Below are 57,671 nucleotides of genomic sequence, written 5' to 3'. Positions count from 1 at the left end.
GCCATGGCTGAGGGATTTTTAGCTTTTGCAGATTCTTGAGGGCCTCTTCCAGATAGGGGTTGATACTATAAATCACAACTCTGTACTCGTCCCGCTCCCCCGTATCAGTCAGATACTGTTTCCTGAGCCATTGATCCAGCAAAGAGTTTGCCATATCCTTGGTCAGACTAAGCAATCTCTGGAAATTTTGTTTCGGAACCGGCAATTTCCAGTCATTAAAATTTGCTTCTTTTTTAGCTCGATCAATAAAGAGCGCAAGTTTGTCAAGCACAAAGTCGTTCTCCGTTTTCAGCAGGCTGACCGCGCCCATAAACTCCCGCTGCAACGCTTTTTCTTTTACTGCCTTTTGTTCGGCTGCTGCCAGTTTTTTCTCGAAATCAGGATGTTTTGGTTGAGATTGGTGTGCTTTGGATCAATGGCCAGTCCCCTTTCATATAATGCAATTGCACCGGCATAGTCACCTTTGTCGTCGAGAATATTGCCCAGGTTATTTAGCACCGAAGTGTTATCGCCGCATTGCTCCAGGTAATAGCTGTAGTACTCTTCGGATTTGAGATTGTTATTAAGTTCCGCATAACTGTGGGCGACTCTGAACAAGCCGTCGTGTTCGGCAAGTTGCTTTTTGTTGAAATACTGGGAAAGACTGATGAGTTTTTCATAGCCGCTTGGACTGAAAAACGGATCAAATATGTCATGAACATAGGGTGCCAACGATTCTGCCAACGCCGGCTTTTCGTCAAAATCAGCTTTCAGAAACTGATAAAACCGATCTTTGTCGGTTTTCGTTTTAAACTCGTAAGACAGCAGGTTCAGCACCGAATCAGCATATAAATCCGCTACAAACGGATAATGGTAGAGAGGAAGAGATTTTAGGGCATTTCTCATTGCTTTGTATTGCTCATTATAATCGGAATTGAGCCCTGCAATGCAAGATTGTAACAGCCATATTTTTCCATTCAGAATAGCCGAACTACGATTCGGCTTAAGTTTGCTTAAAGCTTCCTGCACTTCATCAAGGTTGTCTGCTCCGATATCATCGACAACATGCTCGATCAAAAAAACTGGTCCGCCGACTATCCGGCCATCAACTTGGAATAATTCTTTGGTTAAGTTCAGGTTTTGGATAAAGTCGTAAAGTTTATCCTTTTGATCGCTCAACATATAAGTTGTTATCAGACCAAATACACCGAACAGGATATCCTGGTCGGCGCTTTGCTCCGCACAAATTTGTAGGTAATAGGCTTCTGCGCCGTCGTAATCTCCGAAGGCTTCAGCGATCCGGCCTAAATAATATTTGATAGGAAAATAATTTCCTCTTCCGGAAAGGTCGGATAAAGCCTTTTCAAAATACAGCAATGCCTGTTCAAATTCTTGAAGCTTAAAATAATAACATCCAAGTCTGTAAGATAAGGAAAGCGATTGTATACCGTTTTGTTCTGCCCGTTCGAGGGCAGAAAGCTGTAGTTGAAATAATTCATGCTGGCCGTAATGCTCCGAAAGCAGTAAATAGAATTCTGGCCTTTCGGGAAATGCTTTGATACCCTTTTCCATCAAATCTATTCTTTCCTGGCCTTTCGCTTCGTATTTAAATTGCAGCAGGGCTTCCGCGGGATAACTGCGGCAGTCAACTGCCAGCCGGAAATATTCTTTCGATTTTTCCGAATCATAAATATAAGCTGCATTACCAATTTCCGGCCAGCCGGAGGTGCCGTAAATAACACCAATCCAGTAATAAGCATCTCCGCAGATTTTCTCATCCACATCCTTTTTTACAGTTTCAAGGAATTGTTCTACAGATTCCTGGAAGCGTTGAACTTCCATCAAGATATGGCCCAAGAGATAATGGCACCGGACTTTATCCGGAAACTCATCGATTAGCTTCCTGCAAATGGCCTCGCCCTGATCGAAATTCTGTCCTTTATAATATTCCAACGCCTGCTTAAATTCGGTCTGATAATCTTTCGCAGCGTCGTTTTGTATCTCTTCCATAAAATTTGCCTTATGAGTTTATTTTCCTAAATTAATAATACGAAATAATAACCTAACTGCGCAGTGTATCTGCGCAGTGAAAAAAATTTATTTTTATAGAAAACCATATAGTCTCAACCGGATCAAAATCGTAAAAATCATTGCTATGTTCGACCTGAATTACCTCAACCAGCTCATCGCTTATGCGATAGAAGAGAATCATGAATTGGAATACAAAGCTGCCCCGTCGCTTTCAAAAGAGGACAGAAAAGTTACGGAAATCACTAAGGATGTTACCTCCTTCGCGAATTCAAATGGGGGCATTATCATTTATGGATTAACAGAGAATAAGGCCGAACGGAATAAACCTGGAGAGATCGATCCGGTTAACCGAAAGCTCTTAACAAAGGAATGGCTCGAACAGATACTCAATTCCAGAATCAGGCCGCGCATCCACGGTTTGAAAATCCATGTCATTTCAGTTAACGGCGACAGCGATCAGGTTGTGTTCATTCTTGAGATCCCGAAAGGAGAAACGGCACACCAGGCAGATGACAAGAAATATTATAGGCGACATAATTTCATGGCTGAGCCCATGTATGATCACGAAATAAGGGACATCATGAACCGCCAGAAGGGCCCTCAAATAGTTTTAACTTTTGATATCAGTAAGACTATCAACTATAAAAAAAGTGCTGATTTCGAAGCAAAGCGAGATGATAAGCAGCCTTATCTTTATCAGTTGAACATCTACGCCGGTAATATCGGCAAAGTATATGCAAAGTACGTGAACCTAATATTGACTATTCCCCAGCGTTGCACCTCGATTGAAAATTATGATAAGTTTAATGATCAAACCGTAGAAGTAAAAGCAGATAATAAGGTCAGAGACGAAGTTTCTCCCGACGCAGACAGGTATTATCCAGGCCCGATCGCCAAGCCAAAGCAATTCGGACCGGCACGTTATGAGCCCATTTTACCGGGCCTACGGATGTTGCTTAAGTCGATCCCCGTTCATGAGTTCGCACGGGATTTCGGTAATGAAATGAGCTGGACGATTTATGCAGATAACGCGGAGCCAAACACCGATAGTGTCGACATGAGCGAAATAGAAATCTTATACCCTTAGGTGCTCCTTACATCAATTCATAATGGAATTCCAACTCCGGTGATAGAGATATCTTTAGTCAATTTTTTTAATTACTTTTTTTGGAATTTTTGATGGATTTCAATTCCCGACTTCAGGCGAATTGGTTAGGATCATGTCAATGATTTACTTAAATTGCTTAATGCTCAATTATAAAATGGATACGCTCATTCATTTAATTCAAACCATATTTTATCCGTTTTGGTACTTTCTTGTGTTGGGCATAATTCATGAACTTGCCAAGTTGACAACCATATTTTTTGTGGCTGGCGGTCGTTTAAAATCTTTTCATGTAATCGAGAAGTACTGGATTTACCTGTTAGTCACCTTGTTTTGCCTAATTATCGGTATTGTTGTCGGTTATGGGGATCTTACCGTATTTTGTCGATGGTTCATCTGTGCTCAGTTAGCAGCGTTGCTGGGCATTCATAATGGGTACGACAAGGCTTTGGGCATGGGTGACCTGGATTTAAAAGAAATTGAAGATGATATAGATGACGATGACGAATAGTTTGTAACTCCTCCATTGTTCAGCGTTTCGAGGCAAATATTCTTCGATGTGTGAAATTTGATTCTTTAATTTATGTTTGTGTCTGGTCAAATCACGGAAAAAGTTAATGAGCTTACAAAGTCTATTTAATGCAATAAGAAGAGAAGACACCGCGCTTTGGGTAGGCGCTGGCTTTTCTTTGTATGCAGGCTATCCTGGCGGTGGTAAACTGCAGGACATTTTATTCAAATCATTAAATACTGAAGAGCAGTCTCAGCTACCGGCTAACTCCTCGTTAAAACAAACTTCCGCAGCTTTGGTTACGTTTCGCGGTGGTTCGAGAAATGAACTTAATCAAATCTTATTCGATGTATTCGATAAGCAACCGGAAGCAACCCATTTGCATGATTTGCTAAGTAAAATTCCGCATTTCCATGAAATCATAACTACTAATTATGATGCTTTGATTGAAAATAGCTATACGCGGCGGGCGCATGTTATCCGTAGTGCGAAGGATGTTCCATACATTAAATTGAACAAGCCGGCTATTTTCAAGCCGCACGGGGATCTTCAAAATCTGGATAGCATCATAATTACAGAAAACGACTATTCCGGATTTTACAATCTTGATAAAAATGATCCGTTTTGGACGGCGATAAGAGACATCATTGCTAAAAAGAACCAGCTTTTCCTGGCCTACGGTTTTGAAGATGAGAATATCTGGTCGTGGTTTGACCTAATAGACAACGCTGTAGGCACTCATCGGAAAGAGCGTTTTTTAGTTGCGCCAAATTGGAAACCATTACAAATAAAAAAGCTGGAATCCAGGCACATTGAATATTTTGATATGACCGCTGACCAGTTCCTTGCAGACCTGAATGAGCATTTAAAAAAACATATTGCCACAGACCTTGAGAATCGAATCGTCTCCCACGACACGTTCAACACATATATTAGTTTTCATGACCTCGATTCAAAAGTTGCCATAGTCAGCGGCAAACCTAAAATTATGTCACTGAACAAGCAGGGACAGGCGCCGACGCTCAATACGATCAATTTCGGCGTGAATGATAAGAAAACATTCACTCAAATAGAAAAACTGGCTAATGGGTTTGGCAGATCTGTGAAAATCGGAGCTGCCAACATTAGTTTTCTCGAACACCTTGTCGAAGGGTTCACATTACCATTAAGCAAAGAATCGATATCCGAATTTCATATCATTAAGCTGTCGAAAACTCATAAATGTAGTATTGAAATACCGGAAGAAGATTTGGTGCTTGAAGATGTTAAATTCAAAATTACTCCCCTGAGTCAAAATAAATATTCGGTTGAAGGCGGTGTATATGGCTTCAGGATAAAAGCTAATCTTAATTTTAAAGACGAAGGTATTGTTATCGATATTAACTTTTCGCATCCTCCATTATTACCCTCACTTCATAAATGTTTACAGTTCCAAAGGGTTGTTGCAGCCTATATTTTGGGAAAAAAGACATTATTAAACTGGGATGGTAAAGTTAGGGACATCAGGCCGCTCGATGTTAAAATGGAAGCTGCCTCGAATTTGGATTTGCTTCGGTTCTTTGAGGATTTGCGAATCATTGAAAAGTGCTTTCAGGTACGCTTCGAAGGTGCATCAACCGGATTCACAGAACAAAATTTTCACCTGGCCTCAGAGCTTGCCAGTTTAATTACTAATGGATACATCCAACTTGATTTTCCGGATGGAATCGAATTTACCAGAACTGACGGTGTCAAGTTAATCCAAATGGATCATTTACCTGATAGTGGTTCAGTGTTGATTGTAACCGGTTTGGATGAAACTGTGAATATTTTAGGTATTGGCGTCGAATTAGGCCGGCCGGGGATTCAAATAAATGATATTGAAAAACCGGAGTATAATGCGGACAGAACCGAAGTTCATATCAAAAGTAAAAAAATCAATATTGGCAACGGTTCAGTGCAATTTTTCCGTTTCAACAGGAAGACGGGGAAGATGAAGAGTTCAATAATGGTTAAATTAAAGCAGTCAAATCAATAGTCTGGATTAGCATATTTCAAAACAGAACTTGGTGGATAAATGATTCATTATCGGCATATCTGAAACTGTCGTGATCGATTCTAATTACAAAATAGATCCGCTATTATTCTGGAAGTGCTGCACCTTCAGTTCAAACATTTGCGCGATCCTTGCTGCCCGCCACTTCGCCTCATCAGCTTTTTCTCCAGAAAAAGTTCGTCAATAGTTTGCGTAAATAAATTTACCCAGCAGTTGAAATGTGGAGGACCTACCGGTAATGTCGCGTGCGGGGGAAAGGACGACCGCTGTAGGTGTGCTCACCAAGTAACGTTGTCTGCCAGAATGAATACATTTTTTCGAGATGCTCTGACCACTTATCCCCAATCCGTTCATTAAAAATTGGACCGAGCAAATCGTCTTGCCTAATTTTCGTATAGAACGAATCAACCATTAATTTCACATCAAGCATATTGATAAGTGATTTCTCCTTTCCCATTATGCAAGTTACACCTAATGCGTTTAGTACCACAATGAATGTGTCAGATACGCGTCAATTCAAATTTCTATGAGCGAAGCTGATAGGTATGGGGCTAACACGATTTCTCGTTCTAATTAGCCTGGTTCCAGCTTTTGATGGATTTTATGATCTTTTCCATTTCGGTTCTTAATCCGTTCGTCTCTAAATCCTCCACCGAAAATTCTTCAGAAATTTGATTGGAATACATGTTTTTCCTGGCATTGTAATTAATTCGCGCACTGGTATCTCCTGACTTTACGATGTCGCCAAATAATGGAAGCGAAATGTCAATTTTCTTTCCATTGTAAACTTTTAATTTCGTCAACCACTTCCTTACGGCTTCGGCACTGATATAATTTTCAATTTCCTTCTCACTTGTAATCCAACATTTATCGGCACCGATCTCTTCCTGAATTCGTTCTTTCGTTGCATTTATTTCATCTTTACCATTTAATCTATCACTGTCAATCACAACGATCGCATTCCTGTTTATCTTCAATAGTGGGATGATATTATTTGTCGTCCCCTCAAGATCTTCAGTTAGAAAACTGGCAAATGTAACATTAGCGAGATTTCTGCCGCCATAGAACATGATTGAAAAATGAAGTCCTTCTTTCAATCCTTCGTCCAAAAGACTTATCCATTTAAGTAAATAATTGCGGTCACTTGGCCCTTCAACCCAAATAATACCATTTGCCTGGATCAGATCGCTGGCCTTGTAACCCATATCATCAAGTAATTTATATGCAGACTTACTATTTTCTATTTTCGTAATACTGCTTTTATTCTGATCGTGCTCAATGTGATAAATGGAGACATTCTCCGAGTAATTTAGAAAAGTGTTAGAATGACTTGTGATAAAATAGGTATTGTCTGTCTCTTTCAAAATAAAATCGAAAAACTTCCGCTGCAATTCGGGATGCAAGTGGGTTTCAGGCTCTTCAATACAAACGATTTTATCTTCATTCGCCAGCAAAGCTCCGCAGAGTAAAATAATTTGGTAAACTCCTGATCCGTAACTATCAAGGGGAAGCCTTTTTCCGTGCATTTTAATTAGGATAGATTGCTTATCATGGGAGATTTCCAGTACTAAATCATTGCTGTTAAGCAACGATTTTACCAAACGTTCCAATTTATCGAAGTTTTCTCGTTGATAATCATCGCCCGGATTTGGATGCTGCATTTGGTGTAGTTCCTTGATTATATTTTTCCCATTGATTTTAGAGTTTCCGTAATTATGGGAATCCGATGGATTTATAATTCGCAAATCAGGAATGTAAATGAGATCTTTCAGTATTTTAATGCGCGCCGAAAATTCATTGTCGATCCGTTCTGCAATATCATTCAGAATCTTTTCTTTAACAAATGTTCCGCTTCCATCTGTGAATGCCATCAATCGCTTTACATCCAGTTGCCGGAGCTCTTCCGGAAGCATATCGGCGCGATATCTTTCTTTCGCGAAAGGGAGCCAAACCTCGAATGGATCAGGTAGGACGTCTTTCAGGTTAATTCTTGGTATAAGGGTATTATTAAGAACTTGTGGGAAATTCAAATCTGCGTGGCTAAAACTGAATGATACGGCCATTGCATCGCCAACTACATAGCTGTCAACATAACTTGGGGTGCTCAGTTTATGAATGTCATTTGCGTTTGCCGCGAGGTGTCTTAAAAAACGTATCAGGTTTGATTTTCCACTATTGTTCTTTCCAACTAAAATGTTAATCTTAGAAAGCTTGGGCAGAAATACGCCCTCTAAATCAAAACTTCTGTAGTTTCTAACTCCAATATTTGTAAGCATCAATGTGTGCAGGTTTTCGGTGAAATAGATAAAGTCAACAATTATTTAAATAGTATTTGTTTTGCTAAACAAAAGAAATTATAAACGAAATATCAAAACAAATAACAATGGTATCGCTATTCCGGTAGATGTAAATTCCGGTAACGCTTTATACAAGGCTTTTTGATTGCAGTTGTTGTTTCTTTCATTTGATAATACCGAATATTCAGCTCTAAGATTTTTCGGGACGTAGTCTAAAAGAATTGTAGTCAATAAAATGACGCCGCCTAAGATTTAAACAATACCCAAAAATGTTATTTCGTCGATCAGAGCTTTCATACCCATCCGGAGCATCATTAAAAATCTTTTTCCATATTCTTTTAAAATCAAATTTTAAAATCCATAAATGTCCCTGCGCTTTTTGAAAGCCATTTCTCCACCTTCCAAAATTTCGCAGCAAAGATCTCTCGTTTCCGGTCTGTCGATAGAACCGCTGTTTATTACCATTGACTTTAAACTAGTACTTTTTAATGGCACAATAAGTTCTGCGTCACCCAAGACGGCAATATTTGCATTATGAGTAACAATAATAACCTGCCTGGTTTCCTTGATCTTTTTGAGATTTGACACTATTGTCTTGTAAATGAATTCGCTATCTAAATTATCCTCTGGCTGATCGATGATTAATGGACATTTACTTTTTGAATGAATCAAAATAGCCAGTAAAATTGATTGTTGCTGACCGAGTGACAACTGAGAGATATTACGCATCAGAGTCTTTTTAGCGCCGGCTCCGTCGTCAACTATCTTGGTCACAGTCAGTATAGGAAGGTCGTCAAAAAGGAGATTTTCAAAATCTTCGTACCCGTAATTTGCCTTCGCTTTTTCAATTATCGAAGTAATTTCTACATCTGAAAATACGCGGCTACCATCCTGGGTAATAGTTTTTAAAATATCTAAATTTTGTTTCTTGACGCCAGCAGAAAAATCGATCGGCGATATTGCGCGAGCCAATTGTCTTGCCTTGGTAACCGCGCTGGTACGCCAACCCATCAAATTTTTAAGGGCCTCTTCGAAATCATTAGAATATTTACCTTGGTCGTATTTTACGTTGACAAAAAAGCCGTCAACTGAATTTTTTAGATTTTCGTTAATTCTTGTAGCAAAGAGGTTCCGATTTACAAATATTTTGTCGCGGTATTCTTTACGTTGTTTTATTAATTCAATTCGCCCTTTGAGAAGATTTGTAAGTTCATCTTTTTTTCCAGCAGTTTTCTTAATCTGTCCTGATAATAGGTAACGTCATTAGCTATTTGATTAATTTTTCCAAGATCAAACGGGATGCCTTTGCTTTCCAAATCCGCTTTTTTACATCAATTTTTGCTTGTATTTCAGTCTCCTTCGCCCCCCACTGCTGGAGCTGCACTTTTAACTCAGCGACTTTGGCCTCCAGACTTGCGTGCAGTTCATCGGATTTCAAACTTACTATGCCTGCAAATTCATCGACAATTCGTTTGACAGCTGCAAAATTGTCCTTTCCGACAATAATATTCGCATCGTTGAGACTTGCAAAATCCTTAAATAGCGAATTATCTTTAAAGATGTCCTGATACTTTGCAATTAAAGCTTTCAGACCATTAATTACATTGGCACGTATCTGACGTTCAGCAATTAATGCTGTTTGGTATTTTACCAAATCGCCAACTTTATCGTTTTTTAGTTGTTCCAGTTTATCTTCAAGATTCTTTTTTGCTTCTCGGTTTCAGGAATGTTAACTACGTCAAGCCTCAATTTTCGCAGTTCACTTTGGTTTTCAATTAATTTTAAACGATACTCTTCCTCAGTTTCCTTGAATGGCGCCAATTCAATAAAGGAGTCTAAAAAGTTTAGTAGGACGTTTGGGTTTTGATCGCTATGCTGGATAGTATCAGCGGTCTCTCCTTGACCATAACTTTCAATTTTTATATTGGTAATTCCATTTGTCGGATCACTAATGTTGAATACGCCTGCATTTTTTCCCGTGTGAGTATTATTTGGCGGCCAGTTTCATCTTCATAAAGCAAATTGATTTTCTCGGGCCATACTTCACTATCTACCACCCTTGATATTGAGCTATTACCGGAAGTTTCCCTTAACGACTCCAGAAATGTGGATTTACCGGCCCCGCGGCCGCCAATAATACAAGTCAGGTTGTTGCTAAAGTGTACCCGCTGTTTATCTAAGAGACCGCCCGCAATTTCCATCCCTATAAATCGCGGCAGGCGGTCGGGTATCATGTTTTCCAATCTTATGGTTGATATGCTGTTTTGGAGGGCAACTTTAAATCCGTGAAAAGTTAGTGCATCAGTTTTCACTCTCGTTAGCTTCTTTTCTCCTGATGCATTAACTCCTAATTTAGCGAGCGTGTGGGAATCGGACGACATCAACACAGGAAACTCATAATCGCTGTTGAGCGACAGTTTGCTTCTTCTTAAATTGATCATGTTTTTCCTATCAGACGAATCATCGCGGTCAGTGTATCGATTTACATTTGACTTTAGAGAAACTTCTAAACCCATTAGACAATCGTGGCATATTACTTCTTCCATCGCCGGCCCAAAACGTCCGATTGTTTCTTCAAACCCGGAAGTTAATTCTATATGCGCCAGAACACCGATGCCTCGAAACTGTTTCGCCAAGTTCAGGCAATCAACGATGCCGTGTGTACAAGTATCCTTTTTTGCGGAAATGGTAAGTTTTCCGCAAAAGTCCTTAAGTTGTTGATATGTCTCGAAATAAACTAACAGATGGCCTTGAATTGTGCTGATCTCAATTCCGGGAATAACCAAGATATTTTTGCCTGAGGCATGTGTTATCGCGCGTTCGACATTGCGATGCTCATTATGATCCGTAATTGCAATTATAGAAAGGCCTTCGGAAATCGCAGTATCAACAATAGCTTCAGGAGTCATTGTAATATCGGTGACGTCATAGGATTCATGATCACCAAAGGAATGTATATGCAAATCAGCTCTTACAAATTCGGCGCCTGCTTTGATATCGGTGAAGGTCAAATTCATTTTAAAAGGTTTAAGTGAGGCTATATTAGCAGAAGATTTTTAGTTTTGCTCCAAATATTATTCTTTGAATATAAATCTAATAATGAAAATAAAACACTAAAAAAGAATAATTTAACCATCGGAATAATATTTATAAGCGAAGGCTGTTAACAGAATTCTGTTTTGCGTTTAAAGAAAATTCCCTGTGTATTCCAATACTACCGTGTGGCTAATTTTGCACATTGCTGAATTTCTAAAATGGCTTTGACATTTATTAGAACTGATGAATATTTTCACATACTTAAAATTAACGATGCGTAACTAAATTTTTGGCCAAGTAATAAGGCGGTTTTATGCTATCGCTATTCGCCTAGCTCGCATTGGAATTTTATGAGGATACGGATTGGATTAATTTGGTGGTCATTAACGATTCTTCTTTTGCATTTCCAGTGGTATGCTCCATTTCATTAGAGGACATAACGAGATTTCATGAAATCGGAAAGTATGTAAGCAATAATTGGTACAAATGTGGTACAGGATATTTTTGTGTAATGATTTTTTTCGTAAATTGCTCGCAGTAAAGATGATATGATGACTTTCTCAAGATAACTTACAGATTTCTAATCTGTAGGTCTTTGGTTCGAATCCAAATGGGATCACTTATAAGAAAAGCCGTTTCGTATACATAGAAACGGCTTTTTTTGTACATGAGGGCACTTTTGAGGGCCGGCCATATCTTGAATAGACGCTCGTCGTAACAGCTTGTCCCGGAACACAGTGGGCAAGTTCAACAGAATCTCCACCTATCAACGAGTATCGTATCGACTTTATAGCCAGTTGTAAAAGTCATTGCTAAGTGAGTTCATGTGTGCTGCTTCCCCGGTAAGCGAGCTATAGACTATACGAAAGTCTGATGCTTTTTTCAGTAAAGCACAGCAGTCGGCGCAAGCCCGAATTGCTTTTTAAAGGCAAAGGAGAAATGGGACAGATTCTCGAAGCCCAGCTCAAGATAAATGTCTTTGGGCTTTTGGCTTTGCTGGTGGATGAGAAAGTAAGCTTCTTCCAATCGCTTTTTTGTCAGCCAGCGTCCGGGCGTGTCGTTATAGATTTGCTGGAAGTCACGCTTGAAAGCGGATAAGCTTCTGCCCGTCAGAAACGCGAAGCGCTCTAAAGGGACATTAAACCTGAAGTTCCGGGTCATGAAGGCTTCGATGTCTATCTTTTGCGGCGCACCGAAGTTGAACAATGCGGCAGCAAGGCCTGGGTCGCTTTTGAGCAGGATCAATAGCAGTTCTTCCCGCTTGAGATCTGCAAAAGCTTCCTCGATCTCGGCCTCGCCCCTATAATAGGGTTCGAGGGAATGGATGAAGCTGGTAAGCAGCTGATCGTCCTTGACCGGCAGGATGGAATCGTCTGACGTGGCGATGCCGGTATCTACCCTGTGCCGGGCTAAAAACCGTTTTAGAAAAGCTTCATCCAGCACGATGACGATCTTTTTAAAGTCACCGTCCTGTTGCTGCTTGGTGTAGCGTAGCAAATGGTTCTTACGGGCGATGCAGCTATCGCCGGGATGAAAGTGGTAATGCTTGTCGCCACTGTATGCAAGCATAGAGCCTTTTAGGAGGTACAGAAAGAAATGATCGGATATTACCTGTTCGGGAGATATTCCGGGCCCTAAATGACAGGATTGCAGACTACTGGTGATCATGCTCAAAAATACTTAATTCAAAAGACTATCCACACTTGCCAATATCACTTCTTCCTTACTGCGAGGATGCCAATTCAATACCCGCTGTGACTTTTCGTTGGAAATGGCGATATAGAAGGATTCATCCAGCGGTTTCAAGTCGGCGATGTTTCCGGCGTATTCGGGTCTTTCTTTCCGGATAAGCTCAGCCACGTCGTAAAGGCTCATGACCCCGGTGGCTGTTGCCAGGAAGCGCTCACCCGCTGCGGCCGGATGTGTCATTGCTTTGAGGTGAATATCGGCTACATCACGCACATCCACCACGCCAAAAGTGAAGGGCAGCGTTTCTTTGATCTGGCCATCCAATACGCCTTTCACAAAGCCGATAGAGGTGGAAAAGTCTTTTCCCAGGGCAGGGCCGAATACGCCTACCGGGTTTATTACGGTGAGTTCCATGCCGTCGCCCTCGCTGTTAATCCAGTCCCAGGCAGCTTTTTCGGCAATCGTTTTAGATTTGATGTAGGCGCGGTCTGTCAGTTCGGGGTCTGTCCAGTCTTCTTCGGTAAAGGTGTAGCCTTTGGGATCTTTGCTGTAGCCGATGGCAGCAAAGGATGAGGTTAATACCACGCGTTTCACACCGGCATGGCGGGCGGCTTTCAATACCCTTAATGCGCCATCCCGTGCGGGTATAATAAGGTCGTTGGCATCTTCGGGTTCTTCGGCAGGAAATGGGGAAGCTACGTGCAGCACATAGGTGCAGCCATCAGCTGCCCAATTCCAGTTCAGGTCATTAGTCAGGTCTGCTTCCACAAAGGCGAGGTTTTCAATGGATTTCATTCCGGCTCCTTTGAGCAGGTTAATTACTTCGTCTTTTCTTTTTAAGGAGCGAAGGGTTGTTTTAACAGTGTAGCCTTGTTGTAAGAGTTGAAGGATACAATAGATGCCAATGAAGCCTGTGCCGCCTGTTACTAATACGGTTGGCTGTTTGATGTTATTTTCCATGTTGAATTTTCTTTTGACAAAGATGGCGCTAATGCGGCTTGCCTGTTTTGTTTAGAAGTTCAATTTTGTTTTGTTTAAAAGTCCAGGAGATTTGATTTTGCTTTAAGCCGCTGACTATAAGGTTTAGCACATAACTGTGTTATTTACCAAGCGGATAAAGCATTTTAATTCCAATCTGTCTTTTTATTGATGTTAAAGTAACACTTAAAATTGCACTGAATTCCTTATGAAAAATTCTCATATCGCTGGCAAGTAAATATTAATATTTGTTTTTTCGGTATATCTATCGAACTTAAAATGAATGTTTATTTAACAATTAATTTAAGTTTTTATTTGATTATTGATTTAATTGATTTAGATTAGTAATACAATTAAAACCTAATTATAGTTCCCTCTACACGGTGAATTTTTATTGACTGGTAAACAAATTAGTTGTTTTCAATGAAGACGGACTGTAACTATTATAAACATCAAATTTATAATGAAATCAATTGAGTTAAATCATACTGACGACGTTTTATTGTTACAGCAAATAGAACAGGGCAGTCAACATGCATTTAATTTATTGTATGAAAAGCATTGGGGAAACGCCTATTCTGAAGCCTATAAACGTTTAAAGGATTCGGATCAGGCAAAAGATATAGTCCAGGAAGTATTTACCCATATTTGGCTCAAAAAAGAAAGTCTCCGTATTCATAATCTACCGGCTTATTTAACAGTAGCTATACGTAATAAGGTGTTTAAACTGGCTGAAAAGCAGAAAATCATTCATCCATTTTTTGATGTCATTGATGACCTGCCTGCATCTTGCCAACAAGCTGACGACAATTTGCTTTGGAAAGAGTTTTTAATATCTTATGAGGCACTTTTAAATACACTTCCTCCTAAAAGGCAAATTATTTTCCGGCTTCATTATCAGAACGATTTACCAACGAAAGAAATCGCGGCACAATTAGGTCTCACAAGAAAAACAGTTCAAAATCAGCTCGGAAAAGCTATTGAAAAATTGAAAGTGTCATTATTACCCTTCCTTTCTTTATTGATCATTTTATTTGGGCAATAAAATAATTAAGTCTGAAAAAAATTTTTTAGCAGAGTGGGACTTTTGTTTGTTTATAGGTCATATCTATAATCAGTAGTACAACCTATTTTAAATGGACAAGCAATATTTTCTTGAACTGTTGCATAAATATCTCAATAATGAAGCAACAGATGAAGAACAACAATTTTTAGTTAAATATTATGAGTTGTTTTCTGCTGAGCCAGATATTGTTTCTCTATTGAGTGATGAGCAGAAGAAGGAAATCAGGGAAGAAATAAATGCCTCAATTTGGGAAAACATCGATAAACATACCGGTGTTGATAAAAAAATAATACGCCTCAAGACTTGGGGCAGAAAAATAGCTTCCGCAGCGGCAATCATTGGGGTTTGTGGCATAGGGTATTTGTTTTTACACAATAAATCGGTTGTTAAACCGCCCCAGTCATATTCGGCCCATCGGCCAAAACCTAACCTGTTTCTGGTACTGCCTGACGGAAGCAGGGTAATACTCAGCTATGGTAGCAAACTTAGTTATGCTTCATCATTTGATGGCCTTACGAAACGCGAAGTATATCTTACGGGTGAAGCCTTTTTCGATATAAAACACAACAACTTAAAACCGTTTGTTGTACACACCGGTAAAATAAAAACAATCGTGTTGGGTACTGCATTTGATGTAAAAGCAGTGCCCGGTGATAAAACCATAACAGTCACCGTTACCAGAGGCAAGGTAAAAGTCAGCAATAATAACAAGCTCCTGGGCATTATTGTTCCCAATCAGCAGATCACCTTTGACCGGCAAAAATCTATTTCAATGCAAACTAACATAAATGCAAAAAATTATACAATCTGGACGGCGAAGGATGATTTGTATTTTGAAGATGTAACTTTTGGGGAAGCAGCCAAGGTATTGGAAGACAGGTTTAAGGTTAAGATATTATTTACAGATCAGTTGGTTCGCTCAAAACACTTCACCTCTACTTTCAATAAATCTGCCAACCTGGATCAGGCATTAAAGAGCATTTGTGAGTTCAATGACGCCACTTATTCGTACGATAAAGCGAAGACTACCATAACCATCACCACTAAATCTCAAGCCAATTCAACTAAATCTCAAACCAATTAAACTTAAAGTATATGAAGAAAAAGTACCTCAAAAATCACAAACAGATCCTGTTTAAAAGAAGTCCGGATAGTTCTCCGGCATAAAAAACCCTCTGAACCATTTCCGGGGAAATAACCTCAGAGGGTCGCTAACGCTATTCGACTGCAATCGATTGTATTAGCCGGGTGTTTTAAATTTTAACATTCAATCGAAGACATTAATCACTTAAAACAAACTAAATTATGAATTTTTCCATAATTCTGGCAGAACCGCGGCATTTTGTTAAATACCCGCTCAGATTTCATCTGCTAATTGACTTAAATTTTAAACAGTGTATGAGAATCGGGATAATTTCAATGTTCATATTAGCTACTTCAATTCCTGTATTTTCAGCAGCCCCTGTAAAGAGTCAGACAATTGACCAGGTAGCGGTGAGTCTTACACTCAAGAATGAATCACTTGTAAAAGCTTTTCATAAAATCGAATCACAAAGCAGTTTTCATTTTATGTATCGCAATGATGATGTGAAGGATATTCTCAACCTGGATATTGCTGCCAGTAATAAATCGATAGCAGTAGTTCTGAAGGCCATTTTGTCTAACACTTTACTCAAATTCAGACAGATTGATGACCAGATATTAATTACAAAATCAAATCAGGATAAAGCGGCAACCGGTGAAAAAGCAGATGTCACTACTGATATAGTAGCATCCAAAGGCATAATTAAAGGAACGGTGACCGATTCAAAGGAGAGTCCGTTAGCGGGTGTTACGGTAAAACTGGATGGCGCAATTTCATTAAATAAAGCAACAGACGTTAACGGTAACTATAGCTTCGCTAATTTACCGGCAGGTAACTATACGCTCACTTTTACTTTTGTTGGTTTTAAATCGGTAACAAAAACATTAGCATTAGGGGAGGATCAGCAAAGTGTAATTAATGTGGTGTTAACGGAAAGTACAAATGGCCTGGACGAAGTTGTTGTAACTGGTTACGGAACACAGAAAAAGCGGGAAGTAACCAGCGCAATTACCTCTGTAAGTGCAGCACAATTTAATAAAGGTAATATCAGCGATGTTGCACAGTTATTACAAGGTAAAGTAGCCGGTCTTTCTATCGCACGCCCGGGTGGCGACCCTAACGGTGGTTTTGCCATCAGGTTAAGGGGACTTTCTACTTTAGGAGCTAACACACAGCCGCTAATAGTGCTTGATGGCCAGGTGGGGGCTGATATTAATACAGTTGATCCAAATGATATAAAAAGTATTGACGTACTGAAGGATGGTTCGGCCGCTGCCATTTATGGTACACGCGGGTCGGCGGGCGTTATCATTATAACAACCATCGCAGGAAAGAGAGGGATGTCAAAGCTTACTTATAACGTTTCAGGTACTGAAGAAACCCCTGCCAAATTTACCAAGCATATGACAGCCGCCGAGTTTGTTGCGCTTGGCAAAGGGACAAACTATGGCTCTTCTACCGATTGGAATAAAGAAATAACCCGTTCGGCTTTTTCACATGTACATAATTTAGGCATTTCGGGAGGTGATGAGCGTACTGTTTATGATGCAACTTTAAACTATCGCAATAGTCAGGGTGTTGCAATCAGAACTGGTTTTCAGCAATTAAATGGCCGTTTGAATATCACACACAAGGCGTTGGATAACAAATTGGTCCTCAATTTAAATATAAATACTACTAACAGAAACTCACAATTTGGTTTTCCCGATGCTTTCAAATATGCAACCATTTTTAACCCCACAGCACCGGTGCATTCTACAGATCCTTTATATGATTTAACCGGCGGGGGTTTTTTGAATCCAACTTCGTTGATTATTCAAACCCGGTGGCAATGTTGGTTCAAAATACAAACGAAGCACGGAATAAGAAATTTAACATTGGCGGAACCGCGACGTATGAGCTAACTAAAGGATTGAAGTTTGCTACTAAATATTTTAAACAAACAACAAGCATCTATCATTCAGAGTACTCCCCAACTACAGCCTTTATTTCCAGGGGCTTTCCGTTGGGCAGTGGTTTTGGCCGTTCGGGTATTTCTGCAAAATTTGATGATGAATCTGAAAATAGCCTGCTTGAAAGCACCTTGTCTTACGACAAAACAATACATAAACTGGAGATTGCTGCTGTCGCCGGATATTCGTATCAGGATTTCTTCTACCAGGGATTTGATGCCCAGGGCGGTAATTTTGTAACTGATGCTTCGGGTCAGAATTTTGCAGCCGCTCTTGATTTTAAAAATGGTATAGGTGTAGTTGAAAGTTATAAAAATGAGAATAAGCTGATCTCGTTTTTCGGGCGGGTAAACTTAAACTATGATAATATCGCTTTCCTTTCGGCCAGTTTAAGAAGAGACGGTTCAACAGAGTTTGGTGTAAATAACAAATGGGGCTTTTTTCCTGCTGTTAGTGCAGGTTTTGATTTGAGCAGAATATTAAAGATTCAAAGTATAAGCAACCTTAAATTGCGCGGCAGCTACGGTGTTACCGGTGCATTACCACCGTTTCCGTATCTTTCATTGTCTACTTTATCAAATAGCGGCGGTACCTACTATGCGGGCAATGGTGTATACCTCAGTACCTACAGTGGCACCAGGAACCCTAACCCCGGTCTGAAATGGGAGAAAAAAGCTGAAACAGATATCGGTTTAGACTTTTCACTGTTAAACGGAAGGTTAACCGGCACATTTGACTATTTTAACCGGAAAACTACCGACTTGATTTTTGACGTTACGGTGCCTTCGCCACCGGCGTTATTCAACAACACATGGGAAAATATTGGTGAATTGAGTAACTCGGGTGTGGAATTAGCTTTAAGCTATGAAGCTATTAAAACACCTGACTTCAGTTGGACGACTGGTGGTAATATTTCAAGTTACCACGTAGTTTTAACAAAGCTGATTGACGCTTTAAAAGGTTCGTACGTAGGGGCTACCAACCTTGGCACTCCTGGCCAGGAAGCCACGCAGTTAACGAGGGCGGTAGAAGGTCAGCCGATCGGTATACTTTACGGGCCCAAATATGTAGGTGTTGACGCAAATGGTGTATACCAGTACTCTGACGGCAAAGGCGGCACTGTTGGATTAGCAAATGCGCCACGCCAGGTTATTGGTAATGGCTTACCTAAATTTGAATTTGGGATTACCAACGCCTTTAGATACAAACAGTTCGATTTTAACTTTTTTCTTCGCTCATCTATCGGTCATCAGTTAATCAATACTTACCGCGCGTTTTACGAAAATCCAAATGTTGCAACCAGCTACAATATAGTAAATACCAAATATTTCAATCCCAAAGTTACCGATGGTGCCGCATACAGCAGTTATGACGTTGAAAAAGCATCTTTCCTGAAATTGGATAACGCAACGTTTGGCTATACTTTCAAGATTGCCAAGAGTAGTAAACCGGGGATGATTAGCAGTTTGAGAGCCTATATTTCGGGCCAGAACCTTTTCACTATTACCGGTTATACAGGTGTCGACCCGGAGGTTAGGTACGCTGACTCTGGAAATGTGTTAGCTCCGGGTATCGACCGCAGGGAGACATGGGTTTATACAAGGTCATTTACCCTCGGCGTTAATTTGGGATTTTAATTAAGGTATTTCAAAGTTTAATATATACAAATTATGAAACATAAATCATTAACAAGATATTCGTTGCTGGTGTTTCTTGCTGCGGCTTCATGTACAAAGCTGGATGAAAAAGCATTGCTCTACGATCAGGTAACTGAGGATAGTTTTTATAAAACAGATAAGCAACTGGCGGCCGCTGTGGGCGCTGCATATTCTTCTATTTATGGTTATAACGGTGCTTTCTTTAACTTAAATGAGGTTACTACCGACGAGGTTGTTGTACCAACACGGGGCGCGGACTGGGGTGACGGTGGGCACTGGGTACGTTTAAAAACACATAAAACCAACAGCACCGATTCACAACCAGCTAATGGCTGGAGCCTTGGTTTCGGCGGGGTTACTACTTGTAACAAAATTTTAGCTGCCCTGGCTGTAAGTAAATCACCAACTGCTGCTACTTATGTAGCAGAATTAAAATGTTTAAGGGCCATTTACTACTACTGGCTGCTTGATTTGTTTGGCAACGTGCCTATCACTACTGATTTTTCGGATACCAAACCCCCTGCAACTAAAAGTCGGGCCGAGGTTTATGCTTTTATTGAATCAGAATTACTGGCAAATATTGAAAAACTACCCAAAATAGGCACAGGAGATGGCCCATACTATGGCCGTGTTACTTATTATGTTGCTGAAGCAACTTTGGCCAAGTTATATTTAAATGCCCAAACTTATACCGGGACCCCACAATATGATAAAGCATTAGCTGCATGTGATGTAATCATTAATTCCGGGAAGTATACCCTGATGAATAATTACGCTGATAACTTTTCAAGGAATAATACCAGTTCAACCGAGTCTATTTGGGCGATACTGTTTGATGGGGTTAAAGCGGGCGGCTTTAATATGAATATGGAGACTTTGCACTTGCAAAGCCAGAATACTTATCAAATGAATAACCAGCCATGGAATGGATTTGCTTCGGTACAGGAATTTTACCAATCCTATATTGACCCGGCGCAAAATCCGGGCCCGCAGGGAACAGTTGTAGGTCTTGACCCCAAAGGTACACCTACTACCGGTACCCTCGATAAGAGGATGCTGAATAATTTCCTTGTTGGACCTCAATACCAGGCTGATGGGGTAACCCCCTTAACAGACGGCGGTGCAGATGTGACGGATCCTAATGGTCCGCCTATTACCTTTACCCCTTACATTAACGAACTGCAGCCCAATGCCTGGAGACAGGCAGGTGCACGTATTGGTAAATGGCAATTTTATAAAGGTATGCAGACAAGTTTGGATAATGATTTGGCAATTTATAGATACGCTGATATTTTGCTGATGAAGGCCGAATTATTAGCCAGAAAAAGTGGCAATTGGAACGATCCGGTTACGCTTGCACTGGTTAATCAAATCCGAACAGTACATGGAGGGGTTGCACCATTTACCAGTTTAACTCCTTTAATATTTTTAGCAGAGCGCGGCCGGGAAATGTTCGCAGAAAGCTACAGAAGGCAGGACATGATCCGTTTTGGTGTTTATAATGATGCGTACCGTTTCCACCCGGCCGATCCGGATGCTCACGTTAATATTTTCCCGGTACCCGAACCTCAAATTAATGCAAATCCAAACCTGAAACAAAACCCCGGGTATTGATAAAATACCTGAGTTAGTAAAGGTGCTCTTTTAAGGAAAGCAAGTAATAAATCACTTGCTTTCCTCATTAAATACCACGGATTTACCTAATTGACCTGGATGTTGGTTTAATTGTTTGATTATTAGTTGGTTGTGTTTTGCTGTTTTGATTGAGTTGTTGTCAGCTCATCAGGTTTAGAAATTGCGACGACTACAATATTTGAACAAGGTGAAAAGGAACTTATTTTATATAAAGTGAATGATTAAACGGGTACTTAATATTATTCATGAGCTAATTGTATTATTGGTTTATTCTCCAATAAAACGTAGCTCCCCAAAGGTCATTTTATTTTTCACAGCCTTTTGGCGTTCCGTTATGGCGGCAAAGATATATGCTTCATGCACCGGGGCCAGCTATATTCGGCAGGTGTTGTTTTTTGCATTTTTATTTTTGATTGGCTGCAATACCAGTGAGCCTAAAAAAGACGAAGGCAACAAACTTTTTTCACTGCTTCCTTCATCATCTACAGGAATAACTTTTGCCAATGATGTTAAATATACCGAACAATTGAATGTTTATACCTACCGTAATTTTTATAACGGTGGGGGTGTTGGTATTGGAGATATTAATAATGACGGCTTGCCGGATGTTTTCCTTTGCGGAAATCAAAAATCAAACAGACTCTATTTAAACAAAGGCAACTTTCAGTTTGAAGACATAACCGATAAGGCCGGACTCTCTTCGGCAGGTGTCTGGTCAACTGGCGTTACCTTTGCGGATATTAACGGCGATGGGCTGTTGGATATTTATATATGTAAGTCGGGCGATTTTTCCGGAAAAAACAGAAGTAATCAGTTATTCATTAATAATGGTAACCTCACGTTTACCGAAAAAGCGGCCGAATACGGGTTAAATAATAAAGGCTTGTGTACTCATGCTGTTTTCTTTGATTACGATCACGACGGAGACTTGGATTGCTACCTTCTTAATAATTCGTTTCGTTCGGTAGGGAACTATGATTTGATCAAAGATCAGCGCAATATTCCTGATCCCCTGGGTGGGAATAAACTGTATCGTAACGACGGTAGTCATTTTACAGACGTGACCCAACAAGCAGGAATATACAGCAGCAAAATTGGTTTTGGATTAGGTGTAACCATTTCTGATGTAAACGGGGATGGCTGGGACGATATCTATGTTTCCAACGATTTTTTTGAACGTGATTACCTCTACATTAATAATCGCGACGGTACCTTTAAAGAGTGCCTTACCGACGCAATTAGGGAACTAAGCCAAAACTCAATGGGAGCTGACATAGCCGACATCAATAATGACGGCTATCCTGATATTTATGTGACTGATATGCTTCCTGAACCGGAATCAAGGTTAAAAACAAAAACAGCTTTTGAAAACTGGGATAAGTATCAGTCCGACCTCCAAAATGGATATTATCAGCAATTCCTTCGCAATGTTTTGCAGCTGAACCAGGGGCCGGTTATGAATAAAAACTTAGTCACAAATAAGATAAACTTCAGCGAGATAGGCCGGCTTTCGGGAGTTCATGCAACCGACTGGAGTTGGGGCGCACTGATCTCGGATATGGATAATGATGGGTTTAAAGACATTTTCGTTAGCAACGGTATTTATAAAGACCTAACCGATCAGGATTATATCCAATTTATGGCTAATCCGATACAAGTAAGAAAGATGATGGGTAGTGAGAAGGAGGTAATTAAGAAGCTGATAGATAGCATGCCCTCGGAGGCTGTGCCTAACTATGCCTACCGAAACAATGGGGACCTGACATTTACCAATAAGGCAGCCGAATGGGGACTTGGAGATCCGGGTTTTTCGAATGGTTCGGCGTATGGTGATTTAAATAATGATGGGGCGCTTGACCTGGTGGTTAACAATGTAAATATGCCGGCCTTTATCTACCGAAACAACAGCAGGAAGCTGGAGCCGGCGAATAAATATTTGAAAGTGGTATTGCAGGGCGAGGGGAAGAACCGCTTTGGCGTAGGGGCGCAGGTAACGTTATACTATAATCATATCTTAAACTACCAGGAGCAGGTTCCGTCGCGGGGATTTGAATCGAGTGTAGACACCCGGTTGAATTTCGGTTTAGGTAAAATAAAGGAGATCGATTCGATAGTGGTAAAATGGCCTTGCGGTAAGCAGAAAGTATTAAAAGGAGTAAAACCCAACCAGACAATCACGGTAAAAGAGGCTGAATCGGGACTGCCCGGGAAAGCAGTGAGGGGGCAGCCGGTTCAAAGCCGGTGTTTGAACAGAGTACAGATAACCATGGGATAGACTTTGTGCACAAGGAAAATGACTTTATAGATTTTGACAGGGAAAAGCTGATCTTCCAGATGCACTCGGCCGATGGCCCGCGGATAGGTAAAGGCGATGTCAACGGCGACGGTTTGGAAGACTTCTATATCTGCGGGGCCAAAGACCAGCCAGGCGCATTATATATCCAAACCCGGGCGGGTCGTTTTAAACGGAGCAACGAAAAGCTGTTTGAGCAGGATAAGGCCAGTGAAGATACAGACTGTTTGTTTTTCGACGCGGATGGCGACGGGGACCAGGACCTGTATGTATGTAGCGGGGGCAACGAGTTCTCGGCTAACTCGACGGATCTGATCGACCGGCTATATATCAATAATGGGAAGGGTAATTTCAGCAAATCGCAACAGGTGCTGCCGTCATTTCAGTTTGAGAGCAGCTCCTGCGTAACGGCAGCAGATGTTGACGGGGACTGGGACCAGGACCTGTTTGTTGGAGTGCGTTTAAAGCCGGGTGAATATGGCTACCCGTGTAAGGGTTATCTCCTGCAGAACAATGGCAAAGGCTATTTTACAGATGTAACCGACGAGAGGGCCCCGGGCTTAACGGAATTGGGTATGGTTACCGATGCCAAATGGTTTGATTATGACCGTGACGGAAAACCAGACCTGGTGGCCTGCGGGGAGTATATGCCGATCCGGATATTCCATAATGAAGGTGGGCGTTTAAAGGAAGTAACGCGCGAAGCGGGCCTGGAGTGGAGTAATGGGTGGTGGAACCGCCTGGAGATTGCGGACATAGACGGCGATGGTTACCCGGATATAGTAGCCGGCAATCATGGGCTAAACTCCAGGTTTAAGGCAACCCGAGCGAAGCCTGTAAGTATGTATGTAGGGGACTTTAGCGGCACGGGCAGCATAGAAGATATAGTATGCACCTATAACGGCGACAAACAATACCCGATGGCATTGAGGCATGACCTGGTAGGCGAACTTCCCTACCTGAAGAAGAAATACCTGCGGTACGCCCAGTACAAGGAACAAACGATGGAAGGTATATTTGGCAGGGAGCTGTTACAAAAGATGGTTAAGCTGGATGCCTGCGAAATGCGGAGCAGTGTGCTGCTGAATAAGCGGAATGGCAAGTTCCTGATGAAGCCATTGCCGGTGGAGGCGCAGTTTTCGACAGTTTTTGGGCTGGTGGTGAAAGACTATGACGGGGATGGAAAAAAGGACATTGTGCTGGGAGGCAACTTTTACCAGTCAAAGCCGGAAGCAGGGATCTACGATGCCAGCTATGGATTGCTGCTTAAAGGAGATGGGAAAGGTAGCTTTACGGCAGTTAAACCGCAGGTAAGCGGCATCGTAATAAAAGGGGCGGTACGAGATATGAAAGAGATTAAAGCTGGAAACAACAAGCTGCTGATTGTAGCTAAAAATAATGATAAAACAGAGGTGTTAAGTTTTAAATAAGATGGTGGTTAACTATGAGATATTTTAAAGGGATCCTGGTTGTTGTATGTCTCATTTCTGTATTTTCTTGTAATTCAGACGACAGAAAGTATGAAAACGCAGTAGCGAGTGAACTTTCGCGGGGAGTGAGAAGAGATAGCCTGTTTCAGGGAATAAAATTAGGGATGACCTCAAAAGAGTTTTACACCCACTGTTGGGAAATGAATAAAAAAGGGATCTTTTTTGCAGGCCCCGGTAATACAACAGTTTTATATAAACTAAATAAGGAATTGAAATATCCGGCTTCCATGAATTTCTACCCTGATTTTCGGCAAGGTAAGATTAGCAAAATGAGAGTGAGTTTTAGTTACGATGCTTTCGCCCCTTGGAATAAACAAATGTTTGCTGATAGCCTGCAGTTGGATGTATTAAATATGCTGAAAAAATGGTATAAGGAAAAGGACTTTATCCTTATAACGGACCCGGCTAAAGGGACGATTTTTGTGCAGGTAGATGGTAACCGGCGAATTATCATCGGGAAATATGATGACGCCCACGTAAAAGTAGATTACACTGATTTATTGACAGATGAAAAAAATAAGGTGAATTTTACTTTTTTGACAGAAAAAACTATTCATGATGTTTTTAGCATCAGGTACTGTTTTGTGTTCTTTTTATTGGCTTTAACCAGTTGCCAAAAAAAGCAAAGCGGGGGTGGCAATAAGCTTTTTGAACTTTTAAATTCCAATGAAACGCATATCGATTTTGTTAACCAATTATCGTATGATGCTAATTTCAATATTTTTACTTATCGTAATTTTTATAACGGTGGCGGTGTAGCAATAGGGGATATCAATAATGACGGATTGCCGGATCTTTTTTTGGTGGGCAACATGGTGCCCAGTCATCTATATTTAAACAAAGGCAATTTTCAGTTTGAAGACATAACCGGAAAAGCCGGAATTGCCAAGCTCGGCAGATGGTCTACCGGTGTTACTATGGCAGATGTTAACGGTGATGGACTGTTGGATATTTATGTTTGCAATAGTGGCGATGTTAAAGGCGATCATAAACAGAATGAACTATACATTAACAACGGTAATCTCACTTTTACCGAACGGGCAAAGGAATATGGAATTGGTGTAAATGGATACTCAACCCATGCTGTTTTCTTTGATTATGATCATGACGGAGACCTGGACCTCTTTATGTTAAGCAATTCTTTTAAGGCAATCGGCAGCTTTAATATTCAGAATAATGAACGGAATAAAAGAGATTTATTGGGAGGGCAAAAATTATTCAGGAATGATGGTGGCCATTTTACCGATGTGAGTGAACAGGCCGGTATTTATGGTAGTGTAATTGGTTTTGGTTTGGGGGTAAGTGTGGGAGATGTAAATGGGGATGGCTGGGACGACATCTATGTTTCCAACGATTTTTTTGAACGTGATTACCTATATATTAATAATCACAACGGTACGTTTAAAGAATCGCTTGAGGATCAGATGAAAAGCATTAGTAATGCATCAATGGGTGCCGACCTGGCCGATATCAACAACGATGCACATCCTGATATTTTTGTGACGGATATGCTTCCGGCATCAGAATCAAGGCTTAAAACAAATACCACTTTTGAAAACTGGGATAAATACCAGCTTGATTTAAGATATGATTATTATCACCAGTTTACCAGGAACACGCTCCAGTTGAACAATGGCAACGGAACCTTTAGCGAGATAGGCCGGCTTGCAGGTGTTCATGCAACCGATTGGAGCTGGGGAGCGTTGATCACTGACCTTGACAATGATGGATTCAAAGATGTTTTTATCGCTAACGGTATTTATAAGGACTTAACAAACCAGGACTATATTCAACGTTTATCCGATCGGAACGTGATGGGGAGTGTTTGGACAAATAAAGGCATAAATTACAAGAAGCTGATAGATAGCATGCCCTCGGAGGCTGTGCCTAACTATGCCTACCGAAACAATGGGGACCTGACATTTACCAATAAGGCAACCGAATGGGGTCTTGGTGACCCGGGTTTTTCGAATGGTTCGGCATATGGTGATTTAAATAACGATGGGGCGCTGGACCTGGTGGTGAACAATGTAAATATGCCGGCCTTTATCTACCGAAACAACAGCAGGAAGCTGGAGCCGGCGAATAAATATTTGAAAGTGGTATTGCAGGGCGAGGGGAAGAACCGCTTTGGCGTAGGGGCACAGGTAACGTTATACTATAATCATACCTTAAACTACCAGGAGCAGGTTCCGTCGCGGGGATTTGAATCGAGCGTAGACACCCGGTTGAATTTCGGGTTAGGTAAAATAAAGGAGATCGATTCGATAGTGGTAAAATGGCCTTGCGGTAAGCAGAAAGTATTAAAAGGAATAAAACCGAACCAGACAATCACGGTAAAAGAGGCTGAATCGGGATTGCCCGGGAAAGCAGTGCGGGGGTAGCCGGTTCAAAGCCGGTGTTTGAGCAGAGTACAGATAACCATGGGATAGACTTTGTGCACAAGGAAAATGACTTTATAGATTTTGACAGGGAAAAGCTGATCTTCCAGATGCACTCGGCGGATGGCCCGCGGATAGGTAAAGGCGATGTCAACGGCGATGGTTTGGAAGACTTCTATATCTGCGGGGCCAAGGACCAGCCAGGCGCATTATATATCCAAACGCCGGGGGGCGTTTTAAACGGAGCAACGAAAAGCTGTTTGAGCAGGATAAGGCCAGTGAAGATACAGACTGTTTGTTTTTCGACGTGGATGGCGACGGGGACCAGGACCTGTATGTATGCAGCGGAGGCAACGAGTTCTCGGCTAACTCGACGGATCTGATCGACCGGCTATATATCAATAATGGGAAGGGTAATTTCAGCAAATCGCAACAGGTGCTGCCGTCATTTCAGTTTGAGAGCAGCTCCTGCGTAACGGCCGCAGATGTTGACGGGGACTGGGACCAGGACCTGTTTGTTGGAGTGCGTTTAAAGCCGGGTGAATATGGCTACCCGTGTAAGGGTTATCTCCTGCAGAACAATGGCAAAGGCTATTTTACAGATGTAACCGACGAGAGGGCCCCGGGCTTAACGGAATTGGGTATGGTTACCGATGCCAAATGGTTTGATTATGACCGTGACGGAAAACCAGACCTGGTGGCCTGCGGGGAGTATATGCCGATCCGGATATTCCATAATGAAGGTGGGCGTTTAAAGGAAGTAACGCGCGAAGCGGGCCTGGAGTGGAGTAATGGGTGGTGGAACCGCCTGGAGATTGCGGACATAGACGGCGATGGTTACCCGGATATAGTAGCCGGCAATCATGGGCTAAACTCCAGGTTTAAGGCAACCCGAGCGAAGCCTGTAAGTATGTATGTAGGGGACTTTAGCGGCACGGGCAGCATAGAAGATATAGTATGCACCTATAACGGCGACAAACAATACCCGATGGCATTGAGGCATGACCTGGTAGGCGAACTTCCCTACCTGAAGAAGAAATACCTGCGGTACGCCCAGTACAAGGAACAAAGGATGGAAGATATATTTGGCAGGGAGCTGTTACAAAAGATGGTTAAGCTGGATGCCTGCGAAATGCGGAGCAGTGTGCTGCTGAATAAGCGGAACGGTAAGTTCCTGATGAAGCCATTGCCGGTGGAGGCGCAGTTTTCGACGGTTTTTGGGCTGGTGGTGAAAGACTATGACGGGGATGGAAAAAAGGACATTGTGCTGGGAGGCAACTTTTACCAGTCAAAACCGGAAGCAGGGATCTACGATGCCAGCTATGGGTTGCTGCTTAAAGGAGATGGGAAAGGTAGCTTTACGGCAGTTAAACCGCAGGTAAGCGGCATCGTAATAAAAGGGGCGGTACGTGATATGAAAGAGATTAAAGCCGGAAACAACAAGCTGCTGATCGTAGCTAAAAATAATGATAAAACAGAGGTACTGGTAAATGCTCCGGATAAAAAGGAGTAAATGGAATACAGTATAGGGAATAGTGATAAAATAAAATTACCTGCATTGTAAATAGGGTGGTAGTAAAATACAACTGAATCACCATCGTTGAATGATGGGCGGATAATTATACAATCCGAAGGAGCAGAAATTTATTACTGAAAAATAGAAATTGCCGAACTATAATTTAACCGAATACCAAAAATCTAAATATAGTCACATGCCAATAGATTCATTGAACGTAAATACCAAAGCTAAAATTCAAAACACCTACGATGCTATTGTAATAGGCTCGGGGATTAGCGGTGGATGGGCTGCAAAGGAATTAACCGAAAAAGGTCTGAAAGTATTAATGCTTGAACGCGGTCGTAATTATGAGCATATAAAGGATTATGTTACCGCTACAAAAGATCCATGGGAATTTGAACACCGGGGCAATGCTACCTTACAGCAGAAAACAGATAACCCTGTTATATCCCGGGATTGGGCCATGTATGGGACCGCGGCCCAGGAACCCCTGATGAAATCATGGGTAAATGAAAAGGATTGTCCTTATGTAGAAGTTAAACCGTTTACGTGGTGGCGTTCGTATCAGTTAGGCGGAAGGTCTACTTTATGGGGGCGGCAAAGCTACCGGTGGAGCGATTTTGATTTTGAAGCCAATGCAAAAGATGGTATTGCTGTTGATTGGCCTATTCGTTATAAAGAACTGGCGCCATGGTATGACTATGTAGAAAAATTTGCCGGAATAAGTGGATCGACGGAGGGCTTGCCCCATTTACCCGATGGGCACTACTTGCCGCCTATGCAACTAAATTGTGTGGAAAAAGATGTGGCATCAAGAATAAAAGCTTTTTACAAGGGGCAGCGCCACATGTTTATAGGCCGCGTGGCCAATCTTACCGCGCCTATCCAGGCAAGGACGCAGTGTCAGTTTAGAAACCGGTGCTGGGAGGGCTGCCCATTTGGCGGTTATTTCAGTACACAATCTTCAACGCTGCCCGCAGCAATGGCAACGGGTAACCTTACCGTCAGGCCATGGTCAATCGTAACCAAAATTTTGTACGATAAAGACACCAGCAAAGCGACGGGTGTTGAGGTGCTGGATGGCGAAACGAATAAAACCTATGAATTTTATTCAAAAATTGTATTCCTGAATGCTTCTGCACTGAACAGTGCATGGGTTTTGATGAATACCGCAACAGATGTATGGCAAGGCGGATTGGGCAGTAGCAGCGGCGAATTAGGACATAATATTATGGATCATCATTATATGCTCGGTGCACAAGGAACAATAGAAGGCTTCGAAGACAAATACTATTTTGGCCGCAGAGCGAATGGTTTTTATATTCCCCGTTTTGTTAACTTGTTTGGTGATAAAAGGGACTTTCTGCGCGGCTATGGTTACCAGGGAAGCGCCAGCAGAGACGGCTGGAGCCGGGATGTTGCGGAAATGAATATAGGTGCTGATTTTAAAGATGCGCTTACAGAACCTGGTGCATGGCATATCGGAGCAACCGGTTTTGGTGAAATTTTGCCCTATCACGATAATAAAATAACGCTTAATAAAGATGTGAAAGATAAGTGGGGGTTGCCTGTACTTTCAATGGATGCGGGTTTGAAAGAGAATGAGCTAAGTATGCGTAAGGATATTATTAAAGAATTGGTGGCCATGTATGAAGCGGCCGGGGTAAAGAATATCACAACCTGGGATAAAAATTATGCAATTGGTCAGGGCATTCACGAGATGGGGAGTGCACGTATGGGTAAAGATCCAAAAACATCGGTACTCAACGCGCACAACCAGGTTTGGGACGCGCAAAATGTGTTTGTAACTGATGGGGCCTGCATGACTTCAAGCGCGTGTCAAAACCCATCGCTCACTTATATGGCGCTGACCGCACGCGCGGCTCACTATGCTGTGGATGAGTTAAAAAAAGGCAATTTATAAGCGATATATTTAAGCTTTAATTTTAATAATTAATCAGACGAAATATAATTAATACAATACAGCAATATTGGTAAGCATCTGTTTTATCGCAAAACGCAGCAAATTTCAAAGCCCGAAGATACCGGGATAATAGTTCCGACTCATTATCATGGGCAGTAGATTTAAATGTCGCTATCATTTTTAGATATTATCAAATAAAAAGCACCTTTTCATATAGTAGCTATGCTGCGTCACAATTAATAAATTTTTATGAATCGTTTTTTACTTTGGCTTTCAGGGATTATCATTTTGCTTAGTTCCTGCCAAAAAGCTGATTATCAAAGGATAACTGATAATCCGGAATTGTACCGTATTACGGAAAAAAAGTTAAATGACATTATACTTGAAAATAATTTTCCGCCGGTCATTGCTTCCCGTAACTATGCGTATGCTAACATTGCCGCATACGAGGTAATATCCGCCCAAGACCCTAAAAAATTCCGGTCGTTGGCAGGTCAAATCAGGCATTTAACCGCTACACCAAAACCTGCTCCGGGTGTTGAAATTGATTACCCGTTTGCATCCTTGCTTGCCTTTTGCTATGTAGGGAATGCGGTTACATTTCCTGAGGGGAGTATGGACGAGATATGTCGATGCATTAAAAAAGGAAGCAAAAGATGGCGGAATGCCGTCTGATGTATTTGAGCATTCGGTGAACTATTCAGATGTAGTTGCAAAGCACATTATGAAATGGAGCAAAACGGATCATTATGCACAAACTCGATCCGCTAACAAATACACGGTTACAAAAAAGAAGGGCGTTGGGTACCTACACCACCTATGTATTCACAAGCATTGGAACCGCATTGGGGAGAGATTAGGCCTTTAATACTCGATTCAGCTTCGCAGGTGGCGCCACCACCACCTCCTTTATTTGATATGAAGGACATAAATAGCCAGTTTTATAAGGACGTATTAGATGTAAAGTCTGTTGGTACAAATCTTACCAAAGAGCAAAAACACATCGCTGATTTTTGGGATGATAATGCCTTTAAGTTAAACGTTGTGGGACATGCCACCTTCGGAACTAAGAAGTTCTCACCAGGCGGGCATTGGATGAATATCGCGGGGATAGCCTCAGAAACGTGCAAGGCAGATTTTAGCAGCACAGTTTGTGCATATGCTGAAACATCGATTGCTTTATTCGATGCATTTATCAACTGCTGGTATTTTAAGTATAAATATAATTTAGTTCGCCCCGAGACTGTAATAACCAAATATTTGGACCCTGACTGGAAAACATATATTCAAACGCCCTCATTCCCCGAATATGTAAGCGGCCATGCTGTAATCTCGGCCGCCGCAGCCGAGATTTTGACCAACCAATTCGGAGATAATTTTGCATATCGGGATACATCAGAGACTGAGTTTGGAATAGCACCCCGTAGCTTTAGATCTTTTAGGGAAGCAGCAATGGAAGCGGGCATATCGCGCGTTTATGGCGGTATACATTTTAAAAATTCCTGCATAGTTGGAACAGAAGAGGGTAAGCAAGTTGGGCAACTGGTATTAAACAGGTTACTTATGAAGATTAAATTGCATGAGAAATGAGTTTATATCTTAAGATCGATTCAATCTTCGCTTGTTGCCTTTAATATACATTAATGTTATACTGAATTATGCTCAGCCATTGCATTAAAAAGGATAATCACCAAGAGTGGCGTGAAAATCTCCTACATAACATATGAATGTAATATAAACAGCATTTATCGGGTAGCCCGCCTGGTTGGGAAATGTTCGGAGACGGGAATACCGGCCTGCAGCACGTTACTGACATTTTTTAATACGGCCTCGTCAAACCCACTTTTGTCAACCATTTCCACAATTTTGAAACTATAGAATTGCTTTTTTAATACATCACATTCAACAGATAGTGCCAGCGCCAGCAGTTGTAGCTTCCCCGGAGGAAAGTCCTTTTTATCTGATTCTATTCTGCTTAAGTCGCTCCGGTTCATTCCAAGTTCTGCGGATAAATATTCTTGTGAAAACTTTAATGTTGTCCTGTACTTTTTGATCAATCCACCAAAACTCAAAGCGGCAGGTGGGAGGCTCTCTTTCCCGGAAGCGACGGTGTTAGGGTTTAGTGGCTCAATAGGTGCGTAGCTGCCGATGATTTTGAAAAGATCCGCCAACTGCCTGGCAGGGCGGTTTATATCGGATGTTTTAAGCTCATATCTGATCTTTCTATTCTCGCGTCTGATGGTTACAAAGCCTGCTTTTTTAAGATCAGTGATATGCTTCGTTAATTGGCCTGGGTTAAAAGGAAGAGAAAGTAATGCCTCGTGAGACAGTATGTTGTTATTAGCGATAAGCGTTTTGAAGATACATACCCTGATTGGGAGCGCCAGCAACCTGGCAAAGTTGCAAAGTTCCAGATCTGCTTTATTGATATCCATATTTGAACCGGGCATAGATACGATATTATAGAATATAAATTAATGTTGTTCCGGTTCAGCTTCGTGGGAATCCGGTATGCCCAGTTCTTCTACGAGGCGACCATAATGTCTGGCGAATCTGCTCCACATATTTTCATTTAATGTATACAAAGATCTTTTTCCATCGATGCTAACCGAGATCAATTCGGTTTTGATCAACTCCTTCAAATGGTGGGATACTGTAGATTGTGCGAACGGTAGAAATTCAACGAGCTCGCCTGTGGTAATCCCAGGTTTCCTTGCAATGATACGGATAATAGAGATCCTACCGGGGTGCGACAGTGCTATGGATACATCTGAGATGAACTGGTCGGGATAACTGAACTCTTCTGTTTTCTTTTGTGCCATCGCTGTTTACAATTATTTGATCGTGCTAAAATAGAGTTTGTTTTTTGAATGTTGGAAGCTTCTTGATCTATTTAAGATTGTCTATAATATCGATTATTCAATATATTCTTTTTGATAATATGAAGTTAACATTGGCTTAATTTATCGCCGATAATTTTGAGCGTCATTTAAGATTATGCAAAAGTTTACTCGGCTCTTTTCTTTCATTCTTTTAAGTTTTTTAATAAGCTCCAATTCATTTGCACAGTCAGTGGGTAAAATTGCCGGTAGGGTAATCGACCAAAAGACTGGTGAAACACTCATAGGCGCGACAGTTGGCTTACAGGGCGGCAGCAAGGGCGCTGCCACCAATGTGGAAGGCCGGTATATATTGAGTGGACTTCAGCCGGGCAAATACAGTATCGTTGTTAAATACATCGGTTACCAGAGCAAATCGGTTTCTGATGTGGAAGTTCAGGCAGGTGCAGTAACCTCGCTGGATGTCGCTTTGACCCAATCTTCAACGCAAGCTCTTAATGAAGTTGTTGTGAAAGCTACTTACCGCCAGGCTTCAGTAAACGCCCTTTACGCAAGGCAGAAGAATAGTATACAATTAAGTGATGGTATATCTGCCGATATGATCCGTAAATCCCCTGACCGGAATACTGGTGACGTTTTGAAACGCGTCAGCGGAACAAGCGTGCAGGAGGGTAAATTCGTTGTTATCCGTGGTTTATCCGAAAGGTATAATAACAATATGATGAACGGGACAACGCTGCCAAGTTCCGAACCGGATAAAAAAGCTTTTGCTTTTGACATCATTCCTTCAAGTCTTGTCGATAATATTATCGTGTACAAAACGGCGACGCCAGATCTGCCCGGTGATTTTGCGGGTGGTACAATCAATACTATTACCAAAGATATTCCCGACAGCAGGTTCCTGGAAGTGGCGATAAGCGTTGGCTATAATTCCAAAACTACCCTTAAGAATAATTTTATTGATGCGAGGCCTAACGGGAAATATGATTTTCTTGGATTCGATGACGGTTCAAGAAAGCTGCCTGCGGCTTATTCTAATGTGAAAAAAGACTATACATCCGGGACAACAAGTGCCGAAAAAACCGCTATAGCGCAGCAATTTCCCAATACTTTTTATTACAAAGAAGGGCAAATGAGCCTTCCCAATATTGGTTTTCAATTTTCCACGGGCAATTCCAAAATCAATACAAATGGCAATCGCCTGGGTTATAACTTCAGTCTGAACTACAGCAATGGGCACCGTGCATCATTTGGTGACAGAATTGGTTATACCGGGTTCAATGACGCATCGAAAGAGCTTCCCCTGTACAGCTTTGACCGTAATACTTATACCAACTATAAAAGCCTTGGCGGTTTGCTGAATTTCGCTTATACATTCGGAAAAAACAAAATTGCCTGGAGAAACCTTTACAATAACGACTTTTCTGTTGACTTCGAGCAAACCAACAATGCCCTGAATTTTGAGGCCGGTCAAACAGACCCGCTGCGCTACAAAGGCTACTCTGTGGAGACAACTCAAAACGGCATTTATACTTCCGCATTGGAAGGGCAGCACACGCTGGGAAAAAGAATATTATTTTTGACTGGAATGCTTCCTACGGTTTATCATACCGGAACCAGCCCGACCAAAGGATCGTAACCATCTATACACCTTTGAACCAGCCCGAATATATCTCATTATCCAGCGAAAACAGCCCCAAACCTAATGACCTTGGCCGTGTGTATTCAAAATTAAATGAAAATATTTACGGCGCGAAAGCAAACCTGGCAGTTCCGTTCAAGTGGCTTGATGAGTCGCAGAAATTGAAATTTGGTGGGCTTATTTCTCATCGTGACCGTGATTTCAGCATTGACGCGCTGGGATACACTGACGCCATAGGCTTCGGAAACAAAGCAATCCCGCTCACCGGCGGTTATACGATCTTTAATGTGTTCAGTCCTCAAAGTATTGCTCAAAACGGGATCGATCTGTCGCGCCTGGACCTTAGCTCCACCGATTACAAAGGAAAAGCCGATCAGGACGCGGGTTATGTGATGCTGGACAATAAGCTGAACAAAAAAATCCGTTTGGTTTGGGGGCACGTGTTGAACGGTATGCGCAGTCGCTTAAACCGCTGGGCCAGACCGAACAGAAATATAATAATACCGATGTTCTGCCTTCGGGTAACCTGACCTATAGTTTATCGGAGAAGGTGAATTTACGTGCGGCATACTTCAGGTCGGTAAACCGCCCGGAGTTCAGAGAGCTTGCCAGTTTTCGCTATTTTGACTACCAGACTAACTTTATCGTCAGCGGTAACCCGGACCTGCAGCGAAGTATAATTGATAACGCAGACCTTCGCTTTGAATATTATCCGTCAGGAGGGGAGATCATCTCGGTTTCGGCTTTTTACAAGAAATTTAAGAATCCGATCGAGCAGATTAATCAGGGTAACGATATTTTGACTTATCAGAATGCGCTCAATGCCAAGGATTTCGGTTTTGAAGCCGAGATGAGGAAGAAACTGAATTTTATTGCTGAAGGAAGTTTCTTGAATGATGTAACATTTTATGTGAATGCTTCCTATATCAATGCCAAGGTAAAGCTGGCTGATGGCCGTAACGCGTCTACCCCCTTCAGGGACAGTCACCCTACCTGATTAACTCGGGCCTGTATTATACGCCAGAAGGTAGTGATTTTTCTTTCAACGTGCTTTATAACAGGATAGGGGAGCGTTTACGTTTCAGGGCCGTTACCGGTGGTGTGGATATCTATGAGAAGCCGCGGAATGTGATCGATATGCAGCTAAGTAAGGCTTTATTTAAAAAGCGTGCCGAGCTTAAACTGACCGTATCCGACCTGCTTGCGCAGCCTTTTGCATTGTATAATAATTACGGAAGCTCGGGGAGTACCGCATATAATGCTAAAGAGGATAAAATAATCCAAAGCCGTTATTCGGGTTTTGGAACAACCCTTTCGTTCAAATATAATTTCAGTTTCAAAAAATAATCACGCTATACAGTAAAAGGCATTGCAATTTATTATCAATTATTATTAACAATTATTATGAAAAAAACGTTGTATTTACTTGGCTCATTAGCCATGATAGGATTAGCTTCCTGCTCAAAAAACAATGACCCGGGTACAAATCCGCCGGTTAATCCTCCTGCTGTTACCAAAATGGATGTTAGGGGAAAGATTACTAAAGACACGCACTGGACCGCCGATATTACTTACAGGCTTCGCGGTTACGTTTATGTGGATAATAATGCAACTTTAACCATCGATCCGGGAACCAAAATTGTGAGCAATAAAGACTCAGCAGGTGTGCTCATTATTTATAAAGGAAGTAAGATCAATGCCGCCGGAACTGCTGATAAGCCAATTGTTTTCACCTCGGCGGAGGCTGATCCGAAACCAGGTAATCTCGGTGGCCTTGTGATCGTTGGGTCGGCTACCGGTAATGGCAACCACGCAGTACTTGAAGGTGGCGTAGATACCGAGCACCAGCCATTCGGCGGCACAAACGACGCTGATAATTCAGGTGTTTTACAATATGTACGTATTGAATATGCCGGTAAAGCGGTTAATCCAGGTGATGAAGTAAACGGCTTAAGTATGTACACTGTTGGCAGCGGTACCAAAGTAGATCACATTGAAGTGCTTCGCGGCCTTGACGATGCTTACGAGTTTTTCGGCGGTTCATTTAATGCTAAATACCTGGTTGCCTATAACAATGCCGATGATGACTTTGATTTTGATGATGGATACCATGGTAAGATCCAATACGCGATCTCTGTTAAAGATCCGGCATTTACTGATAATAAAGGTACCAGCGGTGATATCTCCAACAATTTTGAAGTGGATAACACAACAGATGCTAAAGGTTATTTATTAACTCCTAACACATTCCCTTTGTTGTCAAACTTTACGGCTATAGGGCCTAATAACGCCACAGGAGTATCTGCGGATTACGGCTATGGTATGCGCTGGAGAAGAGGTGCAAAATTTATTTTGGCTAATGCCATCGTAATGGGAGGTCAAAAAGCGGGCTTAGACCTGGATAATGACCCAACCGCTCAGTATTATATCGCCGGAACAAGCGGTTTAAAAAACAGCTTGCTGCAGGCGGTAACATCACCTTATAAAGTTGACAAATTGGCTACAGCTGGTTTACTGGACGCAGCAGGTTTAAAAACATTAGTTGAAGGCCGTGATGGCACAAAATCATTCACTGCTGCAGCAGATATTATGTTGACCGATCCGTTTAACAATGCTGCTCCAAACTTATTGCCTAAAGCAGGTTCACCGGCAATTGTTGCGGGCAAGTTTGATGGCTCCTTATCCGATTCGTTCTTTGATAAAACCAACTATATAGGTGCGATCGATCCAGCTAATGACTGGTCAAAAGCTTCCTGGATAGTTTACGGAAAATAATCCGCAGCGTACTAACAAAAAAGACCTTTTCAGTAATGGAAAGGTCTTTTTTTATTATATGAGATAGTCAGCTTTGATTGGATCGCTAAGTTAACAGTAGTTAAAAATGTCCCGCTTCATTGGCGGAATTTTAGTGTTAATATCCAATTTCAACTGTTGCCTGGTAAATATCCCGGTTAGCAATGTTATTGATGATAAAGTGCGCAACATCAGCCCTTGATATTTTCAGGCAGTTTTTAAGAAATGCATTAATAGCTATGCGATATGTGCCGGTAACAGCCTGATTTGTAAGCTGCGGTGGTCTAATGATAGTCCAGCTAATGTTACTGCTTTTTATCACCACCTCCATTTTGAGCAAATCGGTATACATATGTTTCAGCAGTTTTTGAACTACATATTTTTCAACAAGCCTGATATAAAATGGGAGTACGGGGCTTATTTCAATTGCACTGGCCGAGATCAGGAACATGCGTTTTATGCCTTTTTGTTCCATCGCTTTTAAAATATTGGCATTGCCTTGCGAATACAAAGCCGTGGGTTTATCTGATCCGACGCCACCGGCTACGCCTATTGCCGAAATTACAGCATCCTGGTTTTCAAAATTATTTTCAAATGCGCCGGGTTGCATAACATCACCGCTTACTTTTTTAGATTGGGGTGCTCGATTGCTAATTTGGCCGGGTTTCGTAATATTGCGGTAACCAGGTGCCCGGCCTGAAGGGCCTGTTCAACGCACTGCCTGCCAATGCCGCCGTTTGCGCCTACAATTACTAACTTATAAATAGGGATGTTTTGTTGCATTTCCATTTTTTGCGATTAACTAAATTTGAAAATGCTTAAAAAAACTATGCTGAAAAACAATATCAGCTGTACTGTAAAAAAGATATTAAGGTTCACCTTAATTTGGTCAACCCGTTCTGCTAAGTAAGCTTTGTCGTTATTCATAATCATTCGTAACTCTTCGCCTTGCTTCCTTCCAAAAAATATCCCGTTTAGCATTAGAACCAAAACAATTCCTATTTTTATTCTAAACCATAGCTGTTCGCCAAATACGCCATGGGTTAAGGCCATCATGCCAATGCCTGTTATAACCAGCAGGGCGGCACCTATTCCAATCAGTGTTGATGACTTAGATGTACCTGCCAGTATACCTTTTGATTTTTCTGTATTATCATCAAAATGCTTCCAAAAGGTTTTAAATACTGTAAAATCAACAATGGTGGTGCCCGCCATTATCGTTAGCCCTGTTAAGTGTAGTATTAATAGTGCTGGTAAAAAGAGTGAGGTATTCATTTGTTATGATTGATTAAATTTATAAAATATACCATATGGTAGTAAAATAATACAATATTATACCAAAAGAAAGTAAATAGCAAATATTGGAGACGTTTTTTTAGATTTGATACCAAAAGGAAATAACACGTGAATAAAACAGTTGAATTGGTTAAGCTTTGGGGCGATTATGAGGAGAAAAATCCCGGTTGTAATTTGGATGATTTCTTCCGGCATCAGCTAATGGCCAAGGCAGCAGATGAGAAGAAAGCAACGCCCGACTGGCAGTTAAGGCCGGGAATTAACGGCAAGCTCATGATTTTGATAAGACGGATAGGGAAGTACCATATGGTATATTCAAACAAAGCGCTTGAAGGTACAGGGCTTGATCAGATAGAGGAGTTCGGTATATTGGCTACTATTTTTAACCAGGTTAACCCAATAAAATCTGAGGCTATTTATAATAATATAATCGAACTATCAAGTGGTACCAATATGCTTAACAGGCTAAAAAAACGCGAACTGATAACCGAGTATGAAGATATTGATGATAAACGTATTAAGCGTTTAAAATTAACAGCCCTTGGAGAGGAAACTCTTGGAAAAGCCAAAGTACGTGTAGTTGAAGTTGCGCGAATGATGACCAGCGCATTGAGCGAGGAAGATAAACAGCTTTGTTTTCAACTGCTTAACCCCGTTAGCGAAAAGTTTGACGGAACCTTCCAAAAATTTAAAAGCAAAAGTTTTGATGAAATTTTTGAAGCTATGATAAAGTAGTTTATTGGCTTTTTTAACGGAAAGAAAAGTTTTGTGACCGTAATGCGGCAAGTGTTAATATTTGTTAAAAGCGTAAAGGTTAATAATTTATGCGTATATTTAGTTAACCTGCTCACCTGTTAACTGAACCCGTCATGAAAACATTGAAACTTACCTCAACAGTAATATTGATGCTCTTGTCAATAAATCTGTTTGCCCAGCGTGTTAAAGGTATCGTTATTGATAAAACTACCTATTTGCCGGTGGCAAATGCTTTTATCAATACACCGGCATCAAAAAGCATAAGTAATGTCGAAGGGAAATTTTTGTTAGCCAACGTAAAGCCCGGTGACACTTTAAGGATCACCAGCATAGGTTACAAGCCTTTTAAGCTTATAGTCAGTTTTTTAAAATTTGATACCTTAAGATGTTACATTGAGCCCGCGGCAACTGTTTTAAGTGAGGTAAAAATCAGGGCCAGGCGTAATGCCAGGGCCGATTCATTACGTAACAGGAGGGAGTTTGCCTCTGTTTTTGCCTATCGTGGCTCAACCATAAAAGATGCGTTTATAGCACGTCCGGCTGATCTTGATTTTGGTAAGCCCAGCAATCACATAAATGCGGATAAAAGTACAGCAACTATCTTGAGCATCAACTTGCTGTCGGTGATCGATATGTTGAATAAGAACAAAGCTCCGCAATCAAAGTTGCAAAAGATTTTGCTGAAGGATGAAGAAGATGAATATGTGGACCGGTTTTTTTCGCCGGAAAAGGTGAGTTCAATAACTAATCTTAAAGGCGATTCGCTGCAAAATTTTATGAACCAATATCACCCCGAAATTAAAAAAGTGAAAAAGATGAACGATTATGATATGATCAGTTATATTAAAAAAAGCTACGCTGAGTATCTCAAATCGGGTAGCAGGCAAACGGCCCTGCTTTTTGCAAAGTGAAATGGTCTTGTATTATTAAGCGATACTGTGTTTTGAACAATAGAACGTGTATTGTTACTGACCGGTTTCGTTACCTTTCAATTACCAGGTATTTTTTGTTGCAGCTATAGCAAAAATACCTTTTAACCGGCAGCCAAAATGTCAATAGCTTTAACAATGCCGGCCTGTGAATCCTTTGGCCGGTATTAGTTTGGCACTGTGGACAAAATGTATAGCTGTGCCTTTTTTTTGAAGGTTCATTTTCAGTATCTACAATATGCATAACATGAATACAATTAAACCCATTGTATCCTCATAAGCAGGCTTTTATTGGTTAAATACCCAAAACTGAAACTATTACTTTATGGAATAGTTTTTATGAGGCTTTGCTTTTATATTGTGTGCCTGTAAGCACAGGCGATTTTTGGTTAAACCTGTTCCATTCGTCAATATTTACCATACCGGGAGCAGTTGCATAATGTTTTTTATTTGTTGGGCAGGTAACTATAAAACCTTTACGGGTTTGATCAATTACGGGACGTGCACCACATTCTTTGCAAGGCTCACAATGGATATTGGGTTGAATTTGAATAGATTCGGACATTACGTTTTTTTAAAGGTTAAATGAACCCTTGCTGCTGAGCAAGAGAATTTTTTCATTATGAATTAGGGTTGGGCTGTGTTGCTACAAAGATGCAAATAATATTTTTATTAAAAAAATGCAATTTGTGAAGCAGATTTTACAATTATGTAACATGTTTATTAGCAAAAGTGTAAGTTGAGTTGTTTTGTGTGCATAATTGTGCAATCGTTAGTTTACAACACGCAATTTCAAGTTGTGAGGTTTTTGTTTATTAACAACTTTTTTACACTTTGAGATATTGAATTCCTCCTCATGAAAAAAATCATAAGCCCACTGTTGTCGTTATTATTTTGTATTCATTTTGTATCTGCACAACCGTCATCTTCTTCGATAAAGCAATGGCAAGATCAAAAGTTTTCCATGTTTATCCATTTCGGTGGCATTTATTCAGTTTGGGGTGGTGTTTGGGATGGGAAGCCGGTTACCCGCGGCTTAAGTGAGCAAATTCAGGCCCATGCTGGTATTTACAGTGATACTTACGCCAACCTGGCCAAAAACTTTAACCCGGTAAATTGGAATGCTGATAGTATTGCCCTGCTGGCTAAAGCGGCTGGAATGCGCTCTGTTGTACTAACTTCAAAACATCACGATGGGTTTTGCATGTTTAAAACTGCAACTACCGATTTTAATGTGGTTGATGCTACTCCATTTAACCGTGATGTGGTAAAGGAAATGGCCGAAGCCTGTAAAAGGCAGGGTTTAAGGTTCGGTTTGTATTTTTCGCTGATAGACTGGCATTATCCGCAGGCGTCACCCATATCAAGTCATAATTCTGATTATATAACACCCGAGCATCATGAATATAACAAGAAGCAGGTAACCGAGTTACTATCAAACTATGGCACTATATCCGAACTTTGGTTTGATATGGGGTCGCAAAGCCCTGAACAAAGTAAAGAACTTTATCAATTGGTGCACCGCTTGCAGCCTGATTGTATGGTAAGCAGCCGTTTGGGTAATGATCAGGGCGATTTTGCCGTAATGGGTGATAATCAGTATCCCGATTATTCCATTGGAGTGCCCTGGCAGTCGCCTGCTTCATTTTTTGACGAGAACCTGGGGCTACCGATCATGGCAAAAACGCGGAAGCGAGGATGAAAAGTATAAAGAGAAATTGGAAAGCCTGATCCGCGTGATTAGCAGGGGAGGTAATTACCTGCTTAATATCGGTCCCAAAGGCGATGGCTCAGTAGTTGGTTTTGAAAAGGATGTTTTATTGAAGATAGGCACCTGGCTCTATAAAAATGGCGAAGCTGTTTATGGCACAACTGCCGATCCATTTTTTACCCCCTTTAAATGGGGTAATATAACTGCTAAACCCAATAAGCTTTATCTTTTTGTAACCTCGGTACCCGCTGATGGCCTGATCTCTTTACCCGGCCTGGAAGGCAGGATCAGTAATGTTTCTGTTTTGGGCGAACAACAATCGCTTAGCTTTAAACAGGCAATTGATGCCGCTGTGATAACCTTACCCGCAGGTTTTGACAGTGAAAACCAAATAAAAGTTATAGCGGTTGGCATTGCCGAAGGTTACAAAGTGCAACCTGTTCATATCCTGAGCAGCATTTATGACCACATGAAACTGGATGAGCACAACGCTTATAATTATTATAGTTCATCGGGCATTGATTATAACAGCAATTATCAAAGTACGGTAAAGCAAAGCTGGACAATTAAGCCTAAACACAAAGGTAAATACCAGCCTGCTATACAATATACCGACGAAGAAAAAGGCAGTATTGTTGACCTAACTGTAAACAATGTAACCACCACGCTCGAGCTCGACAGCGATAGGAAGATGAAGTATAAACCTGATACGGCTAAAATAAAATGGGGTCCATTATATATAACCGGCCCATACTCCGCAGGCTTAGGAGGTTTAAATGGCCGCGCGGATAAAATCGATATCTCAAAACCTTTTACCAAAGACACCGATAAACCATGGCGGTCTATAGACGATTATAAAAACGGGCAGCTGATTGATTTGCCCGCAGGCATGGATAATGCTTACTACATTTTGCAAAACATCAACGCAGGCAAGGATTTAATTTACGCGCAGGTTAAGATTACCAGCGGCGATGGCATAATTGTTTTGCTTAATGGGAGGCAACTGCTCATCAATAATAATCCGGGTAAGGCTGCCTCTGTAAGTCATGTCATCGGTTTGGATTTGATACCCGGCAATAACCAGTTACTAATAAAAGTGTTCAACAACTTTAAAAAGAACATCCCTTTTGCGCTCACACATAGTATTCCACAAAATATCTATATTAAAGATCTCGAACCTTTAACGCTTGAAGCAAATGAACTTTACCCGGTGAGTTTAAAGTTACATGATCCCGCATCGCCGAATCAAACTTTAAAGTTGCCTAATCTTGAAATTGTGTTTACGAAAAAGTAAGAAAATAAAAGCCGCCTTGCCAAGGTTTCAAACCTCGTAAGGTGGCTGATGCTGTTGTAAATTGTTACTTCAACAACACCTTGGTAGCGCCGTAACCAAATTTTTCTTTACGGGCATCCATAAAGGTTTGTACTTTTTTATGCCTGCCCAATTGTTTGTGCAGTTCATTACGCAGCGTGCCATTGCCAGCACCGTGTATAAAAGTAATATCAGGTAGTTGATGAACAATAGCTGCATCCAGCGCTTTGTGAAAATGGGCCAGCTGAATCTCCATAATTTCAGCGCTGCTTAAAAACTGATAATCGTCACGCAGCTTTTCTATATGCAGGTCAACTTCGCTAACCGGCTTTTCAATCACTATTTTTTCGGTAGGGCTTTCAAAAAAGCTTTCCTTCAGTTTTTGAGCATCAATAACCAGTTCAGGCTCGTCGAGCCTGATGAGCCAGCCGGCCTGGTTAAGTAATGGAATGTTCTTTTTAGTGGTTGAGAAATCCTTGGCCTTAAACTTTTCATGTACAGCCAACGGTGCCGGTGGTTCAACATTTTGTTTGGTGCTGAATAAAACGCCGAAAATAAATTTTGGCCAAACCTGCAGATCGGCCAGTTGGGCGGAGTAGATATTTTCGGTTGATTTTGGCGCAATAATCCCTGCAAATTCGCCTTTAAATACCTGTTGCTTATCCGTTGTTAAAGTAGCGAGCAGCTGAAACGAAGTTTCATTGATTAAATGAAAATGTACGACAGAACTTGCCCTGGTATCAGTAACCACACCTATATAAACGCCTTTTTTAACAAATTCACCTGGTGTTACGAGCTTTTCATCCGTTGTATTGTTGCTTTTTGTCGCCCCTGCAGGTTGGTAACCATGAACGTAAGTTACTTTGCTGGCAAGTACCGGAATCTCAAAATCGTCATCGCCGGTAACACCTATCATCTGTTCGTCGATGATGCGCGTTACAAAACCTTCCATTTTTTCATCAACAAATCGAACAAAATTGCCTAATTTATATTTCATAGCATTATGTTATTGTAATGCAAAGTTAATTTATCCCGGCACATCTGTCCGGGTAATAAAACTTAGTTATTTTTAAGGTAAGTTTGATAAGCAATTGCGTGAAACAGCTTTTAAGAAATATATAAACCCTAACTATATACTTTTAACTTCATACCATGAGCAACAATACCCCTAAAACACTGGATAACGATTTGTTAAAACAGGTATTTGTCCACAATCTTAACCGTATTTATTTTGGTAAATGTTACCTTGATAAACATCTTGCACATTTGAAAAGTCTCGCTTCGTTTACTGCATTGCAGCAGGCTATACAGGAGTTTTGGGACGATATTAAAAAGCAGATAGAACGGATGAAGAAGGTGTATACCCTGATTAATGAAATTCCGTCAGACAAGAACTGCAACCCTATAAAGTCCATTGTTAAGGATGAGTTTTGCCTGGATGAAGAGCAAACTATACCTGTATTGCTGGATATGGATATTATGTTGTATCTGCAGTTACTTGAGCATATTAATATTACATCGTGCCATATGTTAATAATGGTGGCCCAACAGCTTAATTATACTGAAGCTCAACAATTACTTACCGAATGTAAAGATGAATCAATTGACAACGATGAGCTGTTTACGCTTATTAGCAAAGAATATATAATTGCAGATTAAGTATCTATAAAAAAGAAAGCCATCCGCATAGCGCAGATGGCTTAAATGTTAGTTATTTAATACCCCTATTAAAATAACTGATAACAAAGTAAAAAAATATATCCGATACCGCAAAATATTTATTTGTAAATAATCTTTGTGACAGCTTTGTTACAAAATAAGCTCTGATATAGCGATTTATCAAGCGATTTTTTGTTTTAAATTTTCCGATTAATGTTTCCTGCATATCGTTATTTAGTCCAATTAATTTAAATTGGCAAAGAAATTTAAGACATATGACCAAACCCTTCATTTTATCTGCATTAACCTGCATTGCATTTATACAGGTTAAGGCCCAAACCTTGTATATGCCCCGCGATATACAAAAAGCATTCAAAAACGAAACGCGCTCGGCTGATGGCCGCCCCGGCAAAAAGTACTGGCAAAATTATGGTCGTTATAATATCAGTATTACGGCTGTGCCTCAAAATCGTACTGTGAAAGGCACAGAACAGATCACTTATGTTAATAATAGTCCGGATACTTTAAAAAGGCTTAACATGAAGCTTATCCTGAACATTCATAAACCGGGTGCCGCCCGTTTTGGCGATGCAGGGGCTGACTATCTTACACCGGGCATTCAGTTTGATAGCTTTTCAATTAATGGCGAAGCAAAAAAGTTGCATCAGGTTCAACAAATCAAATGGTTGGTTTAAGTAAGCCGTTGATGCCTCATGATTCTGTTAAGCTTGATATTGGCTGGCATTTTGAAGTTTCGAAAGAAAGCGGCCGCGAAGGAATGATCGATTCGACTACCTGCTACCTGGCTTATTTTTATCCGCGGGTGTCGGTTTATGACGATTACAATGGCTGGGACAGGCTACCTTTTTAGATGCTCAGGAATTTTACAACGACTTTAACGACTATACCCTGCACGTTACCGCGCCTAAAAACTACGTAGTTTGGGCTACCGGTACCCTGCAAAACCCTGAAGAGGTGCTTCAGCCTGAATATGCAAAACGATTGAAGGCTTCATTCACCAGTGATTCAACTATCAATATTGCATCGGCTGCTGAGCTTGCCGCCCATAAAGTAACGGCTCAAAAGGAGATGAATACCTGGACCTGGACCGCTAACGATATCAGCGATATGGCTGTAGGCATCAGTGATCATTATGTATGGGATGCGGCCAGCGTTGTGGTTGATGACGCAACAAACCGCCGCGCCAGTATGCAGGCAGCTTTTTTAGATAGCTCGGAAGATTTTCACCATGCGGTACAAAACGGCCGTAATTCATTAAGCTGGTTGTCCCACAACTGGCCGGGCGTGCCATATCCGTTCCCCAAGATGACATCGTTTCAGGGCTTTGCAGATATGGAATACCCTATGATGGTTAACGATAGCCATACCAATGATGTACGCTTTTCGCAATTTGTGCAGGATCATGAAATAGCGCATACCTATTTTCCTTTTTACATGGGTATTAATGAAAGCCGTTATGCATTTATGGACGAGGGCTGGGCAACAACTTTTGAACTGTTGATAGGAACATCAGAAGTTGGCAAAGAAAAAGCTGAAGCATTGTACAAAAATTTCCGTGTTGACAGATGGATCCATGATGCTTCAACCGCCGAAGATCAGCCGGTTATTACACCATCGAGCGAATTGCGGGGTGGGTACGGTAATAACTCATATGGTAAGCCATCATTAAGTTATTTAGCGCTGAAAGACATGCTGGGCGATCAACTATTCAAAAAGCCCTGCATGGATATATGGACCGCTGGCATGGCAAACACCCAATACCATGGGACTATTTTAACTCTATGAGTAATATTACAGGTAAAAACCTCGATTGGTTTTTCAATAACTGGTTCTTTACTAATTACTATATTGATCTGTCGGTAAAAGGCGTAACCAAAGCAGCCGGTGGTTATACAGTAGCAATTAAAAACGTGGGCGGTTTTGTAATTCCGTTTGATGTAAAAATTACTTATGCTGATGGTTCCGGCGAGAGCATTCATCAAACCCCCGTGGTTTGGGAAAAAAATCAAAAGCAAATTGCAATAGATATCAAAACCACTAAGACCATTAAATCAGTTACTTTAGACGGCGGCATATTTATGGATGCCGATGAAAGTAACAATTCATGGAATAGATAATAGAAAAGCTTATAAAATAATAAAACCCTGCTAACTGGCAGGGTTTTATTATTTTATAATAGTACTAAATATTATGCGTTCTGTACAGAATTGTTCCAGTCATTGGCAGTCGCTTTGACTTTTGATTTCGCTTCATCCGCGGCGTCACCTGCTTTCCCTGCAAGGTCGTCGGCTTTTGATTTTGCAGCATCAACAGCTTTATCTTTAGCGTCCCAAAGGTCGCTAACAGTTCCGCTAAACTTGGTTTTAGCTTTGTCAATCACACTATTACTGTAATCTTTAATATCTCCGGCTGTTGTTTGCGCTTTGGTTTTGGCAGTATCAACCAGGTCGTTTATATAATCTGCTATATCGCCTCTTAATTCTGTTCCTTTTTCAGGAGCTAACAATAAACCCAAAGCCGCGCCCGCCGCTGCACCTACCAATAGTGCTGCTATAATTTTTGCTTGATCTTTCATGTTCTTTTCTTTGTTTTATGTGTAGTCGATTTATGATATTATTGGAATAAACAACAACAATGCCAGTTTTTATTTGAAAGTAACATTCAAATATTAAGCTGATGTACGCAGCAGGTTAACAAAAAAATAAAGCAAAAAAAGGCACTCAAACTTTGAGTGCCTGGTAGGCTTAATGATTATATTATAATTATATAACTTTTACATTTACCGCGTTAAGACCTTTACGGCCGTTTTCAACTTCGTATTCAACGGTGTCGTTTTCACGAACTTCGTCAATAAGGCCTGTTGAATGAACAAAAATATCCGGACCACCATTGCTTGGTACTATAAATCCGAAACCTTTTGTTTCATTAAAAAATTTTACTGTTCCTTGATTTTGCATTCTTTTATTTATTAATGCCGCCAAGGTAGTTATAATTTACCGTAATCAGCAATAGCCAAAGCGTAATTTAGGTGTAAACCAAACCTGTGGAATGGTATTTGGATTTTAGATAATTGATGGTCAGGCTACTATTGCCAAATGGCCTCCCTGGATGGTATCTTCCGAATCTTTTACTATTCCCCGTATCTTTTCATCCAGTTCGTTAACGGTATGTTCTATTATATTAAAGTAACCAAAATCAATATTTTCCATCCGCATGAGGTCTAATATACCAAGCAGGGATGCCACCGGCCTCCGCAATTCGTGCGATTGTATGATAGCTATACGGTTAAGCGCCTCTTTTTGAATATTGATTTGTTCCTCGTGTCTTTTGCGTGTAGTAATATCTGTTGAGTTAATAGCTATCCCGATTACCTCGCTGCTATTATTTTTTACAGGGATAAATGAGGTTTCTTTCCAGCAGGCATTTGGCGTTCCGGACAGCAGTTCCCATTCCCGTTTAATGGAACGGCCGGTTAATGCTATCGCAAAGTATTTCGAAAATGAATTTACCAGCGCCGGCTCTGTATAAGCGATAATATTATCACCATTGGCCAGTTTTTTATTATATAGGCTTCTGATAAAAACCGACGCAGATTTATTGAATGCCATAACCTCAAGATTACGGCCAACCAGGATATGGGTATCTTTTGAACTGTCGAAAATTGCTTTCAACTTCATTTCCGATTCGCTGATAGACGCTTTTTGTGATTGCGACTGCTGGTGCTGCTGCTCAAGCGAACGTAAACTTGAATTAAGTTCCATGAGGTTTACAACCTGCCTGGCCAGCGTTTTTAATGATTTAATCTGTTGCTGGTTAAGTTCATGGGGCTTAAAGTCAATAACACATAGGCTACCAAGGGCATGGCCATCTTTAGTAATCAAAGGGGCGCCTGCATAAAACCTTGCCTGTGGATCCTCAATAACAAGAGGGTTGGTGTTAAAGCGTTTGTCATTAAGCAGGTCGGGCACAACCAACACCTGTTTTTGGATAATGGTGTGATTGCAAAATGATAAATCACGTGGGGTACAGCTGATATTGATGCCGGTAGCGGCTTTAAACCACTGCATGTCGGTATCGAGCAAAGTAACCAGGGCGACGGGAGTGCCGCAGATCTGAGCTGCTAATCCTACTATATCATTTAAATCAACCGCTATGTCATTATCCAGATCCTTAAATCTCTTAACGGCACGCAGGCGCAGGGGTTCGTTATTCATTGTATATTGTATAAGGATTAGTAGTTTTTTATAAATCCAACACGGAGCTTACGCACACTATAATAATAATGAGCTTATTAAACACATACGCAATAGTTTAGCTAATAGTTGTATAAATTACAGAATAAAAAGATATAATGGCAATGATTTTAATACAATTTAACTGGTTAATTATTGTTTAAGGTGGAAATTCACTATAGATAAAATCTTTCGGATTAAGTACCTTTTTTATCGGATGGATTGAGTACATGAAAAGACTAATGTCCCGCCAAAAAAATCGAACAATATTATTCATCCATCGTGCAGCTGTTAAAAACAAATCACTCATGTGTTTAAAGAATATGTGGCATAATTCAACTTTTAGTTTTTTAAAGGTTTAAGTTTGCCAAAAAACCGCGCTCGGTTTATCTCTTAAATTGAAAATTAATATATGAAGGCCTTTATATTCGACCTCAACGGCACTATGATCAATGACATGCCTTATCATACCAGAGCATGGCAACATCTTTTAAATACCGACCTTGGCGGCAGCTTTACCTGGGATGAAGTAAAACCACAGATGTACGGCAAAAATCAGGAAGTACTGGTACGTATGTTTGGCCCTAACCGCTTTACTACCGAGGAAATGAACAGGCTTTCGTACCTTAAAGAACAGCGCTACCAGGATGAGTTTTTACCCCACCTGGCACTGTTGCCCGGTTTGCATGAGTTTTTGGAAAAAGCTTATCAAAACGGTATCCCTATGGCTATCGGTTCAGCAGCTATTCCTTTTAACATTGATTTTGTACTGGATAACCTTAACATCAGGCATTATTTTAAAGCTATAGTAAGTGCCGATGACGTGGTACTAAGTAAACCCCACCCAGAAACATTTTTAAAAGCTGCCGAATTACTGAATTCCTTACCTACAGATTGTGTTGTGTTTGAGGATGTACCTAAAGGTGCTGAAGCTGCCGCTAATGCAGGTATGAAAGCCGTTGTACTTACTACAACGCACCAACAGGATGAGTTTGAAGCGTTGCAAAACGTAATTCATTTTGCCGATGATTTTACGGATGACTTTATTGGCAGCCTGGTATAATAAATAGCCAGGGTAAATGTATAACATTTGAATGTGTTAACTCATGTTAACCCCATTTAAATGCGTTTGCCCAAAATAAACAGTAGGGTGTGTTATTTTATTACTTGTTTTAGCGTATAATTGTTCAGTATCCAGTTTATAAACCCGATCCGGACCTTTTACAATGAAACTTAAATTCAACCTGCTTTTGCTCCTGGCCAGTATGATCATAAGCTCGTGCAGTGATCATATTTATGCGCCGGCCATGCACCATAGCGATATTGCTTATCTGCCTAAACCGGTATCTGCCGATGCTGTTAAATCGGCAAATTATATTTCGGGGGCTTTAGTAGTTGATGAAAGCCCTAATTACTCAGACGAGTTGGTTAGCGCACAGCTTAATTTTAGCCGCGCACATGTATTTGATCATTTCAACCTGGCTTACGGCGCATTTGGTACATTAGGTAATTATCATAACAGCGAATTGGAGCCGCAAGATCCCAACTACTTTAAAAATAAGTTCTTTGGAGCGGCAGGAGGAAGGTTATCGGGAAACTTTTTTGTGAGCAGCGGGCATATCGATTTACGCTTTATTGGCTTTGAAGCGGCCTATAGTCATGAGTTTGGCGATTACCTTAACTTTAGGAAAGCTGTCACCAATAAACCGGGCTTTTACACTGATCCGCGTGCCGGTCTGTTTACATTAGGTGGCACAACTGAAATTATATTTCATACCAATAAAGTTGCCAATCAGTTTGGTTTCCGGCTTTTTTGGGGCGGTACATTTGGCAACGACAACGTATACCGAAACAAAAACAGCGATTACGTTTACAGGGCTTATAACCCTGGTTTTGTAACCGCTGCTTATTTTATGCAGATTAAAAACTATATGGCCGTTGTTGAAGCTGGTACCTATGTACAGTTAAGACTTGGCTACCGGTTCAGATAGCTTATTCAGAATAAACGCTGCCAACCCTGTCGCGCAGGTTATAGCCTGATGCCATCACCTCGCCATAAGCACCTGCGGTACGCACCGCTATCAGGTCGCCGCGAAATGACTCAGGCAGGCTCACATCCTTCTGAAAGCAATCCGTGCTTTCGCATATCGGCCCAACAACGTCATACTTTAAACTTTCGGACTTTCCTGCTTCCGGACTTTCTGACCTCCGGCTTAAATTTTCTATCTGGTGATAAGCCTGGTAAAGCATCGGGCGAATCAGCTCGGTCATGCCGGCATCAAGGATCAGGAAGTTCTTTTTCTGTCCGTTTTTAACATACAATACACGCGATATAAGCGAAGCACTTTGGGCTACGAGTGCACGGCCAAGCTCAAAGTGAACTTCTTGCCCCGGCTTAACATTCAGAAAGTTTTTAAACACCTGGAAGTAGGCCTCAAAATCGGCTATGTTGTTATCCGGGCTGTAATAATCAACCCCAAGACCACCGCCGGTATTAAGCACTTTTATCGGGAAGCCACGATCTTCAAACCAATCCTGCATTTCATTAATGCGGGTACACAGGTTTTTGTAAACTTCAAGGTCGGTAATTTGTGAGCCGATATGGAAATGGATCCCTAAAAACTGCAGGTTATCACATTTGCGCAAAGCAGCGGCAACATCAGGTAATTGCCAGGTATTAATGCCGAACTTATTTTCATCGAGTCCGGTGGTGATGAAATGGTGAGTATGTGCATCAACATTCGGGTTAATGCGGATAGCCACACCAGCTTTTTTGTTTTTTGCTTTAGCAAGGCCATCAATAATAAAAAGCTCCTGGATGGATTCGACATTGAAGCAGAAGATATCCGCATCAAGGGCCAGGTTTATTTCACGGTCTGATTTGCCAACACCTGCAAATACCACTTTGCTTTTATCAAAGCCATGATCAATAGCTGCCTGAACTTCATTGCCGCTCACGCAATCGGCGCCAAAGCCATAGGTTTGTATGGTGTCAATAACTTTTGAGTTAAAGTTGGCCTTCATGGCGTAATGCACATGGAAGCCGTGCTTTGCAGAAGCATCGCGGCAGGCACTCAGGGTGTTTTTAAGCACCTCGAGATCGTAGTAATAAAACGGAGTTTCTAAGCCGTTGAATTTATCTATAGTTTTACTTGTGAACATGGGTAATATTTCATCAAATCATGCTGAACTATTGCATATCAGGGATTGCTTCGTTCCTCGCGATGACGTTTTAAATTAAAAATTTCAAATAAGGCAATTCCGAAATCGAAAATCCGACATCCGGAATTAAAACAACCTGTTATGTAAACTCCTTAAAGCCTCAACCTTATCCTCTGTTTTTACCAGTAACGACAGGTTGTGATCGCTGCCGCCGTATGATATCATCCTTAATGGGATATGCTTAACGGCTTCCAGTACCCGGGCTGCATACCCATGTTTTTCGGCCCCGAAATCACCTACCACACAAATAATGGTTTGGTTTACATCAATTTCTACCGAACCGTAAGCGTTTAATTCTTTGGTGATGTCGCCCAGGTAAGTGGTATCATCGATGGTAACAGAAACACCAACTTCTGATGTGGTGATCATATCGATAGATGTTTTATAACGTTCAAATACCTCGAATACCTTGCGTAAAAAGCCATGTGCCAAAAGCATCCTGCTCGATTGGATCTTGATAGCCGTAATGGCATCCTTAGCAGCTATAGATTTGATCTTGTCCTTTTCGCTGGTATTGGTGATTAGGGTACCCAGCGCTTTAGGATCCATTGTGTTTAATAAACGAACCGGGATCTTATATTTTTGAGCAGGGAACACGCTTTGCGGGTGCAGAATTTTGGCACCAAAATAGGCAAGCTCAGCAGCTTCATCAAAAGATAGCTGAGCAATAGGCTGCGTGCCTTTTACAATGCGCGGATCGTTATTGTGCATGCCGTCGATATCTGTCCAGATCTGTACCTCTTCGCTGCGGATACCGGCACCAATCAATGAAGCGGTATAATCGCTGCCGCCGCGGCGCAGGTTATCTATTTCGCCGTAGGCATTGCGGCAAATGTAGCCCTGGGTAATAAACAAGTTTACTTCGGGGTGCTTATCAAGCAGCGGGAGCAGGTTTTCGGTAATATGATCAACAATTGGCTCATTATCCTCATCTATCTTCATAAAATCCAGGGCAGGCAGCAATACCGATGGGATACCTATCTCCTTTAAATAAACATGATAGAGGGTAGTTGAAAGCAGTTCGCCCTGTGCAACAATGATCTTATCTTCAATATGGGTGAAAAGATCATTGGCAAGATTGCTGAGCAACGAAAAATGGTAGTCGATAACCTCTTTGCCCTGGGCTAAAAATTCGGGTTTCGCAAACAATTCCTTAATAAAAATTTCGTACTTATCCTTTAGGATAGTAATAAGCTGCACTGCCTTCTTCTTATCGCCGGCGAGATATGCTTGTCCAATTTCTACGAGGCTGTTTGTTGTGCCTGACACTGCCGATAGCACCACTACCTGGCGCTCGGCCGGGTTAATGATATCAAGCAGCGCTTTCATCCGGGCGGGGCTACCTACTGATGTCCCACCAAATTTTAAAACTTTCATTTTTATGTTGCTGTTAACCGTATATGATCGGTGTTCCTGAACATCAGCTTGCTGATATTCAAGCACCAATATTTGAGGCGCTAAAAATAGTGTTTTAAAACGCTTTAATGTAATGTGATTGGAATTTAAATTTGACGGGCCATATCATCCTTGAGCTTTGAGATCCGTGGTACTCTGATTGGTAAATGATATCCTCACGTTGTTATTCGGGGTAAGATGTCGCCACTGCTACAAAATATTTTATCCCCTACCTTTTAACATATCAAGCGAGTAAAAACTGTCCCGCCAGTAAATGCCTCCCTGTACAACTGTTATTATTGATGCTTTTAAAAAATGCCAGGCCAGGAATAGCCCCGAAAGGGGGATCATGAATGCATACCACCATTTATTGGGCGGCACCAGCTCCATATAAATTATATGCACTATGAGCATAACAGAAGCCATGATCCTGATAACCGGGGTGCCGAAAATGAACATTAATGGCATAGGCAATGCCACCGTTAATAGCATATTCAGTACGTTAACAATGGCTTGCGTAATACTGTACTTAGCCATAGCAAATGAGTTTTTCTGCACGCCGCGCCCAAGCTCACCAAGATTCCTATACCATTCCAGGCAAACGTAACCCTTACCGGCTAAAACATCCTGCCGTAAACCTTCCTTTTTTATCAATTGACCAAGTTGAAGATCATCATCCGGGCGCTGTTTTATGCGTACATGTGTGCCAATTTTTTCATAAGCTGTACGTCTGACCAAATTGAAAGCCCCTATGCCCGACGATGCTTTTGATTTCGGGTTTTTGGCCTCCCATGGTTTCATGGCAATCATGAGCATAATACTTAATGTGGCAAATACACTGTTTAAAATTGACGACCGGGAGATCAACTCAGGTAACATGGTTAAATGATCAACCTCGTGTTTAACTGCATAACCGACAGCCTGGTTAATAGCATCAGGATGAAAAACGATGTCGGCATCGGCAAAAAGCATCCATTCTTCAGTACTGCTAAGGTATCCCTGGTAAAGTGCGTTGTTTTTACCAAGCCATCCGTCGGGTAAAGTGTCTATCGTAGTCACCTGAAGTTTTGGATAGCGTAAGCTAAAATCTTTCAGGATGTCGGCGGTACGGTCGGTTGAGCGGTCGTTCACTACAATAAGGCGATGGTTAGGATAATTGATATGGCAAACGCTTTGCAAGGCTTTTTCAAGGCCTTCCTCCTCGTTTCGCACAGCTATAATGATGGCAAGGGGTGGGGGACTATCCATCACAGGTTGTCGGCTTACCTGTTTAATTTGTTTAAAGCCGATAAGCAGATAAAAGTTAAGCGCTAAGGTGGATACAAACAGTATCACGCTGTACCAGAATAATATCATGATAAATAGGTTTGGATAAAGGTGGGTAAAATCAGGAAACAATTACAACAAAAAATGGCATATTGCATTACCAATTTTAACACCTATGAAAAACATCAGCCGCAAAAAATTTATTGCTTCGGCCGCAATAGCTGCTGCCGGCTTACCTTTTGGTTTAAGTGCTTTGGCTAAGCAGTCACCCTTAAATACAAACCTTGCTACAGGTAACCCCTCTCCGGGTGAAAAAATAAAAGTGAGTATATTTTCCAAACATATGCACTGGCTTAATTATGCCGATATGGCCGCTTTAACGGTACAGCTTGGTTTTGACGGAATTGACCTTACTGTAAGGCCCGATGGCCACGTGCTGCCCGAACGTGTTGCCGATGACCTGCCTAAAGCGGTTGAAGCTATTGAAAAAGCCGGGCTCAAGGTTTATACCATAGTAACCAATATTAAAACTGCTGATGAAAAATACGCCGGGCCGATCCTGAAAACGGCATCAGCATTGGGCATTAAATATTATCGTACCGCCTGGTTTAATTATGATAAGGCTACCAGTGTACCTGCCAATATCAGGGCTATCAATAAACAACTGGTCGGTCTTGCCGGGCTCAACAAAAGGTATGGCATGCACGGCGGCTATCAAAACCACTCCGGCGACTTGTTTGGAGCATCGCAATGGGATTTATGGCTGAGCCTTGAAGGACTTGACCCCAATTACATCGGTTGCCAATACGATGTAAGGCACGCTACCACCGAAGGTGCTGACACATGGCCTGTTACACTTAATCTTTTGAAGGCTTATTCCAAAACAATCAATGTAAAGGATTTTTACTGGGAGAAAAAGGGCGACAAATGGCAGGTGAAAAGTGTACCATTAGGCGAGGGTATGGTTGATTATAAAAAATACTTCAGTCTGCTAAAACAATACAATATCAATGGCCCCATGAGCCTGCACTGTGAATATCCCTTAGGCGGGGCAGAGGATGGTAAACGTGAGCTGTCTATTAGTAAAGATGAGTTTTCGACCGCTTTAAAAAAAGATTTGACCAGATTACGGGGTTGGCTGGCAGAGTATGATCTGTAAGTGCCGGTCAACGCGATTGCAGGTTTAAGTATCCGTGCTTGAGTCTGCGAATTTTTTTCCTCTCCTTAAAACTTGTTTTATAACAAACTTGTTACTAAATTTAGTAGAAGCATTTCGGTCGCTTGATCTCCCTGATCGCCCCCGGGTTGCTGATAACCAATTATTAAACTAAAAGGAGGCCTTTATGAATCTGGTTCATAAAATTGAACACTGGGGTGATACTCATCACCCTAAAGTTTTGGATATTGTGCGTATTGTTCTTGGTGTATTTTTATTGGTGAAGGGCATAACTTTTATGGAAAATACATCATACCTGCGCGGTATTATTACCGATCAGGATGTTATTGATGTATCGCCTGATATGCTGATGATCCTGGTATACTATGTATCATTTGCCCACATGGTTGGCGGTATACTCATAGCTATGGGTATATTAACCCGTTTGGGCTGCATTATTCAGATCCCTATATTGGTTGGCGCGGTATTTTTAACAGGTATTTTCCAGGAGCCTATCAACACCATGTTATGGCCATCAATTACAGCCCTGGCTCTCCTTATACTATTTACCATTTTAGGCTCCGGCCCATGGTCGTTAGATAAAGTACTGTCGTTTAAGGGATAGTGGAGAGATATAAGAGATCAAGAGCCGGAAACCAAGAAAGGAATTGCTTTGAACTAACGCCAAACTCTAAAGCTCCCGACTTAGGGCTTAAAACTTAGAAATCAAGACTTCTAACTTCTAATTAATATCCTTTAACGGCTTCATCCACATAAC

The 57,671-nt window shown here is 41.2% G+C and carries 56 protein-coding genes (2 of these 56 running past the window's edge); 33 read left to right on the top strand and 23 right to left on the bottom strand.

The window, feature by feature from the left end; translation table 11 throughout:
* A protein-coding gene (locus ACRQ5D_RS33845; protein WP_432327992.1) for a hypothetical protein crosses the window boundary here: on the bottom strand, positions 1-325 show its 5' end (the start). Its footprint begins 473 nt before the window's first position; 325 of the gene's 798 nt are visible here — the first part of the coding sequence; its start codon is at positions 323-325; its stop codon lies beyond the left edge, outside the window.
* A gap of 11 nt (positions 326-336) precedes the next feature.
* On the bottom strand, positions 337-1,989 hold the full coding sequence (locus ACRQ5D_RS33840; protein WP_432327990.1) for a tetratricopeptide repeat protein: 1,653 nt from the start codon (positions 1,987-1,989) through the stop codon (positions 337-339).
* Between the two features lie 145 nt (positions 1,990-2,134).
* On the opposite strand from ACRQ5D_RS33840, the gene ACRQ5D_RS33835 reads away from it, so the two are divergent.
* The 3 genes from ACRQ5D_RS33835 to ACRQ5D_RS33825 all read left to right on the top strand — a co-directional run bounded on the left by ACRQ5D_RS33835 (position 2,135) and on the right by ACRQ5D_RS33825 (position 5,643).
* The gene (locus ACRQ5D_RS33835; protein WP_432327988.1) at positions 2,135-3,097 is read left to right on the top strand and encodes an AlbA family DNA-binding domain-containing protein; all 963 of its coding nucleotides are present in this window, start codon (positions 2,135-2,137) and stop codon (positions 3,095-3,097) included.
* A 175-nt stretch (positions 3,098-3,272) separates the two neighbouring features.
* Positions 3,273-3,626, top strand: a complete 354-nt coding sequence (locus ACRQ5D_RS33830) for a hypothetical protein (RefSeq protein WP_432327987.1) — start codon at positions 3,273-3,275, stop codon at positions 3,624-3,626.
* Between the two features lie 106 nt (positions 3,627-3,732).
* On the top strand, positions 3,733-5,643 hold the full coding sequence (locus ACRQ5D_RS33825) for an SIR2 family NAD-dependent protein deacylase (RefSeq protein WP_432327985.1): 1,911 nt from the start codon (positions 3,733-3,735) through the stop codon (positions 5,641-5,643).
* A 247-nt stretch (positions 5,644-5,890) separates the two neighbouring features.
* Here ACRQ5D_RS33825 and ACRQ5D_RS33820 read toward each other — a convergent pair whose 3' ends face one another.
* From ACRQ5D_RS33820 to ACRQ5D_RS33790, 7 genes are all read right to left on the bottom strand, one after another.
* Positions 5,891-6,073, bottom strand: a complete 183-nt coding sequence (locus tag ACRQ5D_RS33820) for a group III truncated hemoglobin (RefSeq protein ID WP_432329955.1) — start codon at positions 6,071-6,073, stop codon at positions 5,891-5,893.
* Positions 6,074-6,230: 157 nt separating this feature from the next.
* Positions 6,231-7,937, bottom strand: a complete 1,707-nt coding sequence (locus ACRQ5D_RS33815) for an ATP-dependent nuclease (protein ID WP_432329953.1) — start codon at positions 7,935-7,937, stop codon at positions 6,231-6,233.
* Between the two features lie 372 nt (positions 7,938-8,309).
* On the bottom strand, positions 8,310-9,071 hold the full coding sequence (locus ACRQ5D_RS33810; protein ID WP_432329951.1) for an AAA family ATPase: 762 nt from the start codon (positions 9,069-9,071) through the stop codon (positions 8,310-8,312).
* A gap of 154 nt (positions 9,072-9,225) precedes the next feature.
* The gene (locus ACRQ5D_RS33805) at positions 9,226-9,612 is read right to left on the bottom strand and encodes a hypothetical protein (protein ID WP_432327983.1); all 387 of its coding nucleotides are present in this window, start codon (positions 9,610-9,612) and stop codon (positions 9,226-9,228) included.
* Positions 9,613-9,877: 265 nt separating this feature from the next.
* Complete coding sequence (locus tag ACRQ5D_RS33800) at positions 9,878-10,975, bottom strand: PHP domain-containing protein (protein WP_432327982.1); 1,098 nt, start codon at positions 10,973-10,975, stop codon at positions 9,878-9,880.
* A gap of 901 nt (positions 10,976-11,876) precedes the next feature.
* Entirely contained in the window at positions 11,877-12,563 is a 687-nt protein-coding gene (locus ACRQ5D_RS33795) for a helix-turn-helix domain-containing protein (RefSeq protein ID WP_431198912.1), read from the bottom strand.
* Between the two features lie 111 nt (positions 12,564-12,674).
* Positions 12,675-13,643: an SDR family oxidoreductase gene (locus ACRQ5D_RS33790; RefSeq protein ID WP_091175163.1), complete on the bottom strand. Its 969-nt coding sequence runs from the start codon at positions 13,641-13,643 to the stop codon at positions 12,675-12,677.
* Between the two features lie 481 nt (positions 13,644-14,124).
* On the opposite strand from ACRQ5D_RS33790, the gene ACRQ5D_RS33785 reads away from it, so the two are divergent.
* The 12 genes from ACRQ5D_RS33785 to ACRQ5D_RS33730 all read left to right on the top strand — a co-directional run bounded on the left by ACRQ5D_RS33785 (position 14,125) and on the right by ACRQ5D_RS33730 (position 32,253).
* Positions 14,125-14,706, top strand: a complete 582-nt coding sequence (locus tag ACRQ5D_RS33785) for an RNA polymerase sigma factor (RefSeq protein WP_091175165.1) — start codon at positions 14,125-14,127, stop codon at positions 14,704-14,706.
* Between the two features lie 91 nt (positions 14,707-14,797).
* Positions 14,798-15,811: a FecR family protein gene (locus ACRQ5D_RS33780; RefSeq protein WP_091175168.1), complete on the top strand. Its 1,014-nt coding sequence runs from the start codon at positions 14,798-14,800 to the stop codon at positions 15,809-15,811.
* A gap of 314 nt (positions 15,812-16,125) precedes the next feature.
* Positions 16,126-17,715, top strand: coding sequence for a carboxypeptidase-like regulatory domain-containing protein (locus ACRQ5D_RS33775; RefSeq protein ID WP_431198909.1), 1,590 nt, complete (start codon positions 16,126-16,128; stop codon positions 17,713-17,715).
* On the top strand, positions 17,643-19,400 hold the full coding sequence (locus tag ACRQ5D_RS33770; RefSeq protein ID WP_431198908.1) for a TonB-dependent receptor domain-containing protein: 1,758 nt from the start codon (positions 17,643-17,645) through the stop codon (positions 19,398-19,400). Before ACRQ5D_RS33775 ends, ACRQ5D_RS33770 begins: the two co-directional genes overlap by 73 nt.
* A 33-nt stretch (positions 19,401-19,433) precedes the next feature.
* Positions 19,434-21,035, top strand: coding sequence for a RagB/SusD family nutrient uptake outer membrane protein (locus ACRQ5D_RS33765; protein WP_432327979.1), 1,602 nt, complete (start codon positions 19,434-19,436; stop codon positions 21,033-21,035).
* Between the two features lie 355 nt (positions 21,036-21,390).
* Positions 21,391-23,331: a CRTAC1 family protein gene (locus ACRQ5D_RS33760; protein ID WP_431198907.1), complete on the top strand. Its 1,941-nt coding sequence runs from the start codon at positions 21,391-21,393 to the stop codon at positions 23,329-23,331.
* Positions 23,298-24,779, top strand: a complete 1,482-nt coding sequence (locus ACRQ5D_RS33755) for an FG-GAP repeat domain-containing protein (RefSeq protein WP_431198906.1) — start codon at positions 23,298-23,300, stop codon at positions 24,777-24,779. The genes ACRQ5D_RS33760 and ACRQ5D_RS33755 overlap by 34 nt, the downstream gene beginning before the upstream one ends.
* Positions 24,780-24,793: 14 nt before the next feature.
* Complete coding sequence (locus ACRQ5D_RS33750; RefSeq protein ID WP_432327978.1) at positions 24,794-27,223, top strand: CRTAC1 family protein; 2,430 nt, start codon at positions 24,794-24,796, stop codon at positions 27,221-27,223.
* Between the two features lie 292 nt (positions 27,224-27,515).
* On the top strand, positions 27,516-28,733 hold the full coding sequence (locus tag ACRQ5D_RS33745; RefSeq protein WP_431198904.1) for an FG-GAP repeat domain-containing protein: 1,218 nt from the start codon (positions 27,516-27,518) through the stop codon (positions 28,731-28,733).
* A 199-nt stretch (positions 28,734-28,932) separates the two neighbouring features.
* Entirely contained in the window at positions 28,933-30,663 is a 1,731-nt protein-coding gene (locus tag ACRQ5D_RS33740) for a GMC oxidoreductase (protein WP_091170306.1), read from the top strand.
* A 249-nt stretch (positions 30,664-30,912) separates the two neighbouring features.
* On the top strand, positions 30,913-31,338 hold the full coding sequence (locus tag ACRQ5D_RS33735; protein WP_432327976.1) for a hypothetical protein: 426 nt from the start codon (positions 30,913-30,915) through the stop codon (positions 31,336-31,338).
* A 144-nt stretch (positions 31,339-31,482) separates the two neighbouring features.
* On the top strand, positions 31,483-32,253 hold the full coding sequence (locus ACRQ5D_RS33730; protein ID WP_431198902.1) for a vanadium-dependent haloperoxidase: 771 nt from the start codon (positions 31,483-31,485) through the stop codon (positions 32,251-32,253).
* A gap of 155 nt (positions 32,254-32,408) precedes the next feature.
* Here ACRQ5D_RS33730 and ACRQ5D_RS33725 read toward each other — a convergent pair whose 3' ends face one another.
* Entirely contained in the window at positions 32,409-33,113 is a 705-nt protein-coding gene (locus ACRQ5D_RS33725; RefSeq protein WP_091170298.1) for a helix-turn-helix domain-containing protein, read from the bottom strand.
* Positions 33,114-33,137: 24 nt separating this feature from the next.
* Entirely contained in the window at positions 33,138-33,485 is a 348-nt protein-coding gene (locus ACRQ5D_RS33720) for an ArsR/SmtB family transcription factor (protein ID WP_090533366.1), read from the bottom strand.
* Between the two features lie 250 nt (positions 33,486-33,735).
* Here ACRQ5D_RS33720 and ACRQ5D_RS33715 point away from each other — a divergent pair, with 250 nt between their 5' ends.
* Genes ACRQ5D_RS33715 through ACRQ5D_RS33695 form a run of 5 tightly spaced genes read left to right on the top strand, consistent with a single transcriptional unit; the run spans position 33,736 to position 37,920 of the window.
* Positions 33,736-35,142 (top strand): carboxypeptidase-like regulatory domain-containing protein, encoded by a 1,407-nt coding sequence (locus tag ACRQ5D_RS33715; RefSeq protein WP_432327974.1) that lies wholly within the window; start codon positions 33,736-33,738, stop codon positions 35,140-35,142.
* A gap of 14 nt (positions 35,143-35,156) precedes the next feature.
* The gene (locus ACRQ5D_RS33710; protein ID WP_432327972.1) at positions 35,157-35,675 is read left to right on the top strand and encodes a hypothetical protein; all 519 of its coding nucleotides are present in this window, start codon (positions 35,157-35,159) and stop codon (positions 35,673-35,675) included.
* A complete protein-coding gene (locus ACRQ5D_RS33705; protein WP_432327970.1) occupies positions 35,576-36,142 on the top strand; it encodes a TonB-dependent receptor domain-containing protein in 567 nt (188 codons plus the stop codon). The genes ACRQ5D_RS33710 and ACRQ5D_RS33705 overlap by 100 nt, the downstream gene beginning before the upstream one ends.
* A 50-nt stretch (positions 36,143-36,192) precedes the next feature.
* On the top strand, positions 36,193-36,492 hold the full coding sequence (locus ACRQ5D_RS33700) for a hypothetical protein (protein ID WP_431198899.1): 300 nt from the start codon (positions 36,193-36,195) through the stop codon (positions 36,490-36,492).
* Positions 36,493-36,549: 57 nt separating this feature from the next.
* Positions 36,550-37,920: a hypothetical protein gene (locus ACRQ5D_RS33695; RefSeq protein ID WP_091170289.1), complete on the top strand. Its 1,371-nt coding sequence runs from the start codon at positions 36,550-36,552 to the stop codon at positions 37,918-37,920.
* 136 nt (positions 37,921-38,056) lie between these two features.
* Here ACRQ5D_RS33695 and ACRQ5D_RS33690 read toward each other — a convergent pair whose 3' ends face one another.
* From ACRQ5D_RS33690 to ACRQ5D_RS33680, 3 genes are read right to left on the bottom strand one after another with little or no spacing between them, the layout of a single operon-like run.
* The gene (locus tag ACRQ5D_RS33690) at positions 38,057-38,548 is read right to left on the bottom strand and encodes an NAD(P)-dependent oxidoreductase (RefSeq protein WP_431198898.1); all 492 of its coding nucleotides are present in this window, start codon (positions 38,546-38,548) and stop codon (positions 38,057-38,059) included.
* Between the two features lie 11 nt (positions 38,549-38,559).
* Entirely contained in the window at positions 38,560-38,727 is a 168-nt protein-coding gene (locus ACRQ5D_RS33685) for an NAD(P)H-binding protein (RefSeq protein WP_431198897.1), read from the bottom strand.
* A gap of 9 nt (positions 38,728-38,736) precedes the next feature.
* Entirely contained in the window at positions 38,737-39,213 is a 477-nt protein-coding gene (locus ACRQ5D_RS33680) for a hypothetical protein (protein WP_143020805.1), read from the bottom strand.
* 129 nt (positions 39,214-39,342) lie between these two features.
* On the opposite strand from ACRQ5D_RS33680, the gene ACRQ5D_RS33675 reads away from it, so the two are divergent.
* Both ACRQ5D_RS33675 and ACRQ5D_RS33670 read left to right on the top strand, forming a co-directional pair.
* On the top strand, positions 39,343-39,969 hold the full coding sequence (locus ACRQ5D_RS33675; protein ID WP_091170277.1) for a MarR family winged helix-turn-helix transcriptional regulator: 627 nt from the start codon (positions 39,343-39,345) through the stop codon (positions 39,967-39,969).
* A gap of 134 nt (positions 39,970-40,103) precedes the next feature.
* Positions 40,104-40,901, top strand: a complete 798-nt coding sequence (locus tag ACRQ5D_RS33670) for a carboxypeptidase-like regulatory domain-containing protein (RefSeq protein WP_091170273.1) — start codon at positions 40,104-40,106, stop codon at positions 40,899-40,901.
* A 355-nt stretch (positions 40,902-41,256) separates the two neighbouring features.
* On the opposite strand, the gene ACRQ5D_RS33665 is transcribed toward ACRQ5D_RS33670, so the two are convergent.
* Positions 41,257-41,484, bottom strand: a complete 228-nt coding sequence (locus tag ACRQ5D_RS33665) for a hypothetical protein (RefSeq protein ID WP_091170268.1) — start codon at positions 41,482-41,484, stop codon at positions 41,257-41,259.
* A 291-nt stretch (positions 41,485-41,775) separates the two neighbouring features.
* On the opposite strand from ACRQ5D_RS33665, the gene ACRQ5D_RS33660 reads away from it, so the two are divergent.
* Together ACRQ5D_RS33660 and ACRQ5D_RS33655 are read left to right on the top strand one after the other, a co-directional pair.
* Positions 41,776-42,621, top strand: a complete 846-nt coding sequence (locus ACRQ5D_RS33660; RefSeq protein ID WP_431198893.1) for an alpha-L-fucosidase — start codon at positions 41,776-41,778, stop codon at positions 42,619-42,621.
* Positions 42,569-43,924, top strand: a complete 1,356-nt coding sequence (locus tag ACRQ5D_RS33655) for an alpha-L-fucosidase (RefSeq protein WP_431198892.1) — start codon at positions 42,569-42,571, stop codon at positions 43,922-43,924. The genes ACRQ5D_RS33660 and ACRQ5D_RS33655 overlap by 53 nt, the downstream gene beginning before the upstream one ends.
* A gap of 64 nt (positions 43,925-43,988) precedes the next feature.
* Here the strand turns inward: ACRQ5D_RS33655 and ACRQ5D_RS33650 are convergent, their stop codons facing one another.
* Positions 43,989-44,939, bottom strand: a complete 951-nt coding sequence (locus tag ACRQ5D_RS33650; RefSeq protein WP_091170261.1) for a Smr/MutS family protein — start codon at positions 44,937-44,939, stop codon at positions 43,989-43,991.
* A 155-nt stretch (positions 44,940-45,094) separates the two neighbouring features.
* Between ACRQ5D_RS33650 and ACRQ5D_RS33645 the strand changes: the two genes are divergently transcribed.
* From ACRQ5D_RS33645 to ACRQ5D_RS33625, 5 genes are all read left to right on the top strand, one after another.
* Complete coding sequence (locus tag ACRQ5D_RS33645; protein ID WP_091170257.1) at positions 45,095-45,601, top strand: DUF892 family protein; 507 nt, start codon at positions 45,095-45,097, stop codon at positions 45,599-45,601.
* A 275-nt stretch (positions 45,602-45,876) separates the two neighbouring features.
* The gene (locus tag ACRQ5D_RS33640) at positions 45,877-46,296 is read left to right on the top strand and encodes a hypothetical protein (RefSeq protein ID WP_432327965.1); all 420 of its coding nucleotides are present in this window, start codon (positions 45,877-45,879) and stop codon (positions 46,294-46,296) included.
* Positions 46,284-46,472: a hypothetical protein gene (locus ACRQ5D_RS33635; RefSeq protein ID WP_432327963.1), complete on the top strand. Its 189-nt coding sequence runs from the start codon at positions 46,284-46,286 to the stop codon at positions 46,470-46,472. Before ACRQ5D_RS33640 ends, ACRQ5D_RS33635 begins: the two co-directional genes overlap by 13 nt.
* A 104-nt stretch (positions 46,473-46,576) precedes the next feature.
* Positions 46,577-47,407 (top strand): M1 family aminopeptidase, encoded by an 831-nt coding sequence (locus ACRQ5D_RS33630; protein ID WP_432327961.1) that lies wholly within the window; start codon positions 46,577-46,579, stop codon positions 47,405-47,407.
* Positions 47,404-47,739, top strand: a complete 336-nt coding sequence (locus ACRQ5D_RS33625; protein WP_432327958.1) for a hypothetical protein — start codon at positions 47,404-47,406, stop codon at positions 47,737-47,739. Before ACRQ5D_RS33630 ends, ACRQ5D_RS33625 begins: the two co-directional genes overlap by 4 nt.
* Positions 47,740-47,810: 71 nt before the next feature.
* On the opposite strand, the gene ACRQ5D_RS33620 is transcribed toward ACRQ5D_RS33625, so the two are convergent.
* The 3 genes from ACRQ5D_RS33620 to ACRQ5D_RS33610 all read right to left on the bottom strand — a co-directional run bounded on the left by ACRQ5D_RS33620 (position 47,811) and on the right by ACRQ5D_RS33610 (position 49,836).
* A complete protein-coding gene (locus ACRQ5D_RS33620) occupies positions 47,811-48,197 on the bottom strand; it encodes a YtxH domain-containing protein (RefSeq protein ID WP_091170250.1) in 387 nt (128 codons plus the stop codon).
* A gap of 187 nt (positions 48,198-48,384) precedes the next feature.
* A complete protein-coding gene (locus tag ACRQ5D_RS33615; protein WP_090533335.1) occupies positions 48,385-48,579 on the bottom strand; it encodes a cold-shock protein in 195 nt (64 codons plus the stop codon).
* A gap of 120 nt (positions 48,580-48,699) precedes the next feature.
* Complete coding sequence (locus ACRQ5D_RS33610; RefSeq protein ID WP_091170248.1) at positions 48,700-49,836, bottom strand: GAF domain-containing protein; 1,137 nt, start codon at positions 49,834-49,836, stop codon at positions 48,700-48,702.
* Between the two features lie 430 nt (positions 49,837-50,266).
* Between ACRQ5D_RS33610 and ACRQ5D_RS33605 the strand changes: the two genes are divergently transcribed.
* Positions 50,267-50,917 (top strand): HAD family hydrolase, encoded by a 651-nt coding sequence (locus ACRQ5D_RS33605; RefSeq protein ID WP_091170245.1) that lies wholly within the window; start codon positions 50,267-50,269, stop codon positions 50,915-50,917.
* Between the two features lie 163 nt (positions 50,918-51,080).
* Complete coding sequence (locus tag ACRQ5D_RS33600) at positions 51,081-51,845, top strand: hypothetical protein (RefSeq protein WP_091170242.1); 765 nt, start codon at positions 51,081-51,083, stop codon at positions 51,843-51,845.
* A 1-nt stretch (position 51,846) separates the two neighbouring features.
* On the opposite strand, the gene lysA is transcribed toward ACRQ5D_RS33600, so the two are convergent.
* The 3 genes from lysA to ACRQ5D_RS33585 all read right to left on the bottom strand — a co-directional run bounded on the left by lysA (position 51,847) and on the right by ACRQ5D_RS33585 (position 55,827).
* A complete protein-coding gene (gene lysA, locus ACRQ5D_RS33595; RefSeq protein ID WP_091170239.1) occupies positions 51,847-53,016 on the bottom strand; it encodes a diaminopimelate decarboxylase in 1,170 nt (389 codons plus the stop codon).
* A 126-nt stretch (positions 53,017-53,142) separates the two neighbouring features.
* Positions 53,143-54,453, bottom strand: a complete 1,311-nt coding sequence (locus ACRQ5D_RS33590) for an aspartate kinase (RefSeq protein ID WP_091170343.1) — start codon at positions 54,451-54,453, stop codon at positions 53,143-53,145.
* 240 nt (positions 54,454-54,693) lie between these two features.
* A complete protein-coding gene (locus ACRQ5D_RS33585) occupies positions 54,694-55,827 on the bottom strand; it encodes a glycosyltransferase (protein ID WP_091170237.1) in 1,134 nt (377 codons plus the stop codon).
* An 85-nt stretch (positions 55,828-55,912) separates the two neighbouring features.
* Between ACRQ5D_RS33585 and ACRQ5D_RS33580 the strand changes: the two genes are divergently transcribed.
* Positions 55,913-56,896 (top strand): sugar phosphate isomerase/epimerase family protein, encoded by a 984-nt coding sequence (locus ACRQ5D_RS33580; RefSeq protein ID WP_091170234.1) that lies wholly within the window; start codon positions 55,913-55,915, stop codon positions 56,894-56,896.
* A 184-nt stretch (positions 56,897-57,080) separates the two neighbouring features.
* On the top strand, positions 57,081-57,518 hold the full coding sequence (locus ACRQ5D_RS33575; RefSeq protein WP_091170230.1) for a DoxX family protein: 438 nt from the start codon (positions 57,081-57,083) through the stop codon (positions 57,516-57,518).
* A 121-nt stretch (positions 57,519-57,639) separates the two neighbouring features.
* On the opposite strand, the gene ACRQ5D_RS33570 is transcribed toward ACRQ5D_RS33575, so the two are convergent.
* On the bottom strand, positions 57,640-57,671 hold the final stretch of the coding sequence (locus ACRQ5D_RS33570) for a UBP-type zinc finger domain-containing protein (RefSeq protein WP_091170227.1). 235 nt of this gene lie beyond the right edge of the window; the window shows 32 of its 267 coding nt (coding positions 236-267); its start codon lies beyond the right edge, outside the window; the stop codon is at positions 57,640-57,642.

Source organism: Mucilaginibacter sp. P25 (assembly GCF_050859465.1).
GTDB lineage: Bacteria > Bacteroidota > Bacteroidia > Sphingobacteriales > Sphingobacteriaceae > Mucilaginibacter > Mucilaginibacter gossypii.
The sequence above is the reverse complement of the archived record's forward strand: the minus strand, read 5'-3'. Positions and strand labels throughout refer to the sequence as shown.

What these genes read in the sequence shown, in the direction of transcription:
- ACRQ5D_RS33610 (WP_091170248.1), bottom strand. Translation starts at nt 49,836, where the DNA reads ATGAATAACGAACCCCTGCGCCTGCGTGCCGTTAAGAGATTTAAGGAT.
- ACRQ5D_RS33620 (WP_091170250.1), bottom strand. Translation starts at nt 48,197, where the DNA reads ATGAAAGATCAAGCAAAAATTATAGCAGCACTATTGGTAGGTGCAGCG.
- ACRQ5D_RS33725 (WP_091170298.1), bottom strand. Translation starts at nt 33,113, where the DNA reads ATGCCCGGTTCAAATATGGATATCAATAAAGCAGATCTGGAACTTTGC.
- ACRQ5D_RS33575 (WP_091170230.1), top strand. Translation starts at nt 57,081, where the DNA reads ATGAATCTGGTTCATAAAATTGAACACTGGGGTGATACTCATCACCCT.
- ACRQ5D_RS33645 (WP_091170257.1), top strand. Translation starts at nt 45,095, where the DNA reads ATGAGCAACAATACCCCTAAAACACTGGATAACGATTTGTTAAAACAG.
- ACRQ5D_RS33685 (WP_431198897.1), bottom strand. Translation starts at nt 38,727, where the DNA reads ATGGAAATGCAACAAAACATCCCTATTTATAAGTTAGTAATTGTAGGC.
- ACRQ5D_RS33730 (WP_431198902.1), top strand. Translation starts at nt 31,483, where the DNA reads ATGTATTCACAAGCATTGGAACCGCATTGGGGAGAGATTAGGCCTTTA.
- ACRQ5D_RS33815 (WP_432329953.1), bottom strand. Translation starts at nt 7,937, where the DNA reads ATGCTTACAAATATTGGAGTTAGAAACTACAGAAGTTTTGATTTAGAG.
- ACRQ5D_RS33590 (WP_091170343.1), bottom strand. Translation starts at nt 54,453, where the DNA reads ATGAAAGTTTTAAAATTTGGTGGGACATCAGTAGGTAGCCCCGCCCGG.
- ACRQ5D_RS33840 (WP_432327990.1), bottom strand. Translation starts at nt 1,989, where the DNA reads ATGGAAGAGATACAAAACGACGCTGCGAAAGATTATCAGACCGAATTT.
- ACRQ5D_RS33600 (WP_091170242.1), top strand. Translation starts at nt 51,081, where the DNA reads ATGAAACTTAAATTCAACCTGCTTTTGCTCCTGGCCAGTATGATCATA.
- ACRQ5D_RS33825 (WP_432327985.1), top strand. Translation starts at nt 3,733, where the DNA reads ATGAGCTTACAAAGTCTATTTAATGCAATAAGAAGAGAAGACACCGCG.
- ACRQ5D_RS33760 (WP_431198907.1), top strand. Translation starts at nt 21,391, where the DNA reads ATGGCGGCAAAGATATATGCTTCATGCACCGGGGCCAGCTATATTCGG.
- ACRQ5D_RS33790 (WP_091175163.1), bottom strand. Translation starts at nt 13,643, where the DNA reads ATGGAAAATAACATCAAACAGCCAACCGTATTAGTAACAGGCGGCACA.
- ACRQ5D_RS33690 (WP_431198898.1), bottom strand. Translation starts at nt 38,548, where the DNA reads ATGCAACCCGGCGCATTTGAAAATAATTTTGAAAACCAGGATGCTGTA.
- ACRQ5D_RS33750 (WP_432327978.1), top strand. Translation starts at nt 24,794, where the DNA reads ATGAGATATTTTAAAGGGATCCTGGTTGTTGTATGTCTCATTTCTGTA.
- ACRQ5D_RS33670 (WP_091170273.1), top strand. Translation starts at nt 40,104, where the DNA reads ATGAAAACATTGAAACTTACCTCAACAGTAATATTGATGCTCTTGTCA.
- ACRQ5D_RS33680 (WP_143020805.1), bottom strand. Translation starts at nt 39,213, where the DNA reads ATGAATACCTCACTCTTTTTACCAGCACTATTAATACTACACTTAACA.
- ACRQ5D_RS33650 (WP_091170261.1), bottom strand. Translation starts at nt 44,939, where the DNA reads ATGAAATATAAATTAGGCAATTTTGTTCGATTTGTTGATGAAAAAATG.
- ACRQ5D_RS33585 (WP_091170237.1), bottom strand. Translation starts at nt 55,827, where the DNA reads ATGATATTATTCTGGTACAGCGTGATACTGTTTGTATCCACCTTAGCG.
- ACRQ5D_RS33695 (WP_091170289.1), top strand. Translation starts at nt 36,550, where the DNA reads ATGAAAAAAACGTTGTATTTACTTGGCTCATTAGCCATGATAGGATTA.
- ACRQ5D_RS33720 (WP_090533366.1), bottom strand. Translation starts at nt 33,485, where the DNA reads ATGGCACAAAAGAAAACAGAAGAGTTCAGTTATCCCGACCAGTTCATC.
- ACRQ5D_RS33580 (WP_091170234.1), top strand. Translation starts at nt 55,913, where the DNA reads ATGAAAAACATCAGCCGCAAAAAATTTATTGCTTCGGCCGCAATAGCT.
- ACRQ5D_RS33735 (WP_432327976.1), top strand. Translation starts at nt 30,913, where the DNA reads ATGAATCGTTTTTTACTTTGGCTTTCAGGGATTATCATTTTGCTTAGT.
- ACRQ5D_RS33820 (WP_432329955.1), bottom strand. Translation starts at nt 6,073, where the DNA reads ATGGTTGATTCGTTCTATACGAAAATTAGGCAAGACGATTTGCTCGGT.
- ACRQ5D_RS33660 (WP_431198893.1), top strand. Translation starts at nt 41,776, where the DNA reads ATGAAAAAAATCATAAGCCCACTGTTGTCGTTATTATTTTGTATTCAT.
- ACRQ5D_RS33770 (WP_431198908.1), top strand. Translation starts at nt 17,643, where the DNA reads ATGTTGGTTCAAAATACAAACGAAGCACGGAATAAGAAATTTAACATT.
- ACRQ5D_RS33740 (WP_091170306.1), top strand. Translation starts at nt 28,933, where the DNA reads ATGCCAATAGATTCATTGAACGTAAATACCAAAGCTAAAATTCAAAAC.
- ACRQ5D_RS33665 (WP_091170268.1), bottom strand. Translation starts at nt 41,484, where the DNA reads ATGTCCGAATCTATTCAAATTCAACCCAATATCCATTGTGAGCCTTGC.
- ACRQ5D_RS33795 (WP_431198912.1), bottom strand. Translation starts at nt 12,563, where the DNA reads ATGCTTGCATACAGTGGCGACAAGCATTACCACTTTCATCCCGGCGAT.
- ACRQ5D_RS33635 (WP_432327963.1), top strand. Translation starts at nt 46,284, where the DNA reads ATGGTTGGTTTAAGTAAGCCGTTGATGCCTCATGATTCTGTTAAGCTT.
- ACRQ5D_RS33775 (WP_431198909.1), top strand. Translation starts at nt 16,126, where the DNA reads ATGAGAATCGGGATAATTTCAATGTTCATATTAGCTACTTCAATTCCT.
- ACRQ5D_RS33800 (WP_432327982.1), bottom strand. Translation starts at nt 10,975, where the DNA reads ATGAATTTGACCTTCACCGATATCAAAGCAGGCGCCGAATTTGTAAGA.
- ACRQ5D_RS33765 (WP_432327979.1), top strand. Translation starts at nt 19,434, where the DNA reads ATGAAACATAAATCATTAACAAGATATTCGTTGCTGGTGTTTCTTGCT.
- ACRQ5D_RS33605 (WP_091170245.1), top strand. Translation starts at nt 50,267, where the DNA reads ATGAAGGCCTTTATATTCGACCTCAACGGCACTATGATCAATGACATG.
- lysA (WP_091170239.1), bottom strand. Translation starts at nt 53,016, where the DNA reads ATGTTCACAAGTAAAACTATAGATAAATTCAACGGCTTAGAAACTCCG.
- ACRQ5D_RS33785 (WP_091175165.1), top strand. Translation starts at nt 14,125, where the DNA reads ATGAAATCAATTGAGTTAAATCATACTGACGACGTTTTATTGTTACAG.
- ACRQ5D_RS33835 (WP_432327988.1), top strand. Translation starts at nt 2,135, where the DNA reads ATGTTCGACCTGAATTACCTCAACCAGCTCATCGCTTATGCGATAGAA.
- ACRQ5D_RS33625 (WP_432327958.1), top strand. Translation starts at nt 47,404, where the DNA reads ATGAGTAATATTACAGGTAAAAACCTCGATTGGTTTTTCAATAACTGG.
- ACRQ5D_RS33615 (WP_090533335.1), bottom strand. Translation starts at nt 48,579, where the DNA reads ATGCAAAATCAAGGAACAGTAAAATTTTTTAATGAAACAAAAGGTTTC.
- ACRQ5D_RS33780 (WP_091175168.1), top strand. Translation starts at nt 14,798, where the DNA reads ATGGACAAGCAATATTTTCTTGAACTGTTGCATAAATATCTCAATAAT.
- ACRQ5D_RS33830 (WP_432327987.1), top strand. Translation starts at nt 3,273, where the DNA reads ATGGATACGCTCATTCATTTAATTCAAACCATATTTTATCCGTTTTGG.
- ACRQ5D_RS33640 (WP_432327965.1), top strand. Translation starts at nt 45,877, where the DNA reads ATGACCAAACCCTTCATTTTATCTGCATTAACCTGCATTGCATTTATA.